Genomic DNA, 57,274 nt, shown 5'->3' on the forward strand with positions numbered 1-57,274 from the left:
TTGGTTAAATTGGTTTAATGTCTTTGATGTAATGAATTGGCAACATGTATATTTATGGATTATTCTTTTAGACGATGGTTTTATATTATTAGACATAAATTTAAACTATTGCCTCATAAAATTCTTATTGTTAAAATAAATTTGGATAGACTAAGGGATTAAATTTGGATGAAAGAGTATGATGAGTAACGAGATAGAACTAAAAAAACAAGGCGTCATCAAGCGCCTTACAAACAAAACTTTCAAATTTGACCCAAGGATTGCCGAGGGCTTTTATACTGCAAGATATTTTTTGAAGATAAATCAGGTCATAAAGCAAAATTTGCCTAATCAACACGTGACTATGCAGTTTTTTCAAAGAGCTGATAACATCACTCTGTGCGGGATCGATGAAGCCATAGCGATAGTGCATACCTTTGCCAAAGAGCCTGAGAAGCTTGAAATTCAGGCGTTAAACGACGGAGATATCATAAATGCAAACGAACCTGTTTTAAAGATAAGCGGCAAGTATGAAAATTTCGGCTTTTTAGAAAATATTATAGATGCCACGCTAGCTCGCAGAAGCTCGGTAGCTACGAATGTCGATAGAGCCTTAAAGGCTGCAAACGGCAAGATAGTCTTTTCTATGGCGGATAGGCAAGATGACATCTCAACGCAGATAGGCGATGGATACGCCACTTATGTTGCAGGCATAGATCGTGTTTCAACCGACGCTCAGGGCTTTTGGTGGGGTGGCAAAGGTATAGGAACTATGCCGCACGCGCTTGTTCAGATGTGCAAGGGAGATATAGTAAAGGCGTGTGAAATTTACGCTAAAACCTTTCCCGGTGAGCTTGTAACCGCACTTGTTGATTACAATAACGACGTGATCACTGACGCACTTTTAGCCGCAAATGCGCTAAAATCAAGGCTTGGTGCCGTTAGGGTTGATACATCTCAAAGCCTCATAGACAAGTATTTTGAGGATAAAGACACAAGCGGATTTGATCCGCATGGAGTCTGTAAAGAGCTTATCTTTGCGCTTCGCAAAGCGCTTGATGAAAATGGCTTTAATTATGTTAAGATAGTCGTTAGCTCAGGCTTTACTCCTGAAAAAATTGCCGAATTTGAAGCGCATGATACGCCTGTTGATATCTATGGCGTAGGAAGCTTTACCGTTAGAAACGATACTTGCGGATTTACGGGCGATCTTGTGGAGCTAAACGGCAAAGCAGAAGCCAAAGCAGGACGCCGAAATTTCATCTCCGAGCGCTTGCAAAAAGTAGAATTTGAAAGATAAATTTAGGCGCAAACGAGCTAAATTTGCGCCTGTAAGTTTATTTTATAGATTCAAGAGCGCTGCAACATTGAGCTGAGCCTATATCGCAGCCTTTTTTGAAGTAAATTTTAGCCTTTTCAAGATCCTTTGCGACCCCGCTTTCAGCAGGCGGCATCTGGTATGTGTAGCCCGCAAAGAGGCAAGATTCAACCAAGCCGTGTTCGCAGCCCTTGTCAAAATACTCCACCGCTTTGGCAAATTGCTTTTCTTGGTAGTATGCAGAGCCCGCGTATTCACATCCAATGGTGATCTTGGCTTCGCAAGCTTTTGCCGCGTTATCTTTATCTTTTACGTATTTTCTTGAAGCTTCATGATCTTTTTTTGTAAAGGCTAGCAAATAATACCCAAACGCCTTTATCTCGTCTTTTTTGCCGTATTTGTCGTCTTGGTAAATTTCGCCCAGCTTTGCGCATCCGTCAAATCTATCGCCCCCGCAAATTTGGCTTAGAATTTCGATCGCTTTGTCTATGTTTTTCTCGACACCTTTGCCGTCTCTATAGCCCATCGCTACGAATTTGCAACCGTCATCGTAGCCGCCGTTGCAAAGCTTTGAAAATATCTCAAAGCCCTTTTTAGGATCGTGCTGCGCGCCGTTTTTGCCTTCAGTGTATGAGTATCCAGTCCATAAACATCCTAAATTTGAGCCCAAATCGCAGGCTTTTTGGTAGTATTTGACATCTTGTTTTTCATAAGCGTAGTCTATACAAGCTGATGCATCGCCGCTTTCACAACCTTTTTCAGGGCTTACGGCTGTTTTGTCTTTTACTTTATTGCAGCAATCGGATCTTTTACCAAATGATATCTCGCAGCATTTTTCATAAGCCTGTTTTGCAAGTCCCGAGTCTTTTTTGACATAAGAGCCCTTTCCGAACTCATAAAGCTGCCCAAGCTCTTTGCAAGAAGAATCAACTTTTTCTTTATAGCAACCTAGCTTGAAGTAGTGCTCCGCGTCTTTCCACTGGCCTTTGGATTTTGCCGCTAGCCCGTTGTTGTGATTTGGTCCGGCTTGTGCTACCGACAAGCAACTAAATACTAAAAACAGGGTTAAAGCTAACTTTTTCATAGACTCCTCCTTGCGAGTAAATCTGTAAGAATTATAACCTTTTTAATATATTTTTAATCTAAATTATAACAACTTCCGTTTTTAGTTCTACGCCGAATTTTTCCAGCACTAGCTTCTTGGCTAAATTTATGAGATTTATTGCATCATCAAAGCTTGCATTATCAAAATTTATTAAGAAATTTGCGTGTTTTTCGCTAAATTTTGCACCGCCGATAGAATGTCCTTTTAACCCAACGGCCTCGATAAGTCTGCCCGCGTAATCGCCCGTTGGATTTACAAAGCAGCTTCCAAAGCTGGCTCCTTTTGGCTGGTTTGAACGTTTAAGCGCAAATTCGCTTGCAAGTGTGGAGTTAAAGCCTTTTGTCGCTTTAAATTTAGCTGCAAAAACAATTTCGTTTAGCTCGCAATATCGGTAAGCAAATTTTATCTCTTCTTTTTTTATCCAGCCTCGTTTTAAACGCACTTCAAGCAGATTGTCACTCATGGAAATTCCACAAAGCCCCGCGTTCATCTTGATCATGCCTCCAAGGGTGCCGGGGATATTTTGCAAAAACTCAAAGCCCGCTAGATCGTGCTTTTTGGCAAAATTATAAATTTTACCGCTCTTTGTAGCTGCGCCTATCTCTAAAATTTCGCCTTCAAGCTTTATATAGTCAAATTTATCGCTTAAGATCGCCATTGGCGCAGGGTTTGGCGAAACTAAAAGGTTGTTTCCGCCGCCTATTATCACGCGACCTTGCGTACCATCTTGCGTGCTATCTATGAGCAAAACCTCGTGCATGCCGCCTATCTTAACCGAGGTAAATTTAGAAAAATCAATAAGCTTGGTCATTGAACAAAGTGTGGGATAAACTCGATCATGCGGATGGTAAAATCAACCATCATGCTCACCATCCAAGGCATGAGAAATATGATAACAACGACTACAAGGATAATCTTTGGCACGAAACTTAGCGTCATCTCGTTTATCTGCGTGGTCGCTTGAAAGATACTGATGATAAGACCGGCACTAAGACCTGCTAAAAGCATAGGGAAGCTAAGATAAAGCGCGGTTTTAAAGGTCTCTATGCCTAGTTCGATGAGGGTTGATTGCATTTAGCTAAACCTTATGTCGTTGTATTCGGTTGGCACCAGATAGTCGCGCGCGTCTACGAGCTCATCGTAAAAGCCGTGCTTATAGCCTATCTCAAACAGCTTATTTACGGCGTTTAGCTGCGTTTTGTTCATCGATACGGAGCTATCGTTGGCGTATAAATTTAGATAAATTTTAAGCTTTTCTTTATCGACTCGGATCAAATTTCGCTCCATGAGCATGTGAGATAAAAACGGCTTATGATCGGTTGCAATTTTAACGGCTTTGGTAAGTACTCGCTCGCACTCTATGGCGTCAGTTATGGGAAGTGAACGACGAACGGCCATGCCGCCAAGCGGAAGCGGTAAATTATCACCTGCAAACTCACGCCAGATATCCCAAATTTCACGCTCTACGCAAAGTTCGTCACTAAAAGTTAAGATGCTTTCGTGAATTAGCACTCCTGCATCTACTTCGCCGCTTAAAACGGCATTTTCTATCTCTAAGAAATTTTTATAAACTATGCGCGCCTCAGGATATGCCACGCGAAACAAAAGCGCGTTTGTGGTGTGTTTGCCTGAGAGCGCGACTTTGAAATTTCGTTTTAGAATTTTATCTTTTTTCTTTACCAGTTTTGGTCCGTATCCCTCTCCAAAACTAACCGCACACCGAAGCAAGGCATAGTTATCCCTTATAAGCGGATATAATCCAAAACTAATCGCGGTAGCGTCGTAAGTACCTTTAAGCGCCTCAACGTTAAGCGTTTGGATGTCTAAAGCAAGGTTGCTAAAACGCAAATTTGCAGAATCAACCCAGCCGAATTTTATCGCCATATACATAAAAATATCGTCCGCATCGGGCGAATGCGCTACGCTAATATCTTTAAAATGTCTCAAATTTAATCCTTTTTAGGATTATAGGTTAAATTTTATGAATAGTTGATTAAATAGCCTATTATTAGAAGTTATCTTTATATTTTTTAAAAGAATTAAATAAACCGAAATTCATCTTAAATTTGATAAAATCAGGCAATTTAATTATAAAATTTAAAGGCAACAAATGGCGGCAGAAAAAGAGGATAAGAAAAAAGTAGGATCGGCTGAACTTGATGCTGATAAGAAAAAAGCGCTAGAGCTAGCCTTAAAACAGATTGATAAGTCATTTGGTAAAGGCACGGTTGTCAGGCTTGGAGATAGAGAGATAGAGCCGATAGATAGCATCTCTACGGGCTCGCTAGGACTTGATTTGGCGCTTGGAATAGGTGGAGTTCCAAAGGGAAGAATTGTAGAAATTTATGGACCTGAAAGCTCGGGAAAGACTACTTTAACCCTTCATATCATTGCGGAGGCTCAAAAGGCCGGCGGAGTATGCGCCTTTGTTGATGCCGAGCACGCTCTTGATGTAAAATATGCCGCAAATTTAGGTGTAGATACGGATAATCTTTATATTTCTCAGCCAGATTACGGCGAACAAGCACTTGATATCGTAGAGACTTTGGCCAGAAGCGGAGCTATTGATTTAATAGTTGTTGATAGTGTTGCTGCTCTAACTCCTAAAAACGAGATAGAAGGGGATATGGGCGATCAGCACGTAGGTCTTCAGGCTCGTTTGATGTCTCAAGCTCTTAGAAAGCTCACCGGAATTTTACACAAGATGAATACAACTGTAATATTCATCAATCAAATTCGTATGAAAATCGGTGCTATGGGATACGGCACACCTGAGACTACTACGGGTGGAAATGCGCTTAAATTTTATGCCTCCGTTAGAATAGATGTTCGTAAAATCGCTACTTTAAAGCAAAACGAAGAGCCTATAGGAAACCGCACTAAGGTAAAAGTAGCAAAAAACAAAGTCGCTCCTCCATTTAAAGTGGCTGAATTTGACATTATGTTTGGCGAGGGAATTAGCAAAGAAGGCGAGATAATAGACTACGGCGTGAAGCTTGATATCGTAGATAAAAGCGGCGCTTGGTTTAGCTATAAGGCAAATAAACTCGGTCAAGGTAGAGAAAATGCCAAAGCTTATTTAAAAGAGCATCCTGAAGTGGCCGAAGAGATCGTAGCCACGATAAAAGGCTCAATGGGTGTTGATCATATCATAGGAAGTTCAAAAGATGACGACGATGCGTCAGAAACAGGAGATGAATAATGGTTTTTATAGAGGATGTAATGGCGATAGAGGTTCTTGACAGTAGAGGCAATCCGACTGTGCGCGCAACTGTGTGCTTAAGCGACGGCACAGTAGCAAGTGCAACTGTTCCAAGCGGAGCAAGCACCGGCAAACGTGAGGCTTTAGAGCTTAGAGATAAAGATAAGCGCTACTGCGGTAAGGGCGTGCTAAAAGCGGTTAGCAACGTAAACGAAGCTATCGCAGAGGCTATCATCGGACTTGACGCTTACGATCAAAAATCTATCGATGAAGAGATGAAAAGGCTTGATGGCACTCACAACTACTCAAATTTAGGTGCAAATGCCGTTCTTGGCGTATCTATGGCGGTTGCTCGAGCAGCTGCAAAAAGCCTAAATATACCGCTTTATCGCTATCTTGGCGGAGTAAACGCAAGTGTGCTTCCTGTGCCGATGTTTAACATTATAAACGGCGGAGCTCATGCGAACAATAGCGTGGATTTTCAAGAATTTATGGTGATGCCGTTTGGATTTGAGACCTTTAGCGATGCGCTAAGAGCGGCCACTGAAATTTATCACGAACTAAAGGCTATCTTAAACGCCGGCGGACATAGTACGGCAGTGGGCGATGAGGGTGGATTTGCTCCAAATTTAAAGGATAACGAAGAGCCGATCGCTATCATTATGGAGGCGATCAAAAAAGCTGGCTACACCGCAGGAGAGCAGATAAAGCTAGCTCTTGACGTGGCTGCAAGCGAGCTTTATAAAGACGGCAAATACGAGCTTGAGGGCAAAAAATTTAGCTCTGAAGAGCTTATAGAATACTACGCAAAACTTTGCGATAAGTATCCGATATTTTCTATCGAAGACGGACTTAGCGAGGATGACTGGGACGGCTGGGCGAAGCTTACGGCTAAGCTTGGAAGCAAGGTTCAGCTAGTTGGCGACGATCTTTTTGTAACCAATGAGAAAATTTTAAGAGAGGGCATACAAAAAGGCGTTGCAAACGCGATCTTGATCAAGCCAAACCAAATCGGAAGCGTAAGCGAAACGATGCAGACAATCCGCCTAGCGCAACGCAAAGGTTATCGCTGCGTGATGAGCCATAGAAGCGGTGAGAGCGAAGATAGCTTTATAGCTGATTTTGCCGTAGCGATGAATACGGGTCAGATAAAAACGGGCGCAACTTCAAGAAGCGAAAGAAACGCTAAATACAACCGCTTGCTTGAGATCGAGCTTGAGACGGATGAATTTTTAGGAAATGAAATTTGAGTGAAATTTTAAAGGAGTATGACGAAAATGAGATAAGGAGATCATACTCTTTTAAAAATTTCTTAAGACTATTTATAATAACCATCATTGTCATATTGTTTGGTGTATATATTGGAAATATGGTATTTGGTAAGCGCTCTTTGGATGTGATGTTAAATTTGCAAGATCAAAGAGAGCGGCTCAAAAAAGATGTTGAAATTTTAAAAAAATATAATGCAGAGCTTCAAAAGACATATTTTGAACTGAAAGACCTTGAACCTTAAGGATGTTTTAACAATGAGAAAAATTTGGTTTTTGATACTATTTTTATGTTTTTGTTTTGGTAGAGAAAATCCTTTTGTTCCAGTGGGTAAACTAAATACAAATATCGTGACCACTAATATAGTAGAGACTCTATCTCCTTTTGATAAGCAACATATTAAATTCCCAAGCGATACTAAAGAGTTTATATCACTTACTTTAAAATATAAAAATTTAGATGGCAGTGTAAGAGAAAAGATTATAGATGTAAACAAAAGCATAGATTGGCAAGATGAGTTTGTTTTGACTAGAGTTGCTACGCCGTCAGTGGTTACAAAAACTGATGTATCGGTTACAAAAGATGAAGCAAAGATAGCTATAAAAGCCATAAAAAAAGATGAAAATGCAACTCTCAAAAAGGAGATTAAAAAAGAGATTAAAGTAGATGAAAATTTAACCAAGAAAGAGCCATTAAAAGATGTTGTAATAATACCGGTTGAAGATATCAAGCAGACTCCGATTAAGACTATAAATTTTAGAAAAATGACTCTTGAGGTTGATTTGATGCAAATTAAGTTTTTGACCTCTGAGAAAAAAATTAGAGATTTTAAAATAGATAGAGATAAGAAAATAGTAATAGACTTTAGCAATTCTTTAAATTTTTACACAAAGACATTCAAGCTTGATTGCGGAGCGTTTAAAAGCATAACCTTTGGTGCTCATGATAAATTTTATAGAGCAACTATAAATCTTGATCAAAAATACAACTATACTATTGAAAATATAGAAAACGGGTATATTTTAAAAGTTAACAAATAGTATACAATATTTACACCTAAATACATTCCAGACTAATTTTAATAGCAATAAATTTAAATTTGTTAATAATTCAGTAATTTATATTTTAAAAATTGAAGTAAAAATATATTACGAATCTATAAAAAAATGTTTCCAATTGTAACATAATGAAAGTTTTTTATTCTACTACTATTAATTACACTATTTAATATATTTTTATAATTAGTAATTAATATTATTTATACTTTAAGTATAAATTTAATACATTTTTTTCAGATAATTTATTATTCTGTATTAACGATATTTCAATATTTTTAAATAAAATTTACCACCTTAGTAATACTTGGTACTATTGATACTAGGTATCAACACTAAAAATACTCATATATAAAAAGTTACATAAAAGTTATACAAAACAACAGTGAGAGCATTTTTTATTTTAAATACATAACAAGAAAAATTTTAATTACATAAGAATTTTAATATTTATTTAAAATAAAAAGTATTAGGATTTTATTAAATAAATGTTTTATATACAAATTCTCTTGCTCGTGAAAGGAGGGTTGTCGGCAAGAGCGGGGGTTGCTCTTTAACGGTATAGAAGAGCGGTATTCGAGGTTGAGACAGGTTTAATCTGCTCTCTTTGAAGATTGAGACATCTTTATAAGATGTTTTGATTCTATACTGATTATTTTATGTTGTTTAAAAAATATATTGTGTTTTAAAAAATATTAAGGAGAATAAGATGAAACAAGGTTGGTTAAAATTTATAACCTGTAGTTTTTTTCTTGCTATGTGCGCTGTGCCTAATCTAGCTGCATCGGACAAGCATGAAGAGCCTTTTGTTCAAGGAGAAACATTCCAAAATGATGGCGTTTCACCAAGAACATTGGAAGACTATGTTGGACATGAGAAAGAGTATTGGGAGTATTTAAAGAAAAATCACCCTGTATTTAAATATGAAAAAGATGGAAGATTGGTCGGTAAATACGGCTTAAGTGACCGTGTTGAAGAGTTTATCGAGATAAACCAAGGTCCTGCTTATGCGAAAGAGAACAATATGGAGCATACTGCTGTTACATATCGTCTTGGCATGGAGTCATTCCTTGACTTCCCTAACAAATTTGTTGGACATAAAAAATGCGGCGAGTGCCACCCCGCTCAATATATGCAATGGGAGCGTTCACGTCACGCTAAAACCGTAAGATGGCCAGAAGAGCTTGATGAGGTTGGAGGAGACGTTAAAAAAGGACTTCCTGGAGCACTTCCTACAACTCCTATTCTAACAACAGGTATCGAGCCTGATGATATATTTGCTATCATCGGAACACCAAGAACAAAATATGGCTTCCTTGACAAATGGTTAGTTCGTGGTACATATCACGTTGAGGATGGAAAATTAAGCGATCTTACCGGTAAACTAGTAGCTGGTGGTAACCAATACTCAGTTTTATGGGCTAAATTCCTAACTCCTGAAATGGCTAAAAAGATAGCAGAATTCTCTCCAGGGTTCCCTACCAAAATGGAAGATTTCGGTAAGAGCGGTTCTCATATGTGGGGTATGAACTCATATGGTGCTTCAAATAGAAAGAATTTCAAATTCCAACCAGCAAGTGCATATTGCGAAATTTGTCATACATTTAAATTTGACTTCAAAACTAAAGACGAATTCTATGCAGCTCTTGGTGATTCTAAGAAATTAAGAGAGCATACTATAACAAAAGGTATTAGCTGCGAGGAGTGTCACGGTGCTGGTGCTCACTTGTATGGTGCTAGAGGTGCTGGTATGCCAAGCAATTGCGAAAGATGTCACCAAAGATTTGCTTGGCATAAAGCTGATGCTGAAAAGAACCCAAGAAAACAATTTAACGCATACTTTAAATCATCTTGTCCATCATGCGGAACAGAGGGTGCTCAAATGTTTAGCTCCGCTCACTATGACGAGGGTATGAGATGTAGTACTTGCCACGATCCACACGAAGTTACAGCTAACGATTGGAAAGATGGCTATACTCTAACAGGTCTAAAAAAGACTTGCGAAGACTGCCACGAAGTTCAAAAGAGCTTCTTTAAACAAGGCGGAATTCACGCGAAAGACAATTGTACAGGATGTCATATGCCTAATATGATGAGTTGTGAGAACTTCGCAGCTGTTCAAAACCCTGATAAAGCTGGATTTGATAACGTTCGTGCAGCACACATCTGGAACATCATGGTTGATAAAGATAGAAAATCAATCAACCCACCTGAAGGCAAACCAAGAGATCCTATGACCGTAAAAGGCTGGACACTTGATAGAGATGAAAACGGAAGATTCTTCGTTGACTTGATGTGGTCATGCGGTAGAACAAGCTTTAGCGATCCTAACCTAATGGCTCCTGGATCTAGCGGTTGCCATAGCCCTGTTCAATCAACATTGCCTGATAAGCTTAAATTTACAGATCAAGCTATGATCTATGATTTGGTTATGGAGTGGCAAATGCCTGTAAAAGATGGATATTCAAAAGCTGAGATCGGACTTAGAAAAATAGATAGAGCAATGAGCAACAATAAAAAACTATCTACAGATCAAAAAGCTAGAATTATATCTTTTGCAAAACAAGCGCAAGACATACTAGATAAAGTACAAAAAGACGGCTCTTGGGGCGTTCACGGTCCTAAATATTCTTTAAAACTAGTTGATGAAGCTTTGATTTACGTTGAGCAAGCAACTGATATCTTAGAAGGTAGAACAAAATAAATCAAACGGCTCGTGAGGCTTTTCTTTTAAGCCTCACCCGCTATAACTTGATGATTTCATCGAGATTATAAAAAGGAAAGAATATGTATGGATTGTGTATGAGATTTATGATACTTTTTGCTTTAGTGATATCTCATAATCTTTTTGCTAATATGGATTCGCCTCTGAATTTCGGTATTGAGGGCGCAAAATCTCTTAGTATAAATCAAGCCGAGAAGATGCTTGGTCAAAAAGATACATACTTTATTGATATGAGTTCACCGGCTGGTCGTATATCCGGGCACATTCCTGGTGCGATCTTAAATAATGCAGATGATTTAAACATATCGCTATTGCCAAAAGATAAAAAGGCTCATTTGATATTTTACTGCGATAACAGAATGAGTTTTGATAGTAGCGTTGCAGCAAAAGTTGCTAAAAGTCAAGGCTATGAGAACATCTATATTCTTAATGATGGTATAGAGGGATGGATTATAGCTGGAAATAAATTTGAAAAACCTGGCAAAGCTAGGAAACAATTAACAAAAGAGAAGATAGAAGATTACGATGATGGAATCCACGGCGGTATGCTTTTTGGAAAAATTCCATCTTGTAGAGATTGCCATAGCTCAGATAAAATTCCATTTGCTTCAAAAGAGCAACGTGAAGAGCTTTTTAAAGATAAGGCATTTGTAAACGACAATTGTATGAGCTGTCATAAAGATGTCAAAAAAGACTTTATGGGCAGTGTTCACGATGAGAACGCTCATAAAAATTTAGCTCCTGATAAAGAGCTTCCAAATTGTAGTGATTGTCACTCTGTGCACACAGCTGGTGCTAAAATGCATCTTGATATCAAACAGCTTAGCGAGCAAAAGTGCGGTTCTTGTCACGAAGAACAACAAAAGCATTATCATGATACATTCCATGGTAAAGCACTGCTATTAAATAAACCTGGTGAAGCACCAAGGGTTGCTGCGTGTTTTGATTGTCACGGAACACACAACGTATTTAAGATCGACGATCCTAGATCGACTCTAGCTATGACAGAAAATCGTATCAAGACATGTTCTGAGTGTCACCCTAACGCAAACGCAAATTTCGTTAGCTTCGTAGCTCACGCAGACCATACCGATGGCGAGAAATTCCCGCTGCTTCACTCTGCGTATATATTTATGACAGGTCTTGTGATAGCGGTATTTGCATTCTTTGGTTTCCATACATTCTTGTGGTCGATTAGACTAATCAGAATGAGACTTGAAAATCCGGTCGCTTGGAAAAAAGCAAGAGAAGCAGCTCACCACGATAGAGTTAAGGTAAAACGCTTTAGCGCATTCCATATGTGGCAACACTTCTTTATGGCTGCATCGTTCCTTGGACTTGCATTCTCGGGTTTGCCGCAAAAATTCTATACGGCTCCTTGGGCTCAAGATATGATGAATTTAATGGGCGGACCTATCATGGCTACTCAAATTCACCATATATCAGCGGTAATAATGTTTGCAGTGTTCTTCAGCCACATAGCTGAGATCATGATGAACCTAGGCAAATTTAAAATATTTGGTGAAGATAGCTTGATGCCAAATCTTCAAGACTTTAGAGATATGAAAGATCACTTCATGTGGTTTATCGGTAAGGGCGAAAGACCTCAGTTTGACCGCTGGACATACTGGGAGAAATTCGACTACCTTGCGGTGTTCTGGGGTATGTTTATCATAGGACTTTCAGGTCTTATATTATGGTTTCCTAACTGGTTTGGTAACTTCTTACCGGGATGGATGATCAACCTATCAACTCTAGTTCACTCAGACGAAGCGTTGCTAGCGACAGGATTTATCTTCGCTATCCACTTCTTTAATACTCACTTTAGAGCAGACCGCTTCCCAATGGATACGGTAATCTTCTCAGGAAGCCTAACTGCCGAAGAGATGAGACAAGAAAGAAGCAAGTGGTATGACCGCTTGATGAAGAACGGAATGCTAGAAAAGCTTATCGAAAAAGAGGACAAGTTTGCTTCATACTCTCTGCTTGCCAAACTTGCAGGTTATGCTATGCTAATTACTGGTATGGTGTTCTTGTTTATGATGATTTACGCTTTTATAGCTTAAATTTTAATTTTTAATCCCTGCTACAAATTCCCCTGCTGACAAGCGGGGGAATTTTATTATTTTTCTATTTTGCTTTTCAAAATAAAATTCAATTAAAAATATAATTTTAAAGTCTTTTCAATATGTTTTTTGGTAATATCTAGGATGTAATTTATATCATAGGGAGCTTTTATGGGTGGTATTGGTTTAATCGTGTGTTTTCTTATAGCTATCGCTTTGATGATATGGCTTATATCCAAAGTCGGAGTTCATCCATTTCTTGCTATTATGGTTGTATCTTTAGCTCTTGCTATAGTAGCTGACATTGATCTTGCTAAAATTCCTGGTATTATAGGAAATGGATTTAGTGGAATATTTAAAAGTATAGGCATAGTTATTATTTTTGGTGCACTTATAGGTATGGCGCTGGAAAAAACAGGCGCAGCGCTGAAATTAGCAGATATTGTTATAAAATGTGTTGGCGAGAAAAGACCTGAAATGGCGATGCTTATCATGGGCTGGATTGTTGGAATTCCAGTTTTTTGCGATAGTGGATTTGTTGTACTTGACCCAATTCGTCGCGCCATCAAAGAAAAGATAAGTGCGAATCCTGTCGGTATGGCTGTAGCACTATCAGGAGGTCTTTATACATCTCACGTATTTATTCCTCCTACTCCGGGACCTATTGCTGCAGCGGGACTTGTAGGTGTCGGTGGAAATTTACTATTAGTGATTATGGTTGGCATGGTAGTGTCTATACCTGTTCTTATTGCTGCATACGCCTATGCAAAATACATAGGAACTAAGATAACTTTAAAAGAGGATATGCAAGATATTGGAAAGAGCTATGATGAGATTATTAAAAGTCATGGTGTGCTACCAAGTGCTTTTTTAAGCCTTGCCCCTATCTTTGCTCCTATTGTCTTAATGGCACTTGGTTCAATTGTGAAGATGGCTAAACTTCAAGGCGGTTTTGCAAATTTTATGCTGTTTTTGGGAAACCCTGTAATAGCTCTTGGTATAGGTGTAATTTTTGCTGTTGTATTACTAGCAAAAACAGGCAAGATTGGCGAATTCAATCTAATGACAAACGACACTTTAAAAATAGTGGGTCCGATTTTATTTATAACTGCGGCAGGCGGTGTTCTTGGCAAAGTTATTGCAGAAGCCGGATTTGTTGAATTTATGAAACAAAATGCTCATATAATAGGCTCTGTAGGCATATTTTTCCCGTTTATTATCTCGGCTATCATAAAAACCGCACAAGGAAGCTCAACAGTAGCTCTTACTACAACGGCTGCTATTATGGGACTTTTCACCGATGGAACATCTATGATGGCTACTTTGGGTCTTACTACGGAGATGGGCGCGGTGCTAACCGTAATGGCTATAGCTGCTGGTGCGATGACAGTTTCTCATGCCAATGATAGCTATTTCTGGGTTGTAACCAACTTTAGCCAGATGACGCCCGAGCAAGGATATAAAACTCAAACTACTCTTACGCTAATAATGGGTCTTGTAGGTATTTTAACCGTATGGATAGCTTCACTTATATTGCTATAGTTTGTAAATATTGCATTTTTGGCTAAAATTGGTATTTATTTCCAAATTTAGCCATTGGAATTTATAAATTTAGGGAGAAATTATGAGGGTTTTGGTCGCGGTAGATTCTTTTAAAGGATCGCTCAGCTCACTTGAGGTTGGCAAAGCAGTAAAAGAAGGCATAAAAAACTTATGTGATGAGGTTATAGTAAAGCCTATAGCAGATGGCGGAGAGGGAAGTGTAGAAGCTCTTGCGGATGCGCTTGGCGGAACTTATGTAGACGCGATAGTTCAAAATCCACTAGGCGAGAAAATCCCTGCTAGATACGCTTTGGCAGGAGATCTTGGAATATTGGAAATGGCAAGCGCAAGCGGACTTACTCTTGTAGAGCCAAATCGCAGAAATCCTATGAAGACTAGCACATATGGTTTTGGACAGATGATACTTCATGCGATTCATAAGGGTGCAAGAAAGTTTATAATAGGTATAGGCGGAAGCGCAACCAATGACGCAGGAACAGGTATGCTAAGTGCGCTTGGATATGAATTTTATGATGAAGACAGTAATTTGTTAGAAGGAATCGGTGAAAATTTGATAAAAATCACTAGAATTTCAGAATCTAATGTGTTGCCAGAGCTTAAAGAGTGCGAGTTTTTAATAGCCTGTGATGTTGACAATCCTCTTTTTGGTAAAAACGGAGCCGCTTACATTTATGGACCTCAAAAAGGAGCTAATGAGCAGATGGTAAAAGAGCTTGATGCAGGACTTATAAGTTTTGCAAGCGCCACAAGTGAGTATTTTTCTAGCGAATTTTGGAATTTTAAAGGTGCAGGCGCTGCCGGAGGATTGGGGTTTGGATTTGTTAGCTATCTAAACGCCAAGCTAAAGTCAGGAATTGATATTATTACAGAAGAGATTAGACTTGAGGATGAGATTAAAAAGGCGGATCTTGTAATAACCGGAGAAGGCAGAATGGACTATCAGAGTGCTATGGGTAAGACACCTATAGGTGTTGCAAAAATAGCTAAAAAACACAACAAGCCAGTAGTTTCAATAGCAGGATGCGTAAAAGAAGATGCTAGAATCTGCAATGAAAATGGTATAGATGCTTTTTTTAGTATCTTAAATGAGCCTATGACTCTCAATGAAGCAATGGATGAAAATACTACAAGAGAGAACATAAGGCGAGTTTGCGAGCAAGTAATTAGGCTCTATAAATTATAACTTTTTGATATGCCTGCCTCCTTGGCAGACATATTTATTATATTATTTCGCTTTAGCTTCTACTTCTATTTTAAGCTCAACTTTGTTTGAAACCATTGCATCAGGGAATTTTTCACCTATGCCAAAATCCTCTCTTTTTAAATCCCCATTTACACTAAAGCCTATTACCTCTGCGCCGCTCATGTTTTTACTATCTCCATGATACTCAAAGTCTAGCTTAATAGGCTTTTTAACACCTTTTATGGTTAAGTCACCATAAATTTTACCTTCGTTTGAACCTTCTTTTTCAAATTTAGTCATTTTAAATGTGATTTTGTCAAATTTGGGCGTATCGAAAAAATCATTATTCTTTAAATGCTCGTCTCTCTTTTGATTTTGTGTGTTAATAGAATTTGCGTCTATGCTAACCTCAAGTGCTTTTAGCTCATTTGATGCTTTATCATAGTCGATTAAGGCATTATATTGTTGAAAATTTCCTCGAACTTTTGAAATTTTTAGGTGTCTAACCATAAATCCCAAGTCGCTATGAGATTTATCTATTTCATAGCTTGCTGCATTTAAAAAGCTTGCGCAAAGCGCTGCTAAAACAGAAAATTTGATAAATTTTTTCATTGTTGTTCCTTTTGAATAATTTTTCAAAAGTATAATTTAAATTTAAAAACAGATGATAAATAAGTTACTTTTTTATTTCACTAGAGCAAAACCAATACCTATCTTATCTCTACGCCTATCGTAGTCTATAAGGCTCTCACCGTATCCGCTAAAGTATTTTAAGTATCCGTAAACTCCTGATTGTCCGAATGGAAAAAGCCATCCAAGCTCAAAGGAGCCCTTGTTGGTGCTATCAAATTGCAAGTTGTTTCTTATCATTGCGGTTAGCATATGTCTTTTGTATGGATAAGCAAGTGTCACATCGGCTTTTCCTATGTATTTTTCAATATCTGGATTATCGTCCGCGCCGTCAGGGTCAGGTAGTCTAATCCATGCACGAGGAATTATCAATAAGTTATTGATATAGAATTTAGCCTCTGCATAAATTCTATTCCATGATCTTGATTTTTCACCTCCTTGCCCGTTGCTTTCGTGCAAAAGTCCAAATCTTAAATAGTCTAGGCTTTGCAAAAACGGTATTTTTGTAGGAAAAGTTATAAACAGTTCCGGTCTATAGTTTGTCTCGCGAAACGGAGTAGAGCTCTTTGCGGTCTGCCACCACGATTCTTGAGAGTAACCAAAAGAGATGGTTTCGTTTAGATCAAAAACGTTATAAAGTATTGGCTTTTGAAGACTGATTTGGAAGTTTGTCTCAAATTTTCGCCTTCCTTCCACCTCTTTAAAAGCGACTGAGGCAGGCAAAATATAGTTTAAGTGGTGCATTTTTATACCTAAAATTTCATCTAAGTTGTAAGGCTTTGCACTCTCGTAAGACTCCCATAAGTGTTTATCATTTGTCTCTTTGCTGTTTTCCAGAATTTGGACTACTGTATTGTTGGGAGCTATTGCTCCAAGCTCTGACTTAACCGTATTGTTGTTGTCAAGTGCTGATTTGGCAGCTAATTTATAGTACTCAAGAGCTCCTTTTATATCTCCTTGCTTTTCAAGATCAGCCGCCTTGTCATAGAGCTCTTGAGTGCTACTTGCTACTAAATTTATGCACAAAAATAGCAATATATATATAAATTTCATAGTTTGTCTCCTGTAGCTTCTTCGTATTCGTTTGGATAGTTTATATTAAAAAACTCTTTTTTATCTTGAAATTTTAGCTTTTTGCATCTGCATTTGCTTTGTAAAATCCCTATTTTATGCTCTTTTTGCTCATATAGCTCTTTTGCGATATCGGCTAAATTTGCATTAAAAAACCCGCAAAGAGAGTGTGTGTGAGAGTCATCCATAGGCACTACTATATCAAATTCATTTGTAAATTTATAAAGCTCTTTTATGGTGTTTTCATTGACAAATGGCATGTCTGCAGGGATTATAAATACATATTCGTTTTTAAAACTAGAAAGTATGCTAAAAAGTGCTAGCATCGGTGAAAAATCATCGCTTATCTTATCTTTGATAAGCCTTAACGGCGGATCAAATTTATCAAATTTTGAGCTTACAAAGACGTTTTTAAAAATTTGGCTAAATTTATCCACTTGAAAATGCGTAAGCGTGGCAAAGCCTTTAAATGGCAACAGAGTCTTATCTCTGCCCATTCTGGAGCTTTTGCCACCTGCTAAAATAACGCAATTTTTCATCTTTTTCCTTAAAATTTTAGACTATTTTTAATTAGTATTCTAGCAAAAATTCAAAATCAATAAAAATTTCTATGAAGGTTTCGTGAGATGGGATTAAATTTTTATTATAAATTATAATCCCGCTCACGAAATAGTGTGTTACAAATCTCTTGGGTCGGCTATTTTTCCTACTACTGCCGAAGCTGCAGCAACAGCCGAATTGGCTAAATATACTTCGCTGGTTCTATCACCCATTCTACCGACAAAATTTCTATTTGTGGTACTTACGCATCTTTCGCCAACGCCTAAGATACCCATATATCCGCCCAGACACGCTCCGCATGTAGGATTACTTACGACAGCTCCCGCCTCTACGAAGATGTCCATAAGTCCTTCTTTTTGGGCTTGCAGAGCTATTTTTTGTGTTGCCGGAGTGATTATGAGCCTTGTTCTTCTAGCCACCTTTCTGCCTTTTAAAATTTGGGCGGCTATCCTAAGATCGCTCAATCTACCGTTTGTGCAAGAGCCGATAAATGCCTGATCTATTGCCAGATCATCTTTGACCGCCTCTCTTACACTCTTTCCATTGCTTGGTAAAAAAGGATATGCTATAACAGGATCAAGATTTGTCACGTCTATTTCGATTATCTGCTCATATCTTGCACCATCGTCTGAATAGAAAAATTTTGGCTCAGCACGCAGAGTTTTATCTTTTAAAAACTCCTTTGTAGTCTCATCTACGGCTATTATTCCGCTTTTTCCACCGGCTTCTATTGCCATATTACACATAGAAAAGCGCCCATCCATATCAAGGTTATCTATAACCTCTCCGCTAAATTCAAGAGCCTTATATAGAGCTCCGTCTACACCTATGCGGCGGATTATTTCAAGGATGAGGTCTTTGCCGTAGACGTGTGCGCCAAGCTTGCCTTTAAAAATTACTTTTATAGTTGGTGGCACTTTAAACCAATTTTTGCCTGTTATCATTGCATAGGCTAGATCGGTAGAACCCATGCCTGTAGAAAATGCTCCAAGCGCACCGTGAGTACAGGTGTGAGAGTCAGCTCCGATGATCACATCTCCTGGCACTACAAGACCCTTTTCTGGAAGCAGGGCATGCTCTATGCCCATATCTTTTTCGTCAAAATAATTTTTTAGATCGTGTTTATAAGCAAATTCGCGCGAAATTTTGGCCTGATTTGCGCTTAAAATATCTTTAGCAGGGATGTAGTGATCCATTACAATACAAAATCCGTCGGGATTTGCCAACTTTTTTGCACCGCTTCTCTCGAATTGTTTGATAGAAATCGGTGTTGTTATGTCGTTACCTATGACCATATCGATATTTGACTCTATGATCTCTCCAGCTGATACCTCACGTCCTACGTGATCTGAGAAAATTTTTTCAGTGATAGTTTGTTTCATGAAATTCCTTTTAAGCAATCTCTTTAAATTTGGCTAAAGATATTGTATATATTGTTTATTGCGAAACTTAAAATTTGCCCGATTTTATCAAAATTTTGCTAATTTTTCGTATAATGGCGGCTATGAAATACGCACATTTAAAACAGATTGAAACATATTTGGCTAAATTTAGAAAAATTACAGGTATCAAAAGAGCCTCGGATATGGCTATTTTGATACAGTTTGATTCTAAATTTGCTCTATTTTTTGACCTTAGCAAATCATCCTCGTCTATCTACTCAAATGACGATTTTATCGCTATAAAAGAATACAAAGCCCCATTTGATATAGCTCTAAAAAAAAGATTTTCAAACTCTAAAATTTTAGGCGTAAAAACTCTTGAAAACAATAGAATTTTAGAGTTTGTCTGTGTCCAAGAGGGTTCATATAAGAGTGTTAAAAATCATCTTTTTTTGGAATTTACAGGGCGCTTTACAAATGCGATAATAACCGATGAAAATGGCGTTATAATCGAGGCTTTAAGACATATTGAAAATAGCTTAAGACAGGTAAAACCAGGCAAAGTTTTAGTCCAGCTTGAACCAATAGAGATAAGGGAAAAAGAGGTCGAAAGGATAGATGACTTTGAGCAGTTTTTTAAAGATGAATTTAAAAGGCTTAGCAGTAAAAATTTAGCAAATTTAAAAGATATAAAATCGGCTCAAATTATAAAAAAAATCGAATCTTTAAAAGAGAGCATAGATGCTCTTGAAAGCCCAGATGAACTGGCAAATCAAAGTGAAATTTTAAGCAAAAACGCAACCTTGATATTAGCAAATTTACATAATTTAAAAGACTTTGATAGGGAGTTAAATTTAGTTGATTTTGACGGACAAAGCCTCAAAATTTCTATCCCCGATACGCCAAAAAATAGTGCAAATTTATTTTTTACAAAATCAAAAAGACTAAAACAAAAATCAATTGGTGTCATAAATGAGAGGGCAAATTTAGAGGAAAAGTTGAGCTTTTATCAAAATTTACTAAATTTGATACAAAATGCAAAGACATCAAGCGAACTTGAAATTTTATATCCTAAAAAGACTCAATCAAAGCAAAAAGATGACAATAGTGACGGAGTCGAGAGCTTTTTTATAAGTGATTATAAAATCTTGGTTGGCAGAAACGAGAAAGGCAATATAGCTCTTTTAAAAAGCGCCAAAAAAGATGACATATGGCTTCATTTAAAAGATATCGCCTCGGCTCACGTTATAATCAAAACAGCAAAAATGTCGCCCAGTGAGGAAGTTTTAAAATTTGCCGCTAAGCTTTGCGTGGAATTTAGCGTAAATGGAGCTGGAAATTACGAAGTGGATTACACAAAAAGAGCAAATGTCAAGATGAATGAGGGCGCTAATGTAAACTATACAGATTTTAAGACGATAGTAGTAGTAAAAGAGTAAAAGGAGATAAAATGCCTGTAACGCCTATCGGAAATACTATTTTTATCAACCAAAATATGAATATCGTCTCAAATAAACAGGCTGAGGTGCAAAATCGCTTTGATTTACAAAATTTAGCCGCAATGACTTTAAATGATGAAAAAAACGAAGAGGTTTCACAGGTGCGCCCGACCGAGGAGACATACAGGATAGATCCGCAACATCAGCATGAAAAATCCAAAAGCGATCAACAAGAGAGTGTTTTTGATGATGGGGAACAAAAAAATTTAAGCGATAAAGAGGCTGAAAATGATGACGCCATCGCAGATGAAACGGAAAAACCGATCTTAGATATTAAAATATAAGCAAAGTTTTTATAGAATTTCCAACTAAAGGAAACCCATGAAAACACGTATAATCACAGGAGTTGCATTATTTCTGGCGGTTTTAGCTATTTTTATCATAGATAGCTATCTTTTAAATTTCATAATTTTAGGCATTGTTTTATTCTTTTCATTTGTAGAAAGCGAAAAGCTTTATGGATTAAAAGAGAAGACTTTGGTCATAATAGCTATGATTTTTTATCTTCTGGCTCCATTTTCAAACCCGGTATTTATAGCGATTTTGAGTGTTTTATTAGTGCTTAGCGTATTGGCACATTTTAAAAGCGAGAGCCTAAGATCGGTTTTACCTTTTTTATATCCAATGACGCCAATATTTCTTATTTGGATGCTCTATTCAGAATTTGGCATCGCATATCTTGCTTGGATGATTTTAACAGTCGTTGCCTGCGATAGCGGAGCATACTTTGTAGGTAAATTTTATGGCAAAAGAGTCTTTAGTTTAACCTCTCCAAATAAGACTTGGGAGGGTGTAGCCGGTGGAATTTTTTTGGGTTCTTTCGTAGGTGCTTTTTTGGGGTATTTTGTTACCGAAGATATTTTGCATAGCCTGCTTACAAGCCTTTTTGTAGCGGCATTTGGAGTGTGGGGGGATCTGTTTGAGAGCTATTTAAAGCGAAATGCCGGTGTAAAAGATAGCGGAGATATATTTCCAGGACACGGCGGAATGCTTGATAGGATAGATGGGTATCTATTTGGCGTAGTTGCGATGCTTTGGATGCTTTCGTGGTAGTCTTAGGCTCAACCGGCTCCATAGGCAAGACTAGCCTAAATTTGGCTACTAAATTCGATATAGAGGTTGAAGCGCTTAGTTGCAACTCAAACTACGAGCTTTTAAACGAGCAAATTTTAAAATTTAGGCCCAAATTTGTCTGTATAAATGATGAAAAGTTAGCTAAATTCGTTAAACATAAGCAAGTTTTTGTAGGAGAAAAAGGCATCTTAGATATGCTTGAAGCCTGCAAATCCAATCTTGCGATAAACTCTCTTGTGGGCTTTGCAGGGCTTGCTCCGAGTGTTAAAATCCAAAATTTAGGCAAAAAACTAGCCCTTGCAAATAAAGAAAGCCTTGTTGTAGGTGGTAAATTTTTAAACACAAAAGCTATAAATCCGATAGATAGCGAGCACTTCGGGCTTAAATTTCTACTTGAAAATAAAACTCCGATTGATAGACTCATCATAACCGCAAGCGGTGGAGCGTTTTATAAAACGCCTATAAAAGCGCTAAAAAACGTAAAGGCAAAAGACGCGCTAAAGCATCCAAACTGGGACATGGGCGCAAAGATCACGATAGATAGCGCCACGATGGCAAATAAGCTCTTTGAGGTTTTGGAAGCCTTTTGGCTCTTTGGCACGGATAAGATAGACGCGCTGATTGAGCCAACGTCGATGATACATGCACTTGTGGCGTTTAAAGACGGCTCAACTAGCGCGCACCTTTCAAAAACCGATATGAGCTTAGCCATAGCGCATGCTATCTTAAACAAGCGTGATTTAAGCTCGCAAATAACTGCAAATTTAGATCTGCTCGCACTTAAAAACATCAAATTTCACAAGATAAATTTGAAAAAATATCCGATTTTCTCGCTTAAAGAGCAGCTTCTTAATAATCCTGATTTAGGTGTGGTTGTAAATAGAGCCAATGAGAGTTGTGTCTATAAATTTTTAAAAGGCGAGTGTGGATTTTTAGATATTTCAAGGGTAACTTTATCTAGCGTTAAGAAATTTCAAGATATTAAAATTTCAAATTTAGATGATGTTTTTGAAGTTGATAGAGAAGTTGAAATTTGGACGCAAAAAGAGCTTAGCAAAAGGAATTAAATGGAAAATAGGTATGAGGGATATAAATTTAGACTAAAAGACAGCCTCATAGGCGTTCAGTTTTTGTTTGTGGCGTTTGGCGCGCTTGTTTTAGTGCCGATTTTAACGGGACTTGATACGAGTGTAGCGCTTTTTACTGCTGGTATTGGAACCTTGCTTTTTCAGTTTGTTACACGCAAAAATGTGCCGCCGATCTTTTTGGCTTCTAGTTTCGCTTTTATTGCTCCCATTACTTTTAGTATCGAAAAATGGGGGATTCCCGCTACTATGGGTGGCATAGTATTCACGGGATTTTTCTATGTGATTTTAAGTCTTTTGGTTAGATTTAGAGGGGAGTCATTTTTACATAAACTGCTTCCTCCTGTAGTCGTTGGACCGGTGATTGTGACTATAGGACTTATTCTATCGCCTGCGGCTGTTAATATGGCTATGGGCAAGGGAAATGAGGCTATGTATACTCAAAATGAGGCTATGACTGTAGCGTTTATATCATTGATTGCGACTATTTGCGTGATGATGTTTGCGAAAGGGATGTTTAGATTGATTCCGATTTTATTTGGAATTGTGGTGGGATACATCGTATCTTTTTTTATGGGCATGGTAAATTTTACTCCGATTTTTGAATCCGCTTGGTTTAGGATACCAAATTTCACCGCACCTACGTTTGAATTTGAGCCTATTATTTATATGATTCCTATCGCTATTGCGCCTGCTATCGAGCACATAGGAGATATGCTTGCTATCAGTAATGTCACTAAAGAAAATTTCTTAGAAAACCCTGGGCTTAAAAACACTCTTCTTGGAGATGGGCTTGCCACTAGTCTTGCGGCTTGCTTTGGCGGACCTCCGAACACTACTTACTCTGAAGTTACTGGAGCTGTTAGCATCACTAAAGCTTACAATCCAGCCATTATGACCTTTGCTGCGATTACTGCGATACTGCTTGCCTTTGTAGGCAAACTTGGCGCAGTGCTTGCCACTATCCCGACTCCTGTTGTGGGCGGTATTATGCTGCTGCTTTTTGGTATCATCGCTTCTGTGGGTATTGAGACGCTTATTAAGCATAATGTCGATTTGGCAGAGCCAAGAAATATGATAATCGTAGCGCTTATTTTTGTTTGCGCTATCGGCGGAATGCTACTTGATTTTGGTCTGGTTAGCTTTTCAGGCGTTGGTCTTGGAGCGGTAGTCGGCATAGTATTAAATTTAATACTGCCAAAAACCAAACATTATGAAGGATTTTAACGGTGATTTTAGGTATCGAAAGCAGTTGTGACGATAGTTCCGTCGCTCTGCTTGACATCAAAAGCTTAAAGCTTATCTACCATAAAAAAATTTCTCAAGACGAGCAGCACTCGAAATTTGGCGGAGTAGTGCCTGAGCTTGCGGCAAGGCTTCATACTGCCGCTTTACCGAAGCTGCTTGAAGAGATAAGGCCAAATTTCAAGGACATCAAGGCTATCGCCGTGACAAACGAGCCTGGGCTTACCGTAAGCTTGGTGGGCGGAGTTAGCATGGCAAAGGCGCTTAGTATCTCGCTAAATGTGCCTTTAATAGCCGTAAATCACCTTATCGGACACATCTACTCGCTATTTTTAGAAAGCGAGGCACGCTTCCCGCTTGGGGTGATGCTTGTTAGTGGCGGACATACTATGATACTTGATATAGATGAAAAGGGTGATATCAAGCTGCTTGCTTCGACTATGGACGATAGCTTTGGCGAGAGCTTTGATAAGGTTGCTAAGATGCTTGATCTTGGCTATCCGGGTGGTGCAGAGGTCGAAAAAGCGGCTAAAAACGGCAAGGAAAGATTTAGCTTTACCGTGCCGCTTCTTGGAGATCCTCGCATGGCATATAGCTTTTCTGGGCTTAAAAATCAGGTTAGAGTCGAGATAGAAAAGCTAAAAGAGAGCGGAAATTTAAGCGAGCAAGATATCAGCGACATCTGCTACGCCTTTGAAAATGCCGCTTGCAAGCACATCATGAATAAGCTTGAAAAAGTTTTTAAAGAGCGAAAATTTAAACGTTTTGGTGTGGTTGGAGGCGCAAGTGCAAATCTAAATTTACGCTCAAGAATCGAAAATTTATGCTCTAAATTTGAGTGTGAGCTTCTGCTTGCACCGCTTAAATTTTGTTCTGATAATGCTGCCATGATAGCTAGAGCAGGGCGTGAAAAATACCTGAAAAAAGAGTTTGTGAAATTTAACGATCTAAAGATAAATCCGCGTATTAAATTTGATGAGGCTTAATAAACTCGCACAGTTTTGACTTGGTTAAATTTGCTCTTTTATAAAAGCTAAAATTTCATCTTTTTGGTCTAAAAACTCTTTTGAGATAACGACAAATTCATTGCTTTTTAAATTTGAGGTTTGATAAAGCGGTGGATTTTGAGTTTTTAGATCTATCATCACTGCGCCCGCTTCGCTAGCCACAACTTCGCCTGCCGCGTTATCCCAGATCGAACTTGGGCTAAATCTAGCGTAAATTTCAGCTGTGCCCTCAGCGATTTTGCAAAATTTGATAGCCGAGCTTAAGCGAAGAGGCTCTAAATTTAGCTTTTGGCTGAGTAGAAGCGGGATTTGATTTTTGCCGTATCTGCTTATAGCCATTCGTTTTTGGGATTTGTTTGCTAAATTTTGCTTTGAAAATGAAGCGATCTGATCTTGAATAGAGCTAAAATTCTTAAGCTTTTCATAATGTGTGCCAAGACCTTTTGCGGCAAAATAAATTTCATTTGAGATAGGCACGTAAATCACTCCAAGAATTGGGCGGGAGTTTTGAATAAGCGCGGTACATACGCAAAATTCACCAACTCCGCTTATAAAATCATTTGTGCCGTCAAGTGGATCGATGAGCCAAAATTCGCTTGCGTTTTCATCTAAAATTTTCTCTTCCGAGCAAATAGGCAAGCCGCTTTTGCTTAAAATTTCAAAAATTTTATCGTTTGAGGCTAAGTCCGCTTGGGTTACAGGCGATTTGTCCGGTTTTATGTAAATTTCGTAAGCGCGTGCCTCATCTTTTTTATTAATAGGCATTAAAATTTCGCTACTTTGATAAAATTTCAAAATCTCTTTTCCGCCTTCAAAAGTGGCACTTTTAGCTAGCTCAAGTAAAAATTTCAGGTCTTTCATTTTAATCCAAATTTATAGATATAACATTGTGCAATCAGCTTAAAAATTTAAACTTTGCTCACTTTGATTTTTAATCAAGGGGGGGGGCTGCTCAGAGTTACGAGACCCGCTCCGCCCCCTTTACCCCCCCCCACATAGGGCGACGTTATAAGTTGCTGTGCTTTGCACAGGTTTAAAAATCAAGACGGCGTTCGGTTTGTCTCTCCGACATAAAGCTGTCTAGGACGAACGATCTTGATCGTATCTTGCTCTTTTAGCTCTATCCACTGACTTATCCAGCCCGGAGTTCTGCCGATAACGAAAATAACAGCAAACATATCATTTGGTATAGACAGTGCCTTTAAGATAAGACCGGAGTAAAAATCCACGTTCGGATAGAGGTTGCGTGAGATGAAATACTCATCTTGAAGCGCGATCTCTTCGATCTTTTTGGCGATTTTTAAAAGCTCGGTATTGATACCGATCTCATCAAACAGCTGATCGCACATCTTTTTAAGCACTCTTGCGCGCGGGTCGAAATTCTTATAGACACGGTGACCAAAGCCCATGAGTCTAAACGGATCGTTTTTGTCTTTTGCGCGAGCGATGTATTTTTCTACATTTGCGACCGAGCCTATCTCCTCAAGCTGGCGTATGACGCCTTCGTTTGCTCCGCCGTGCGCCCAGCCCCAAAGCGCTCCGATACCTGCTGATATGCAAGCGTAAGGGTGGGCGTGAGTTGAGCCAACCGTGCGAACGGTCGTGGTTGAAGCGTTTTGCTCGTGATCGGCATGCAGCATAAATACAGTATCAAGCGCCTTTACTTCGATAGGTTTTAGATCCACATGCTCATATGGATAGCTTCTCATCATGTAGAGGAAATTTTCCGTAAAGCCGCGGTCTAAATTTGGATAAATGATCGGAAGTCCGCGAGAGTAGCGGTAGCTAAACGCGGCTATGGTAGGGATTTTAGCAATTATACGCATAGCCATTTCGTGGTATTCTTCGGGTTTATCCATATTAAGATGATCAAAATAAAACGCACTAAGCGCAGAAACGCTAGCTTGCAAGATCGCCATAGGGTGAGCCTTACTAGGAAAAGCGTCAAAAATTTTAAGCATGCCTTCGTGTATAAACGAGCGCTTTTTAAGCTCAAGCCTAAAATCATCATACTCTTTTTCGTTTGGAAGCTCTTTGTTTAAAAGCAGGTAAGCAACATCTAAAAATGTCTTGTTTTCGGCAAGATACGCTATATCGTATCCGCGGTGCATAAGCTCGCCTTTAAGCCCGTCTATGTAGGTGATAGATGAGCGACACATCGCGGTTGAGGTGTATCCGCGGTCAAAAGTAAACATGCCCGTATCTGTAAAAAATGTCGATATATCTATGACATCTGGCCCCATTGTGCCTTGTAAAATCGGAAATTCGTAGCTCTTGCCGTTTCTGTTGTCGATAAGCGTGACTGTATTTGACATTTTGGCTCCTTTGGTTTACGTTTTTAAACTTTTATTTTTATAACCCATAATAATTTTAATACCTATGGTGACTATTATAGCCTGAGTTAGGCTTGCTAGTATGAAAGAGAAATAAAAATTTTCACTGATATTGTTTGACTTGTGAGCTATGGTAGCAACAGCTATGAGAAGAGTAAGCGGCATAGAGTGAGATAGTGCATAAAGTATCATTTTTTTAAAGCCTAAGATATTTAAAAATACAAAGCTAGAAATAATCCTAAATCCTATCATTACTCCCACTATCAAAGCCGCATCTTTTACCACTCCATCTATCATAAAGGCATTTAATTTAAACGTAGATCCGATGTATACGAAGAAAGTTGGCACTAAAAAGCCAAAACCAAAGCTCGCAAGCTTGTGAGGCAGGTCTTTTTTGTGATCAAAAAACGATGCGATAAAGGTTCCTGCGACAAATGCGCCAAACGCTATCTCTAAATTTAGATAGAGCATCAAAGCGATTATGCTGAAAAATAGTGCCATACAGAGCCTAATATCTCTTTCTGAGTTATCGTAATACGGCATTAAGATCACTTTAAGTTGAGGATACCACCAGAATAGAACATTTAAAATTTTAAATCCTATCATACTAAATATTAAAAATCCTACTAAATATATGATAGAAAATAGTAGCTCACTACCTGCTCCAAATTTCATATAAGCGCCCACAAATGTAAGCAAGATGATGCTAATAACCTCTCCTATGGATGCTATTAGCATGCCTATATTTAGCCACTCTTCTTCTCTGCCGTACTCTTTAAAGAGTGTAAATATCATGCCGACTGCCATAATAGGGATAATTAAAATAAACAATCTGTTTAAATCAAATCCAAAGGTAAGAAGTGCCGAGAGCAGGTATAGTATCAAAATATAGACAATTCCGGCTTTTAAAATCTTTTTGTCGATAGTAAAAAAGAGCTTAAGATCGACTTCTGTGCCCGCAAGAAACATAAGATAAAAAAATCCTACTTCGCTAACTATATGAAAGATGTCGTTATATCCTATTAGTCCTAGATAACCTGCTATAGAGCCTAAAATAATCTCAATAGGAGCGATTGGAATTCTTAGAATTTTTGAAAAATATGGTGATGTAAATATGATAAATGCTAAAACAATAAGTATGCTAAGTCCGCTTGCTCCGTCTGTTTGCAAAATCAAATCACCTTGTATTTAAATATTAAGCTTAAAAAACAAAAATTATATCTTAAGGTCGGTTATGTTTTTATTAATGAGCCAAACTTAAATTTGATGGTTTTAAGTTCGGCTTTTGACTTATTGAAAGAAATTTCAGTGGCAGATTGAGGCGAATTCAAACCCTCTTTTTTTAAGCTCTTCTATGTCGCGACTTGCTATTTCACCCTTGGTTGTTAGGTAGTCTCCTATGACTAAGGCTTCGGCACCATGATCAAAGACCTCGTATTGTCTATCACCTAAAATTTTCTCCCTTCCGCCAGCTATCATTATGCGAGTATTAGGCAGAGCTTCTTTGGTATCTCGTACTATTTTTAAGGCTTCTTGCACGCTTAGCATAGGTTGCTTTATTGGTAGGGCGGGGTGTGGGATAAAGAAATTTATAGGGCTTGAAAATGGCTCAAGCTCTTTTAGGCTGTTTCTAAAGCTAATTCTATCCTCGTTACTCTCGCCAAGCCCGTAAATTCCGCCCGTGCAAAGCATAAGACCGGCTCTTTTTGCATTTAAATTTGTTTGAAATCTATCATCCCAACTGTGAGTCGTGCAAATTTTAGGAAAAAATTCGCGAGATGTTTCTAAGTTGTGGTTGTAGCTAAAAACTCCTGCATCTTTTATCTCTTTTAACGCCTCGTAGCTAGCTTCTCCGTTGCAAGCTATAATCATTAGTCCTGGAATCTCTTTTTTAATTTGTCTTGCCGTGCGAGCTATAAATTCGACCTTTTTTCCTTCAAGCTTGCCAAGTCCTCTGCCTGATGTGACCAGACAAAAACCTAATGCATGATTTTTGGCGGCCATTTTTGCCTCGGCGACTACCTGCTCCGTAGATTTTAATGAGTAAATTTCTATGTCGGTTTTTATTTTAGCACTTTGCGTGCAGTAGCCGCAATCCTCTGAACAGTTTCCGGAGCTAACGGAGCAAATAGCGCATAACATTATTGTTTTCATATTTTATTCCTCGTAAATAAGGGATTTTAGTTTAAAATAGCCAGCAATTATACAAAATCAAATTTAAACCGGCTTTGAATTGAAGATATAAATTTAGCCCAAATTTACTTCAATCTCATTAAATTTTTCATCTTGAGGAGTTTTTATAAATTTAAAAACTTGGAAATTTTTATCTTGACAGCAAAGTAGGGCAAAAGTGAAATTCCCATATTTACGTCCGCAAATCTCGCCTGGATTTATGAAAAGAGAATAATTGTTTAATACCGCTGTAAAACTATGAGTGTGACCAAAGGCGATTATATCGGTATTTGCAGATAGAAATTTAGGATGGTGCATGAGCTTGATTGTTAGATTTTCAAAGTTAAATATATGAGGTTCGTTAAATAGTTCGAATTCCTCTTTAAATTTAGCCAAATGGTAGTCATTGTTGCCCAAAACCGCTGCATAAGGCAAATTTGAGTTTTTTAGATCCTTTAGCGTCTCAAGCTCAACGATATCTCCGGCATGAAGGATCAAATTTGCTTCGTGCTCTTTTAATATCTCAATCGCTTCACGTGCGATTTACGGTCTAAAATGAGTATCGCTTATTAGACCTATTTTTACCATTTTATCCCCTTGTTAATAGCTTTAGCTAAAACGGTTTAAAGGTGGATAGAATGGAGTTAGCCCTCTATCTGCACCTTTTGCTTACACTTAGTGCACTCGTGAAATGTTCCTTTTTTTAGCTCTTTTTTGATCATATCTCCGCCACACTCAACGCATTTATCGGCTACTGGTTCGTAGTTTGAGACGAAATTGCATTTAGGATAGTTAGAGCATCCATAAAATTTCCCTCGCCTACTTATTCTCTCTACGATATCGCCTCCGCATTTTGGACATGGCACATCTATCTTTTTTGGCTCTTTTTTTGGCTTTGGTGCATCTTGCGATTCTGTGCCTAAGGCTTCTTTTTCGCTTTTAATATTGCGTGAGTATTTGCATTTTGGGAAATTTCCGCAAGCTATAAATTCACCAAATCGCCCTTTTCTAAGAAGTAAATCGCCACCGCATTCAGGGCATTTTTCGCCGATCGGAGTTGCTACTTTTTGGCTTTTTATATTTGTTTTGCCACTTGAGATTTTTTCCATAAATGGATAATAAAATTCGCTTAAAAGCTTTTGCCAATCGACTTTATCTTCAGCTACGCTATCAAGCTTTTCTTCCATAACCGACGTAAATTCGCTATCAACGATATCGCTAAAGTGTTCTTCAAGCACGCCCATCATCGTAAATGCTATCTCGTTTGGTATGAGCTGCTTTTTTTCCACTCTTACGTAATCGCGCGAAGTTAGTAGCGATATGGTCGGTGCGTATGTGCTTGGGCGACCGATCCCTAGGCTTTCAAGCTTTTTAACAAGCCCCGCTTCCGAGTAGCGGCTTGGCGGCTCGGTAAAGTGCTGGCTACTTGATATGCTTTGCAAACTCATTTCATCGCCGATATTTAAATTCGGCAAAATTTTATCTTTGTCCATATCGCCGTAAGCTTTATAAAATCCGTCAAATAGCACTTTTCGTCCGCTTATTTTAAATTCGCCTTTGCTTCCAACAACAAATACGTTTTGTGTTTGGCTCACACTTGCGCTCATTTGGCAGGCTAAAAATCGGTTGTAGATGAGAGTGTAAAGCTTAAGCGCATCTTTTTCTAAAAATTTAGCCGCTATCTCAGGCGTAAAGCTTAAATTTGTCGGACGTATAGCCTCGTGAGCCTCTTGAGCTCCTTTGCTTTTGGTTGTATAAATTTTAGCCTTGCTTGGCAGGTATTTTTCTCCATATTCGCTTTTAATTATTTTGCGTGCCACTTCAACAGCCTCTTTGGCTAAATTTAAGCTATCGGTTCTCATGTATGTTATCGCACCCATAAAGCCTTCGTGAGTCTCTACGCCCTCGTATAAATTTTGAGCTATCATCATGGTTTTTTTAGGGCTAAAGCCAAGGCGATTACTTGCGCTTTGCTGAAGTGTTGAGGTCATAAATGGCGGGCTTGGCTCGGTTTTGCGCTCTTTGCTTTCGATTTCGCGAATTTTAAATTTGTCGTTTTTTAAAATTTCTACTATGTATTTTGCTCTATCTGGATTGGTTATTGTTAGTTTTTCTATCTTTTGAGTTTCAAATTTTATTAGCTCGGCTTCTAAATCTTTTTTAAATTTCGTATCAATCGTATAGTATTCTATAGGTTTAAACGCCTGAATTTCACGTTCGCGATCTACTATTATCTTTAAAGCCGCACTTTGCACGCGTCCTGCGCTTAGTCCTTTTTGAATTTTTAAATTTAAAAGCGGAGAGAGCTTATAGCCCACTATGCGATCAAGTAGACGACGAGCTTGCTGGGCATTTACGCTATCCATATTTATTGTGCGAGGATTTTTAAGCGCAGCATCGATAGCGCTCTTTGTTATCTCGTGAAAGACTATTCTAGGCAAGCTTTCTGGCTTTTTGCCTATTGCCATTGCGATATGATATGCTATCGCCTCTCCCTCTCTGTCCTCATCGGTAGCCAGATAGACCTGATCGGCGCTCTTGGCAAGCTCTTTTATCTCTTTTACTATTTTTGAATGATCTGCGCTTACCTTATATTCTGGTGTAAATTTTTCATCATCTATTTTTATGCCAAAAGTAGTCTTTGGCAGATCTCTAATATGCCCTTTGCTAGCGATGACATCGTAGTCTTTGCCTAAAAAATTTTTTATCGTCTTTGCCTTAGCGGGCGATTCTACGATGATTAAGTTTTTCATCAATATATACCTTTTGAAAATTTTGAAGTAATTGTATCAAAAAAAATATACAAAAATAAAATTTAAATTTTTCTCTCAAATGCTATAAACTTTTTTTAAAAACGCACGATATAGTTTTTGTGCGACAAGATGTCGTTAATAAAATTTAAAAGGATTTAAAATGAGTTTTCGTATTAACACTAACGTAAACGCTCTTAACACACATGCAAACGCAGTCGGTAACAATAGAATGTTATCTAACTCTCTTGGTAGATTAAGCTCAGGCTTAAGAATCCAAACAGCAGCAGACGATGCTTCGGGTCTTGCTATTGCAGATAGCCTTAGAGCGCAAGCAAGTTCTCTAGGTCAAGCTATAGCAAACGGAAATGATGCTATCGGTATTATCCAAGTTGCAGACAAGGCTATGGATGAGCAGCTAAAAATTCTTGAAACTATTAAGGTTAAAGCTACTCAAGCTGCTCAAGATGGTCAAACACGCCAGTCTCGCCAAGCTTTGCAAGCCGATATTGTTCGTCTTATGGAGGAACTTGATAATATCGGTAATACGACTTCATTTAACGGTCAGCAACTACTTAACGGAACATTCTCTAACAAAGAGTTTCAAATCGGTGCTTACTCAAATCAAGTTGTTAAGGCTAGTATTGGTGCTACAACATCAGATAAGATCGGCTTAACAAGATTTGAGAGTTCTAAGCTTTTAACTGCTAATGCTAAAGGTGCTATCGTAAGTCTTACATTCCTTAATGTGGATGGTGTCAATAACGTAAAGGTAGCTACCACTAAAATATCTACAAGTATGGGAACAGGCGTAGGTGCACTGGCTGAAAATATCAATAAAGTTTCAGATAAAACAGGTATTAGGGCTACATTTGATACTACTTGGATAGCAAGTGGTGCTATAAGCGGTGGTCTAATTAAAAGTTTTGCAATTAACGGTGTAAAGATAGGCGATCTTGAAGTTAAAGCAGGCGATAGTAATGGAGCTCTTGTAAATGCAATAAATGCCCTAAAAGATCAAACAGGAGTAGAAGCGTCAGTGGATACTCGAGGAAGAATGGTATTAACTAGCCGTGATGGACGTGCAATTCGTATTACTGGAATTAATATCAGTGCAGGATTGGGAGGAAAGAGAGGTTTAAGTATGTTTGTAGGACGCTTAAATCTAGTTCGCCTTGATGGACGTGATATTAAAATAAGTACTGGAGCAGCAGGTCTTGCACTATCTGCAGCATTTAGTAAAACACAAGCTAGTCATGGTGGAAATCAGCAATCAGTATCTTTAAGAGATATAAGAGGGCAACTAGATAAAAATATAGCTGCCGCTATGGGCTTCCAAAGAATGAGTAACGGAGTTATGACATCTAATCAAGCAGCAGGTGTTATGACGCTAAGAGGAGCTATGGCTGTAATGGATATAGCGGAGTCGGCTCAACGCACACTTGACTTTATTAGAAGTGACCTTGGTTCTGTTCAAAATCAGCTAATAGCAACAGTAAATAACATAACAGTTACTCAGGTAAACGTAAAATCAGCAGAGTCTCAAATAAGAGATGTTGATTTTGCCGCTGAATCAGCTAACTTCTCTAAATTTAACATTTTAGCCCAATCAGGAAGTTATGCAATGAGTCAAGCCAACGCTGTTCAACAAAACGTTTTAAGACTACTTCAGTAGTATTAAAAAATTTCTACGCGAAGCAGGATTTTATTAAAATCCTGCGAAGCTGGAAAAATGTTCTGGATTTATTCAGTAATCTAAAATATCCATCCTTAAGCTTTTAGGCTTAAGGCTTCCTCAAAATGTGTTAAGTTGCTTAGTTGTTAAAACTCAAAATTTTAAGCCTAATTAATTAGGCTTAAAATTTATATTATCTTCTAAATTTAAATTTTTCTTTACTATGACCTAAATCCGATTTATCTATAAGACCACGTTCTTTTAATTCTTTTATTAGATTTTTTGAAGCATTTTTTGTTGTTTCAATTTCGGCATTTAGTCCACCTGCAACTGAAAATAACCAATACTTATGATGCTCTACCCAGTTTGCCAGTTTTTTTGTCTTCTCTAATGCGGTATCACTTTTAGCAACTGAAATCTTTGCAAATTCAAGCTCTTGATAGTAGATGGAAATTTGGACGATTGTCTCTATATATTTTTTATATTTAGCTGATGACATAAAATCTTTAATCTTGTCTATTTTATTTGAAATTTTCAGAATTTTTGTGAAGAGTTTTTCTGTGATTTTATTCTCATTCTTGAGGTTTATTATCTCATCTATTTTTGGAACTACTTCTAAAAATACTTTTTCAACTTTTTCTTTGACTAGTTGCTGTATTTCTATCTTTTTTTGTATAAATTTATAAGCTTTTAGCAGATCTTTGTCAGCTCTTTTTTGGCTTACTTTATTTATATTTGGTAAATTCTTGAGGTTTTTATCTTTGCAAAGCTCTTGCATAGTCTCTAAAAATGGCTTTTCTATACTTCCGTTTATTCTAGCTCCACCTTCAGTGCAGTTATATGTAGTGATTTCTTCTTTGCCTGCATCCTCTATATCTTTTTCGTATTGATTTTTAAAGAGTTTCCATACATAAGTTGTTTTTACCTCGCCTTCTCCACCGTAAGCTGTAGTGTATAAGGATTCGTCTTGTTGAGTGAAAGCATGACCTGTAGCGTGAGATTTACCGTCAGGAGAAAACGCCAAATCTTGCCCTATTAATACTATATTTTTATGTCCCAAAGCATAAGCTAGTTGATATGCTTGGTTTGCCGTACTGTGCCCGATACCTAAATATCCATAATCTTTCATATCAAATACTAGCTCGCTTTGCTGTGGTCGCATAGTAAGAACCAGTTTCCTAAAAGGCAAAATGTTTTTAATTGTTTGTTCGTGTGTAAGTGATGCCACGATAAAGTGAATATTTTCATCAAACTTACCATATCTTTTTTTAAAGAAACTTGATGTGGCCTTAACTCTTTCAATAGATGTTACATAATCCGGTTTTATACCATGCTTGGCAAGTATAGGATAAGAGGCGTCAACGCTGATTACACTAACGTAAGGAGCAAATTTTTTCAGTGTAGAAAGTTGCTTGTCTAGACTTGGGCCGGTAGCTACAATTATTGCAGTGTCCATAAGCTTATGTCTTTTTCTAACTAAATCCGCATAAGCGTAGTTGGTTATCATGGCCGGTAAATTTTTTATATGCTGATCTATGCCTTGAAGCATATCATCAATACTATTGCCGTGCGATACTACCATTTGAGATATGGCTCTAGTAAAATCTTGGTTTATCTTTTGATAATCTTCGCTAAACTGATCGTAAAAAGGTGTGTGAATATGTAAGTTATAAATCTTAGCATAAGATTTAAATTCATTTTTTGATACTAAGAAATAAAATTGTGCGTATGTTGTAAATTCTGAGTAAAATAAAACCAGTCTTTCACTAGCAAGTTCTTTCGACAGATCAACTAAGTTTAAAACTATATATATTATTTCTATGCTTGGCTCTACCACTATTATTTTTTGATGAGTTTCGTTTGTTAAAAGGGCTTTATACAATATGCCGTTGCCGAGTCCGTAAAAATACATAATTGGGTATCTTTTGTATTTATCTTCTATCTCATCTAATGTTTTTTCTATATCTTTTACTGGGTTTTCGTATACATATCGTAAAGTTTTATTATTTATGATATTTATATCTATCGGGTCTTTGCCTATAAATACCTCGTAATCTCCCTGGTCGTCCATTCCAAAAAGCTTAGCGGCTAAAATTTCATCTTGCTGAAATAAAGCTTGAAGGTTTTTCTTAAATATAATATTTTGTATATTTTTACTACTTTCTTGATAGATATTCTGTTTGTCTGTTTTTTTGGATTTGTTTTTTACGTTTAAGTCTTTTAGATTTAGTTCTTGCTCTAATTTTTTAGCCATTTTTATCTCCTTTTAATAGTCGTCTTTAGTAATCTTGTTAGCAAATTCTATACCTCTTTTAGCTGTTTTGCCTAAAATTTCTTTTTTAAATTTAGGATGAAGCCCATATCCTGGACGAACGCTTCTTATATTTTCTTCAGTAAATTTCTCTCCAACTTTTATATCTTTGCTTGCATAAAGCGAGCGAGCAAAATTACGGCTTTCACCACCTGAGATAAACTGCTTTTTGCCAAGCAAGGCTTCAGCATCTCGCACTGCTTTTACCATCTGCGCAAATTCGGTCTCATCAAGCGAAAAAGCATCATCTACGCTTTTTATATCTTTATTTAGTATGAAGTGCTTTTCGATTATGCGTGCACCTAAACTCACTGCGACGATAGGAGCAACGATGCCTAAAGTATGATCGCTAAAGCCGATTTCCACGCTAAATTCATCTTTTATGGTAGGTATATTTAGTAAATTCATCTCATTTAATGGCGCGGGATAGCTTGAAGTGCATTTTAAAAGAGCGATTTTGTTATTGCCGACATTTTTGCAAATTTTAACGATATCCGAAATCTCTTCGTGAGTTACGATGCCTGTTGATATGATGATCGGTCTATTTTTCTTCGCGACATACTCTACAAAATCATAATCAATCGCTTCAAAACTTGCGATCTTGTAAGCTGGCGGATTAAACTGCTCTAAAAACTCCACGTCATCTTTACAAAATGGGCTTGAAAAGCAGATTAATCCCTCGTTGCTAGCCACATCAAAAAGCTCCTTATGCCACTCTCTAGGAGTCATTGCCTGCTCGTAAAGCTCGTATAAATTTCGCCCGTCCCAAAGCCCGCCGCGTATCATAAAATCCTCTTTCTGAGAATTTAGCGTAAGGCTATCGGCAGTATATGTTTGTAATTTTATCGCATCGGCTCCGGCGCGCTTGGCTGCTTTTATCGTTTGAATCGCTGTCTCTAAGCTTCCTGAGTGGTTGGCTGAGAGTTCGGCGATGATAAATACGTTTTTATTTGTATCAAAATTTTCTATTTTCATACTCTTTTTACCTCTAAATTTGCTCTTTAAAGCCTTAAATAGCTCATCTTTGTCATAAATTTTAAAGTCAATTTTTCATAAAGCGCAATGGCTTTTTCGTTGAAATTATAAGCGCATGAATTGAGCCTAAAAACCTTTAGCTCGCTAAACGCATAGTTAATTATAATTTGCATTAATTTTGCGCCTTGATTTTTTAAATTCGGATTTGCATAAAGTCCGAATTCGCACTCCTCATCGCTTATGTTTATAAAGTCGATCACACCGATAAACTCGCCATTTTCTTCGACCAAAAAGTAAAGTCTATCAGAAGCGCTTTTTAAGCTGTCGATAAATTTAAGATGCTCTTTTAAGGTTATATTTTTTGAGCGCATAAATTTCGCTACTCGCTCATCGTTTCGCCAATCAAAAACCATCATCTTTTGCTCTTTTGTAAGCTCGGTAAAATTTATAAGACGGATCATATCTCCTCGCTTGTATAGGCTTTATATCCGTTTTCTATAAGCCATTTATACATCTGTTTTTGATTGTTTGCAACCATAACCGCACTGAAATTTGCGCCCAAAACAAGCGCTTCATTTACAAGAGAGCTTGCCGAAATGATAAGATCTTTACTCTCGTTCATTAGCCTTGCGATTTGATTTGAGTCGGTAAAAAGAGTTAGGTTTTTATAGCTTTTCTCAAGCTTTTTAAGCGCATTTAAATTTGCATTGGCACTTGTTGTAACAAGGGCTATTTTTAAATTTTTTTCAAGTAGTTTAAGCGCTAAATTTGCACTCAAATTTTTGCTGTCAGTTCCGCCAAGTGCGATAAAAACATCATAAATTTTCTCTCTTTTTATCTTTTTTTCTTGATAAAATTCATCTCTTACCAGCATAAATTCTTGCCCGCACCAAATTTCACAAGCGGGAGGTAGTAAATTTTCATATTTTTTAGCATTGGCAAATATATTTACGTTTAATAAAATATCGCAAAAATGGCTCTTATACTCATCATCAAAGCTTAAAATTTTAACTCCCGTAGCCTCTTTTATCGTCTTTTCATCTTCGTAATTAATGCCGTAGTGATCGATGATAAGAAGTTCAAATTTATGAGTGTTTATAAGACTTATTAGCTCATCTAAATCATTTGTTTTAAGAGTAAAAACAGGGGAATTTATCTCGTTTATGAGCGAGCCTTCAAAATTTATGCAAGCAAAGCTGATGTCTTTGAATTTCTTTGCAAGAACAAGATCTCGCCTGATGTGTCCGTGTCCGATAGTTACGGAGCTGTCAACTCTAATTAAGGTTTTTAAATTTGCAAGTTTTTCAAAGTTCATGATTGATTTTATAAAGTTTTTTAGCAAATTCGAAATCTTCAATAGTATCGATATCACATACTAAATTTCGCTTTAAAATAAAGACTTTTGAATGCGGTTTAAACACCCATTTGCCTTGTAACCATGCATCACGTTTGCCAAAGTAAAATTGTCCTGCATCATGATATGCGGGTTCTAGATCTTGCGAGCGAGTGCTGTTATATTCAGGATAAAACATACTTGCTTTTCCATTTAAATCTATTTTTATAGCGCGTTGAATCGGAAAAGAAAATTCGCAAACAGAAAATAGATATTCGCATTCACTTGCTTTAAATTTATTATACGCTTCATTTAATACCTCTCCTTTTAAAAGCGGAGCGGTAGGATATAAGCAACATACCGTTTTAAATTTATCTCCCATTTTGATGCAGGCATCTTTTATAACATCGCCTGTTGAAGTAAAGTCGTCGCTAAGGTTGGCATCTCTTAAAAATGGTGTTTTGGCACCAAATTTTCGCGCAACTTCAGCTATCTCCTCACTGTCAGTGCTTACTATTACTTCATCAAACACTTTTGAACTTAGAGCCGCTTTGATACTGTAAGATATTATAGGGTTACCTAAAAAATCTTTGATATTTTTATGCGGGATTCGCTTGCTTCCGCCTCTTGCTGGTATGACGCATAGGTTCATATGCTGCACTTTGGATTTGCAAATTTAGCAAGCACGTCAAGCAGAGTGTCTGCTACAAATTTCGCATCATCCATACTCATGCCTTGATGACACGGCAGGCTAAGCTCTGATTTGTAAAAATCCTCTGTAACCTTTAGCTCAGTTTCGCCATAAAGTTGCTTGTAAAAGCTAAATTGATAGGTAGGCTTATAATGTACCTGAACCCCCACTCCACGATCGTGAAGCTCCGCAAAAATATCTTCTTTAGCGCACCAAAGAGTGCTAAAAAGCAAGATCGGATAAAGATGGCGCGAGCTTTTTTTGTTTTGAGGAATTTTTATAGTGCTAAAGTATGGATTTTTCTCAAATCTTTCGTCGTAAAACTGCGCTATACTCTCTCGCACAGCTATCATTTCATCAAGCCTTTTAAGCTGATTTAGCCCAAGTGCGCAAGCTACGTCGCTTAGGCGGTAGTTGTATCCAAGCAGGCTCATATCGCTGTGCCAAAGTTCGGTTTTAGAAATTCCGTGACTTCTATATAGACGCGCTTTTTTGGCTATCTCGTCGTCGTTTGTTACAAGCGCACCGCCCTCAAAAGTAGTGATAGGCTTAATCGCATGGAAGCTAAACACGCTTGCGTCCGCATGGCAGCCTACTTTAACTCCTTCTATGGCGCTACCAAGCGCATGTGAGGCGTCATCAAGCACTTTTATGCCTTTTGCGCGAGCTATTTTCATGATCTCTATTATGTTTACGCTATTTCCGCCAAAATCAACGGGAGCTATGACCTTTGTTTTTGATGTGATTAGCTCAGAAAGCTTGTTTTCGTTTATATTTCCGTCAAATTTGATGTCGCAAAATTTAACCTTAGCTCCCGCCATTAAAGCTGCGTTTGCCGTTGCCGCAAAGGTTAAAGGCGTAGTTATGACCTCGTCGTTTTCTTTTACGCCAAGAGCAAGATATCCGACGTGAAGCGCAGAAGTTGCCGAATTCATTACTACTGCGTGTTTTACTCCGACATATTCGCAAATGGCCGCTTCAAATTGAGCCACCTTATCTCCGCCTGTTAAAATTTCCGCTTGCATAGCTTCGCAAACGGCTGCTATATCGCTATTTGTGATCTGTTGCTTGCTATAAGCTATCATTTATCATCTCCAAAAGACCCTCTTTATCAAGCCAAATCTTATTAGTATTTGAGCTGTATTCAAACCCGTCTTCTACAAGCTTGCCTCTTTCGCCAAGCGCATTTGTCGAAAAGTCTTGTATAGTCGCAAACTGAATGGACGGGCTTATCACGTAGTGGTCGCTAAATTCGTAAGTTAAGTGCGCATCGTCTTTTCCAACCATCACTTCATGCATTTTCTCTCCCGGCCTTATGCCTATGATTTTGACTTTAAGCTCAGGCGCAAGGGCGCGTGCAAGATCAAGCATAGTCATTGAAGGAATTTTAGGGATGAAAATTTCTCCACCCTTCATGCGCTCGAAATTTTTAAGAACGAAATTTACCCCTTGCTCAAGAGTGATCCAAAATCTCGTCATCTGCTCATGCGTTATAGGAAGCTCTTTTGCACCTTCTTGAATGAGCCTTTTAAATAATGGCACTACCGAGCCTCGAGAGCCCACGACATTGCCGTATCTTACGACACTAAAGCGAGTTTTTTTACTGCCTGCTATGTTGTTTGCCGCGACAAATAGCTTATCGCTAGCAAGCTTGGTCGCTCCGTATAAATTTACAGGATTGCACGCTTTATCCGTTGATAGTGCGATCACTTTATTTACTCCGCAAGCAAAGGCTGCGTCAATGACGTTTTGAGCGCCGTTGATGTTTGTTTTTATGCACTCCATCGGGTTATATTCGGCTATGGGAACGTGTTTCATCGCGGCTGCGTGAATGACAAAATCAACTCCATCCATCGCGGTTTTAAGCCTCTTTTCGTCTCGCACGTCGCCGATAAAATATCTCATCGCGGGATTTTTAAAAACTTGAGCCATTTCGTATTGCTTAAGCTCGTCTCTTGAGTATATAATTAGCCTTTTTGGCTTAAAATTTTTAAGCAAAATTTCGGTGTATTTCTTGCCGAAGCTTCCCGTTCCGCCGGTTATAAGAATAGATTTTTCATCAAACATACAGCATCCTTAAGTTTAAACACCACAAGCAAGAACGATACCAATTTAAACTTTGCAAATTTTGTCTAGAGTTTTTTTGTCAACTAAATTACCATAATCTTTAGTTGAAAAATGCTTAGGGATTTTGATGTAGTTATCTCCATAAACCATTTTTAAATACTTATCAAATTCTTTTGGTATCGAAAGTTCAAAATTTTTATAAGGATATCTAATAAACTCTGAAATCATTTCTTTTGGTATGTAGAAGTACTTTCCATTATATCCTAAAACACCACATTTTCCATAATCATTATAAACATTTATATCTAAAACCATTTTTTCAATTTCATTGTCGCTAACTACTATCTTAAAAATTTCCCCAACCTTTCTTACTATATCTTCTTTTTCAAATTTCACTACTTCAACTTTAAATTCTTTAAAAAATTTAGGTAATTCTTCTGCCAAAAACTCTAAATTTTCATATTTTAAAACCATAATATCAACATCAGATACTACGCTCAAACTTCTTTTTCTTAGCATGCAAAGCAAAGATGATCCGTCTATAAAATAATCAATATTGTTTTTAATAAAAAATTCATCAAGTTTTTTTACTGCATTATCAGTAACTATATCTCTAGTTGGTGTAGAAAAAGAGATGTCTTTTTCCGATAAAATTTCTATTTTTTCTCGATTTACACCTAGGCTTAAGAGTTGTTCTTGCATATCCTTTGCCCATACACCACCTAAAAATACTTTGTCGAATTTTAAATTACAAATATTATTTGCTGCAAAAATTTCAATATCTTCAAATTTATTTCCAACAATTTTTAAATTGTTTTCTATAAAACCTATAATTTTATAGTTTGGATCTTTGCTTAAACTTCTATATATAGCTCTACCTGCTGCACCTATGCTAAATATTAAAGCTTGTGTCATTTTTTATACCTTTAATTTTTTGTAATTTTAATTAATTTTTTAATATAATTTTACAAGAAAGTTTTATAAAAGGAGATAAATATGCAAGAAAAAATAGAGCAAACGATTAAAAAGACTATAATGAGTTTAAAAGACGATGTCGGGGATTTAGATGATCAAATTTTTCTTTTCGGTAGAAACGATGCATTATTTGATAGTGTAGGATTAGTAGGTTTTTTGATAGAATTGGAAGAGAAGATTTATGATGAATTTGGTAAGAATATTACTTTGGCTGATGAAAAGGCAATGAGTCAAAAAACATCGCCGTTTATTAATATAAAAACATTAACTAAGTACATACAAAAGTGTTTAAATGAATAAAAATATCTTAATAACCGGCACAAGTAGAGGAATAGGAAAGGCTCTAAGTATCGGCTTTTTAGAAACTAATAAAGTGTTTGGTTGCAGTAGAAGTGATAGCGACATAGAACATAAAAACTATAAACATTTTTGCATTGATGTTTGTGATGAAAATAAAGTTATAGATATGGTAAGGGGAATAAAACGTGAGTCAGGAAAGATTGATGTGCTTATAAATAATGCAGGAGCTGCCTCTATGAATCATTTGCTAACTACAAATTTAAATAGTGTAAATGAACTGTTTAACGTAAATTTTATGTCCACATTTTTATTCACAAGAGAAGTAGGCAAAATAATGAGTCGCCAAAAATATGGCAAAATAGTTAACTTTTCAAGTGTAGCAGCAGCTTTAAATTTAGAAGGAGAAGCTATTTATGCAGCTGCAAAAGCAGCTATAGAAAATTTTACCAGAACTAGCGCTAAAGAGCTGGGGAAATTTAATATCAACGTTAATGCTATTGGTATATCTCCTACCATAACAAATCTTATTAAAGCTGTACCAAAAAATAAAATAGATGAGTTGTTGGAAAAACAAACTATAAAAAATTTTTGTGAATTTGACGATATAAAAAATACGATTGACTTTTTGATAGACGATAAAAGTAAAATGGTAACAGGACAAATTATATATTTAGGCGGTGTATGGTGAGCTTTTTATTAAAAAACTTTAGCGATTTTTCAAAAAAAAATGCTGTTATTCACAATAATAAAATTTATACTTATGAAGATCTTTTAGCTAAAATAAATGAATTTAAAATCAAACTTAGTGATATAAAAAGCGGAGAAGTTGTAGGTCTTATAGGCGGATACAGTTTTGAAAATATAGCTTTGTTTTTAGCGCTTTTTTTAAATAAAAATATTATAGTTCCCATAAACTCAAATATCGATTCGGAAGTAGAGCAGCGGCTAAAAGAAGCATTTGCAAACAAAACGATAACTTATAAAAACGGCTTGATATTTATAAAAGATTTATGTGAAAAAGAATCCAATATTTTAATAAAAAAGCTACAAGATAACTATAGTAGCGGACTTATATTATTTTCTAGCGGTAGCCTGGCAAAGCCAAAAGCTATAGTGCATAATCTTGATAATTTAGTTTTAAATTTTAAGGATAAAAAGCCAAAAAATTTAAAAATGTTGTTATTTTTGCTGTTTGATCATATAGGAGGCTTAAATACTCTTTTAAATGGTCTTGCCATGGGCGCTACGCTTATTATAGCAAATGATTTTAGTACTGCTAAAATTTGTGAATTGATAGAGAAATTTGATATAAATGTATTGCCTACTACGCCTAGTTTTTTAAATTTGCTTTTAATCAATAAAGATTATGAAAAATTTGATTTAAATTCACTAAAATTGATTACATACGGCACTGAAAGAATGGATGATAACATACTTAAGCGATTAAAAGAAGTATTTAGTAAAGTTAAATTTATTCAGACTTTTGGAACAAGTGAAACTGGAATTATGAATACTAACTCCAAATCATCAACGTCTACTTTTTTTAATTTAAACCCAGACGAGTATAAGATTGTAGACGGTGAGCTTTATATAAAAAGTAAAACCGCATTTTTGGGATATTTAAATGCAGATAATTATGATGATGACGGATGGTTTAAAACTGGTGATTTGGTGGAAGTTGGAGAAAATGGTTTTTTAAAAATAATAGGACGTAGCAAGGAGATGATCAATGTTGGAGGCAACAAACTTTTAGCTGGTGAGGTTGAAAGTCTTATTTTACAAATTCCAGATATAAAAGATGTATTGGTTTATGCTGAAAATAATGCTATATTGGGTCAAAACGTGGCTTGCGATGTAGTTTGTAATTTGCAAAAAGACGAAGTAAAAAATTTAATCAGATCTTTTTTAAGAGATAAAATTCCTAGTTATAAAATTCCTGCTAGAATAAACGTTGTTAATAAAATCGATATGACAGCCAGATTTAAGAAAGATAGGCGACTTAATCGCTAAGCCCATTTTATACTATATGTCTTTTTAATTTTTTTTAGCAGATCTATGGTTGAATTTTCTAAATTTAAAAAATCTTCTTTTTTTAGTGCTAGATAATAAAATTCACTGTCTTTTTTTATTTGCCTAAATCCAAAAAATAAGTTAAAATTTAAAGCATTTTGATTATTTATTTTCACATTTGATTCTATTGTGTCTATTTTTTTAAAAGCATTTTCAAAAAATATAAACGCACAAAGTAATTTCAATATAGCATCTATATCATTTTTATAAAATATTCCCCATAATCCGTTGACTAGACTGACTCCGCCCACTACCGAGTTGCCGATCGTAATCGCAAAATATTGATTATTTTTTAAGTTTTTAATCCAGTTTATATGCGAGTTTAAACTGATTTTATCCGTATTTTTACTAGCTTCTCTTACATGCTTTAAATTTCTTATAGCTAAAATTTGCTTACTTGTATCGTAGTCTAAATTTATGTAGTCGCAAAAGCAAATTTCTCTCATATCGCACGTGCCTTTTCGTTTATCTCTTTTAAATCCTCTTTATCGTCTATTTCGCAAACAAATCTATTGTCTACTCTAACTTCTTTTATAATTATTTCACTTAGCATACTTACAAAAACATTATCATAATAAAGTTTTTTATTGCTAAAAGCTTCTTTAGGGAGTGATTTAATGCGTTCTTTTATTAAATTAGCATCATTTTTTGTAAAATAACTTATTCCAAAAAGAGTAGGTAAATTTTTATTTGACGGCTCTATTCTTGTTATACGATTATTATCATCACAAGTTACTATCCAATCATTTTTATTATTTATCTTTCTTATTGTAGTATAGTATACCGATGTATCTGTAATTTGCAATATGTTTTTTAACATCACAACATCCGCATCTATAACGAAACTATTGCCGAAAAAATCCAAGGCAAGGCAGAAAGAATAAAGATTGTTTAAAGTATCAAATTTGTCGTTATGTATCAAATTTACATTAAATTTTTCTTTTAAATATTCAAAATCACTAGCTTTGTATCCGGTTATTATGTTTATATCATCTACGCCAATATCATTTAAAAATTCTATAGTTCTTTCCAGATTGACTCTGCCTGCTATTTTTAAAAGTGATTTATGTTTATTTACGGTTATTTCTTTTAGTCTAGATCCTAGACCTGCTGCCAAAATTATAGCATTCATCTTTATCATTTTACATTACTCATTACAGAACCTAGCATTATTAAAATGGCACATATTAGCAAAAACGTGGAAAATGTTTCACCGGTAATAAAACCAAATATTATAACCCAAGCTGAATATGATATGTTGAGTCCCATCGCCTTCAAAGCGCCTATTTTTGCTATTGCTTTATAATAAAATGTATATGAAACGGTTGCAAAAAATGCTGCAATAACAATTAATTCGTAATTTATTATATAGGTATTTTGCTTATTTTGCATTATAGAAAAGATTAAAAAAGCTCCAAGAGCAATAGATGAACTAACGCCTTGCCTGATAAATAAAGCTACTTTTTCGTTTACATTATCTTTTAGTGCCAAATTTATGATGACGCACTCACTTCCCCAGCACATGGCGCAAAGGAGTCCGAAAACAACTCCTAGCAGATTAACGTCTCTAAATTCTATATCGAATATGAAGAGTAATATGGTAAAACTAACAGCTATAAATAACCCTAAAAATCCTATTTTGCTAAGCTTTTGTCCAAGCAAAATTCCAGCTATTATGACGCTAAAAGCCGGATAAAGACTACTTAAAATACTTGCAAGAGGGGCTTTGGCGTAATGTATGCTTAGTAAAAAAGAGATCATACCTAAACCCCCTGCTGTGGAAGCTATTGCTATAACTAGGAGTTGTTTCTTGTTTAGTAAAAGATTTGTTTTTGAAATTTTTAAAAAAAATCCTATAAACAAAAAACTTGCAAAATCATGTATGGCAACTAGAAGTAGAGCAAAAATTTGCACTTTTGATAGCAACAAAGTATCTATTGCCCAAAAGATACCGCTTAGTATTCCGAATATCAAAAATATTTCCTTTGTAAAGCATCATTTAAACGCTTTTGTCCGTATTCTAAATAATTTTGCTCGTTGCTTGTTTTGGCTATGGACCAAGCACTCCATAAAAGATCCATTAATCCTTTATAAATTTCTATTTTTTCTAGTTCGTCTTGAGTTGGATCGTAATATTTTAAAAATTTATCTTCTTCTTTTTTTGATAAATTTCCTTCAACAAAAACAGATGCCAAATCCCAACACGGATCGTTTGCTCCCGCGTATTCCCAATCTATCAAAACAACTTCATTATTATCTGTTATCAATATATTTTCAGGCACTAAATCTCCGTGTGTGGGCACTAATATTATATCTTTATCGTGATATTTTCGGTTTATATTGTAAATTTCGTCTCTTAAAAACCAGAAAAGTTTTAATCCGTCTTGAAAATTAGGTATTAAATTAGTAGATGCTTTTGATATTTGTATATATTTTTGCATTTCTACAAAAGGGTTAAATTCATATTTTAATTTAATTTTTAAATTATGTAAAGATTTTAAATGTAGTGCAATTTGAGGTAAAAAATTTGATATATTTTTTGGAGTTAAATTTATAGCGTTTGATAAAAATTTAGTTATTTTTGTCCCAGAAATGCTATCAAAATATATAGTTTCTACACCAAAACCGAATTCGTGCATTTTATTTTGTATATAAAATTCTTTCTCACGGCTAATAAGCTCATTGGAGTTAATTCCTGAAATTCTTAATACAAATTTCTCATCATCGGTCGACGTAACAAGAAAATTGATATTAGTCATTCCTCCAAGTAGGCTAATATTTTTTACTTTTAGTCCGGTAGCTTTAAAAAAAATATCTTCTTTGTTCATAATTTTTTAAAAAAGCAAATTATATACCAAATTTTATGTCGTATAAGAAAACAATTAACCAATATTCTACAAATTACTTCAAAATCCTAGGCAGCGTTATACCTTCTTGAGCTTGATATTTACCCTTTTTATCGGCGTATGTCACTTCGCATGGTTCATCGCCTTCTAAAAATAAAACTTGCGCTATGCCTTCGTTTGCGTAAATTTTAGCCGGAAGCGGGGTTGTGTTTGAAATTTCAATCGTGATATGCCCCTTAAACCCCGGCTCAAACGGCGTTACGTTTACGATGATGCCGCAGCGTGCGTAAGTACTCTTGCCAAGGCAGATGGCTAGCACGTTATCAGGCATATTAAAATACTCGACCGTGCGAGCAAGCGCGAAGGAATTTGGCGGAACTATACATACATCGCCAACAAAATCAACTACGTTTTTCTCGTCGAAATTTTTGGGATCAACTACGGTGCCGCCTATGTTTGTAAAAATTTTAAACTCATTTCCAACGCGTATATCATACCCATAGCTGCTGACGCCGTAGCTAACGACACCTTTGCCTATCTGCTCTTCGCAAAAAGGCACGATCATTTTGTCATTTAAACTCTTTTCGCGTATCCATCTATCGCTTTTTAGACCCATTTATAGCTTCCTTTTTAGTTTCTTTGGATTTTATCACAACTTCTTTTAGCTATCGTTAAATTCGCTCTAACAAATCAAATTTTCCAGAGCCTCGCTTATGTTTTCATGCCCAAATTTAAACCCTTGCGCAAGCAAATTTGCAGGATAAACCTTCTGTCCTTCAAGCAGAATCACGGCTCCTTCACCAAATTTAAGCTTGAGTGCGAAATTTGGCACTTTGAAAAAGGCTGGGCGATTTAGCGCTTTAGCGAGTGAGGCGGTAAAAATTTTATTTGTTATGGGATTTGGCGAAGATAGGTTGTAAATGCCTTCTTTTTGGCTGTTTATCACAAATTCATACGCTCTTGCAAGATCGCTTATAGCTATCCATGAAAATCCCTGCTCGCCGTCTCCTAAGATCCCGCCAAGACCAAATTTAAAAACAGGAAGCATTTTTTCTAGCGCACCGCCATTGCCAAGAACTACGCTAATGCGAAATATCGCAGTTTTAACGCCAAATTCTTTTGCTTTATTTGCTTCGCTTTCCCACTCTTTGGCAAGCCTTCCTAAAAATCCATCATCGTATCTATCTGAGCTTTCGTCGTGTTCCTCGCCGCTTTTATATACGCCGACAGCCGAAGTTGAGATGAAAATTTTTGGCGGATTTTTTAGAAGGCTCATGGCTTTTACTAAATTTTTAGTTGTATTAATCCTGCTTGAATAAAGCTCTTTTTTATACTCCTCGCTCCATTTTTTAGAGATATTTGCACCTGCTAAATTTATGATGACATCGGCACGTTCAATGGCTTCTTTAAGCCTTTGCGTATCGTTATACAAAGCTCTTTTTATAGGCACTATCTCATGGCCTTTGCTTGCTAAAAATTTACTTACGTAACCGCCTACAAAACCGCTAAGTCCGTTTATAGCTATCTTCATGCTTTTTCCTTTTTTTGTATTTTATCATCATTTGTCTGGGCTGTACGGATTTAAATTTTATAAAATATAAAAATGTATAAAATCGCTATAAAAATTTTAGAAAAATGCGTTTTAATTAGTATATAAGATTATATTTTATATTATCGCTGAATATTATTTTGATAAAAGGAAAAACAGAATGAAAAAGATAGCTTTTTTAAGCCTAGTTGCGGTTTTTGCACTCGGTGCGGAAAATTTACTCGTAGGTGCTGGTGGTGGATATAAAAAACCTGTAACCGCTGTCATTGAAAATCTTAAAAAAGATGGTCTGAATGTGGAGGGTGCGTTTGCCAATATCCAGCAAATTACTATTCAAGCAAAAGAGGGTAAAATGGCTGTAATCGTGGGAGATGAGGCATTTTTAAAGAAAACCGACCTTGAGATAAAAGGTTATGAGAGGCTTGGAAAGGGTACTTTGGCTCTTGTAACTCCAAAGGGTAAGACTATAAAAGACATAAGCGAGCTTAAAAATTTAAATCGTATCGCAATGCCTGATGCTAAAAAGGCGATTTACGGTATCCGCACGACAGAATTTCTTAAAAATTCAAATTTAGAAAAAGATGTCGGCTCAAAAATGCTTGCAGTTGCAGGCGTGCCTCAAGTGGTGGCTTACGTGCTAAACAACGAAGTTGATGCAGGCTTTATCAACTCAACCGAAGCAGAAGCTGGAAGAGGCGAATTTGGCTCGGTTATCTATGTAGACGAGAGCCTTTATAGCCCTGTTTTTATAAGCGCAGCTAAGCTTGCAGCGTGCGACAAACACGCAGACTGCGGTAAATTTATAGATGAGTTAAAGACCGAGCGTTCAAAGGAGATTTTTGCCAAATTTGGACTTAAGTGATCTTGCGAGCCTTAATTGGCTCGTTCATCCGCTTATCTTAAGCGCAAAGACGCTTTGTATAACCTTCATTTTCTTCGTATTTATCGGGCTTCCGATAGCTTATTTTTTAGCCTTTTACAAGGGCAAATTTAAAGCGGTCTTTGAAGCGGTTGTGATGTTTCCGCTTATATTTCCGCCTATCGCCACTGGCTTTTTGCTGCTTTATTTGCTGGGGCGAAACTCATTTTTGGGTCAAATGCTAAATTTGCAGATAGTTTTTAGCTTTAGCGCTCTTGTTGTGGCTTCTTTTTTGGCAGGACTTCCGCTTTTGGTTAAGCCCGTTGCAAGCGTGCTTGAGAGCTTTCCAAAGAGCCTCATTGAAGCAGGGCAGAGCCTTGGTAAAAATAAATTTGAAATCGCGCTTTTTATCATGATACCAAACATCTTTAGAAGTGTTGTTTCAGCACTAATCCTTGCGCTTGCAAGAGGACTTAGAGAGGTTGGTATCACTTTGATGCTAGGTGGAAATATCGTAGGCAAAACCGACACCATCTCGCTTGCTATCTTTAACGCAGTTTATGACGGAGAAAACGAGCGCGCACTGATTTTAAGCCTGATTTTAGTCGTTTTAAGCCTGTTTATGTTTGGATTTATAAATTTTCTGGGACATAGAAAAAACTTTTAGTATTTTTTTGATACAATAAACTGCTATTTAAAAATTTATAGGAGAAGTTTATGAAAAAAGATGACATCAAAGAGTTGATCGAATTTTTCAACGAAATGGATATGAATAAGATCAAGATAAAAGATGGTGATTTTGAGATCGAACTTGAAAAATTTGCCGATTGTTGTGAGCTTCCTAAACCGACAGCCCCAGCCCCAGCCCCAGCCCCTACTCCTGTTAATGTCGTCGTAAGCTCGGAAGTGAAGCAAACATCAAGTGCTAAAGAGAGTATAAAATCGCCTATGGTAGGAACGTTTTATATGGCCCCAAGCCCGGGTGCGGCGCCTTTTGTGAAAGTGGGGCAAAAAGTAAGAAGAGGCGAAGTTATAGGCATTATTGAAGCTATGAAAATCATGAACGAGATTGAAGCGGAATTTGATTGTGTTATCACAGAGGCTCTAGTATCTGATGGACAACCTGTAGAATTTGGAATGTCTTTATTTGGAGTGGAGAAAATTTAATGGAGATCAAAAGAGTTTTAATCGCAAACCGCGGCGAAATAGCGTTAAGAGCCTTGCGAACAATCAAAGAGATGGGCAAAGAGGCGATCGTCGTTTACTCCACTGCTGACAGAGATGCACTTTACGTCAAATACGCTGATGCTGCTATTTGTATAGGAAATCCCAGATCAAGTGATAGCTATCTAAATATTCCCGCTATTATTTCCGCAGCCGAGATAAGCGAAGCTGATGCAATATTTCCTGGATATGGTTTTTTGAGTGAAAATCAAAATTTCGTTGAAATTTGCTCTCATCATAACCTTAAATTTATAGGCCCTAGTGTAGAGGCTATGGCTCTAATGAGTGATAAAAGCAAGGCAAAGCAGATGATGCAAAGAGCGGGTGTGCCTGTAATACCTGGTTCTGACGGAGCCGTAGCTGATGTAAAAGCGGCTAAAGAGCTTGCTAAAAAAATCGGCTATCCTGTTATTTTAAAAGCTGCCGCAGGTGGTGGCGGACGCGGTATGCGTGTGGTAGAAAAAGAAGAGGATATAGAAAAGGCGTTTTGGTCTGCCGAGAGCGAAGCTATGAGTGCCTTTGGCGACGGGACAATGTATATGGAAAAATATATCTTAAATCCGCGCCATATCGAGGTTCAAGTAGTAGGCGATAGCCATGGAAACGTAATTCACATAGGTGAGAGAGACTGCTCTATGCAGCGTAGACATCAAAAATTGATCGAAGAGAGTCCAGCTATATTGCTTGACGATGATACTCGCTCTAGACTTCATGAGACAGCCATCAGAGCAGCTAAAGCGATAGGCTATGAGGGTGCTGGAACATTTGAATTTTTAGTGGATAAGGATCTGAATTTTTATTTCATCGAGATGAATACGCGCCTTCAAGTCGAACACTGCGTTAGCGAAATGGTAAGTGGAATAGATATTATAGAGCTTATGATAAGGGTTGCCGAAGGTGGTGTTTTGCCAAGTCAGGACAGTATAAAGCTAAAAGGACACTCTATAGAGTGCAGAATCACTGCCGAAGATCCAAACAGTTTCACTCCTTGCCCAGGAAAAATAACAAAATATGTCTGCCCGGGCGGACGAAATGTGCGCATGGATAGCCATATCTACCAAGATTACTCTATACCTCCTTTCTATGATAGCATGATAGGTAAGCTGATTGTGTGGGACGAGGATAGAAATAAGGCGATTCATAAGATGAGAGTTGCGCTTGAACAGCTTGTTATACAAGGCATAAAGACGACTCGCGATTTTCATCTAGCAATGATGGAAAATAAAGACTTTATAAATAATAACTACGACACAAACTACTTATCAAGACATTAAAATTTTGGCAGGGTTTTATCTCTGCCAAAATAAGCTTCTTATCTGCATTTCAGCTCAATTTATAAAATTTAGGCTAAATTTATATAAAAATTTAGAGGAGAATTTATGAAAAAATACACTCTTATTACTGGTGCAAGTTCTGGTATAGGGCTTGAAGCGGCAAAGGCTTTTGCTAGGCGTGGCGAAAATTTGATTTTGATAGCCAGGAGAGCTCAAAGACTAGAGAGCTTAAGAAACGAGATTTTAAAATTTGCTCCTATGGTTGATATAATCATTAAAATTTGTGATCTTTCAAAGATAGAAAATGTCTATAAAATTTATGATGAGCTAAAAATTTATCAGATAAAAACATGGATAAATAATGCCGGATTTGGTGATAGCGCGGCTATAGGAAGCCAAAATTTAGAAAAAATGGAGCAGATGCTTGATCTAAATATAAAAGCTTTGAGTATATTTTCAACTCTTTTTGTGAGAGATTATCAAAACGTTGATGGCACTCAGCTTATAAACGTATCCTCTGCTTGCGGATATAGTATGGTTGATAGCTTTGGGGTATATTGTGCGACTAAATTTTATGTAAGTGCATTTACTGAAGCGCTTTATAGACAGCTTAAGTCAAATAATGCAAAAATGAGTGCTAAAATTTTAGCTCCCGCAACGACACAGAGCGAATTTAAGCAAGTTGCCATAGATGCTGATGAGTACGATTATGCTAAAAATTACAAAAACTATCACACAAGCGAGCAGATGGCGGAATTTTTACTAAGGTTATATGATAGCGAAAAGTGTGTGGGTTGGGTAGATAGAAAGAGCTTTGATTTTGTATTAAGAGACCCTATTTTTGTTCACGTAACAAAGGTTAATATCTCCTAATAAGTAAGCGTGATAAGCGCTTACTTATTATCTTAGATATTTTATATCCGCTTTTGCTCTTAGCTTATTAAAATATTCGGTCACTACGCGGTCTTGTTCAAAATTATAGATAGTTGACATGACCTCGTTTTGAATATCTTGAAAATTTGGTAGAACTTCGCCTGATTTTAAATTTACTAAAAACATCTCAAATCCGCTAGGAGTTTGGAAAATTTGAGTAAAAGAACCGTTTGGAGTTCTATTTAAAACAGCTCTTAGCTGAGGCGGTAATTGTTCACTTTTTAGTTCCAAATTCTCTGTATTTACATCTTGGCGCATGCTCATAGGAGATGCTTGTATCATCTCTAAAGAGTCTCTGCTTTGAGCTATGTATCTAGTCATTTTTATCTGGTTAAATTGTAAAAACATCTGCGGGTTTTGCTCAAAATAGGCCTTTGCAGCCTCCGGAGTAACGTTAATTCTGGCATCTTTAAATATATTTTGATAGAGCTTTTCTTGCTTTATTCCTTTTGCTACGTCTTCTTTAAATTTCGCATAATCCACTCCTTGCGAGATTATGGTATTTCTTAGTTGCGATACGTTTAGCCCGCTTTCTTGAGCGATTTTTTTTATTTTTTCACTAATTTCAAAGTCGTTTGCTTCTATTTTAAGTGCTTTTATCTGAGCTTTTTCAAGCCTGTCCTTAATCAGGAAATTTAAAGCATTTCTCTCGTCCGTTTTTAGAATTTGTGAAGTTTTATATAGCTCATGAAGGGTTATAGGCTCGTTTTCAACTACTGCCGCAATGCCATTTACCATCTGGGCGAAGGCAAAATTTAAGCTCAATAAAAAAGCTACAAAAAAGATCTTTTTTGACATATGAAACCTTTGTTTAAGTCTAAAATAAATATAATTGCTGGCATTATAACATTTTAATATTTAAGTTAGATAAGGCAAAATTATGATAGTTACAAGATTTGCCCCCTCGCCTACGGGATACCTGCATATCGGAGGGCTTAGAACAGCGCTTTATAGTTATTTGTATGCTAGAAAAAATGGCGGCAAATTTTTACTCCGCATAGAAGATACCGATTTAAAAAGAAACTCGCAAGAGGCTACAATCGCGATCAAGGAAGCGTTTGATTGGTGCAACTTAGATCACGATGGTGAAGTTACCTACCAATCCAAAAGATTTGACGTATATAAGGCTTTCGTGCAAAAGCTTCTAGACTCAGGGCATGCTTATAAATGTTATATGAGCAAGAGTGAGCTTGACGAGCTACGAGCTCAGCAAGAAGCAAGAAAAGAAAGACCTAAGTATGATAATAGATATCGTGATTTTACAGGCACTCCACCTGAGGGCATAGATCCTGTAATACGTATCAAAGCTCCGCTTGACGGCGAAATTTTGATAGATGACGGTATAAAGGGCGAAGTGAAATTTAGAGTTGAAGATATATTGGATGATTTTATAATAGCTAGAAGTGACGGCACTCCTACTTATAATTTTACCGTTGTTGTCGATGATGCTTTAATGGGTGTAACTCATGTAATAAGAGGCGATGATCATCTATCTAATACTCCAAAACAGATAGTTTTATACGATGCGCTTGGATTTGAGAAACCAAAATTCTTTCATGTGGCTATGATAAACGGCGAAGACGGCAAAAAACTAAGCAAACGTCACGGAGCAACTGATGTAATGGAGTATAAACGTATGGGCTATCTGCCTGAAGCGCTTTTAAATTTCCTTGTGCGTCTTGGATGGAGCCACGGCGATGATGAAATTTTTAGCATGGAGGATATGTTAAAATATTTTGATCCGCATGATATAAACAAGAGCTCAAGTACATATAATGCTCAAAAACTGGACTGGCTAAATGCCCATTATATCAAGACCTTGCCTTATGATAGACTTGCAAAAGAGATGATGGAATTTGGGATTGATTTTAAATCCATACCAAAGGGCGAAGTGCTTTTAAACTCGCTTCGTGAACGCTCGAAAACTTTGGTTGAGATGAGCGATAGTGCAAGAGTGATAATAAATACTCCTAAGGTTTATGATGAGAAAGCTTATGCTAAATTTATTAACGAAACAAGCTTGAAAATTTTGGCTAAATTTGGTGAAATTTTAAATGAAAATTTGGATGCCAAGGGATATGAAGAGCTTACTAATAAATTTCTTGAAGCAAATGGAATTAAGCTAAAAGATCTAGCTCAAGCGCTAAGAGTCAGTTTAACTGGTTCAAGCGTATCACCATCGATTTTTGAAGTGCTTGAAGTGCTTGGAAGCGATGAGGTTAAAAATAGAATAAAAAACATAATAAAGGAATAAAAATGGCGCACGTAACAAAAGAAGAATCGCTTGATTATCATATAGGTGGAAAGATAGAGATAAAGGTAAAGACTCCTTGCGCGACAGCAGAGGATCTATCTAAGGCCTATACACCGGGTGTTGCAGAGCCTTGCAAAGAGATAAGTAAAGATAACGAACTTGCGTATAAATACACAAATAAGGCCAATTTAGTTGCTGTTATTACTGATGGTACAGCTGTTTTAGGACTAGGCGATATCGGAGCGGTAGCTGGCAAACCAGTAATGGAAGGCAAGTCTGTTTTGTTTAAAAAATTTGCAAACGTAGATGCTTTTGATATCGAGATAGACGAGAAAGATCCTGAGAAGATAGTTGAAATTTGTAAAGCTATAGCCCCTACTTTCGGTGGTATCAATTTAGAAGATATCAAAGCCCCTAAATGCTTTGAAATAGAAAGAAAACTTCAAGAAGCTGTAGATATCCCTGTAATGCATGATGATCAGCACGGAACAGCCATGATAACTAGTGCAGGGCTTATTAATGCGATTGAAATTTCAGGTAAAGATATAACAAAGATAAAGATCGTGGTAAGCGGTTCAGGAGCCGCCGGTATAGCATGCGCCAGAATGTATAGGCTGCTTGGTGCTAAAAATATAGTTATGGTTGATAGTAAGGGTGTGCTTCATGACGAAAGAGATGATTTAACGACCGAAAAATTAGAATTTGCTGTAAATACGACCGATAGAACTCTAGGCGATGCTATGAAGGGCGCTGATATGTTTTTAGGGCTTAGTAAGCCAGGAGTTTTAACTAAAGAGATGGTAAAAACAATGAATCCTGAACCTATAATCTTCGCACTTGCAAATCCTACGCCTGAAATCTTCCCTGAAGAGGTTAAAGAGGTAAGAGATGATGTGATGATGGGAACTGGTAGAAGCGATTATCCAAACCAAGTAAATAATGTACTTGGCTTTCCTTTTATTTTCCGTGGAGCGCTTGATGTCAGAGCCAAAAAGATAACAGAAAATATGAAAATGGCTGCAGCAAAAGCTCTTGCGAAATTAGCTAAAGAGCCTGTGCCTGCTGAGGTTTGCAAGGCTTTTGGAGTAGATGAGCTAAAATTTGGTAAAGACTATATCATACCAAAGCCTTTTGACAAACGCGTGCTTACAGCTGTAGCTCCGGCAGTAGCGCAAGCTGCGGTAGAAGATGGAGTGGCTAGAGTAAAAGATTTTGACATAAAAGCCTATATAGAAACACTTGAAAAAGGCTTTTAATATGAAAAACATCAAATTGATTTCTCATCCCTTAATAGAGCACAAATTGGCGATTTTAAGGGATAAAAGCACAGAGCCTTTTCAGTTTAGAATGCTAGTTGACGAGATAAGCTATTTGATGATTTTTGAAGCGACCAGAGATCTAAAGTTGCGCGATGTAACTGTAGCAACTCCGGTTGCAAATACTACAGCTAAAAAACTAGCTACTAAAATTATGATATGCCCTATTTTAAGGGCGGCTCTTGGTATGCTTGATAGCGTATTTAAGATAATTCCGGATGCTAGTGTGGGATTTTTGGGCTTTCAAAGAAACGAAAAGACAGCCGAAGCCGAGTTTTTTTATGCCAAACTCCCTCAAGATGCCACAAATAGAACCGCTATTATAATTGATCCTATGTTTGCTACCGG

The 57,274-nt window shown here is 37.0% G+C and carries 56 protein-coding genes (1 of these 56 cut by a window edge); 27 read left to right on the forward strand and 29 right to left on the reverse strand.

Translation table 11 applies throughout. From position 1 onward, the window contains the following. Nucleotides 1–181 precede the first annotated feature (181 nt). On the forward strand, nucleotides 182–1,279 hold the full coding sequence (locus CDOM16189_RS05305) for a nicotinate phosphoribosyltransferase (RefSeq protein ID WP_169975426.1): 1,098 nt from the start codon (nucleotides 182–184) through the stop codon (nucleotides 1,277–1,279). A 37-nt stretch (nucleotides 1,280–1,316) separates the two neighbouring features. Here CDOM16189_RS05305 and CDOM16189_RS09785 read toward each other — a convergent pair whose 3' ends face one another. Genes CDOM16189_RS09785 through CDOM16189_RS05325 form a run of 4 tightly spaced genes read right to left on the reverse strand, consistent with a single transcriptional unit; the run spans nucleotide 1,317 to nucleotide 4,349 of the window. Next, a complete protein-coding gene (locus CDOM16189_RS09785; protein WP_211436591.1) occupies nucleotides 1,317–2,381 on the reverse strand; it encodes a tetratricopeptide repeat protein in 1,065 nt (354 codons plus the stop codon). 58 nt (nucleotides 2,382–2,439) lie between these two features. Next, entirely contained in the window at nucleotides 2,440–3,213 is a 774-nt protein-coding gene (locus CDOM16189_RS05315) for a UDP-N-acetylmuramate dehydrogenase (RefSeq protein ID WP_169975428.1), read from the reverse strand. Beyond that, the gene (gene fliQ / locus CDOM16189_RS05320; protein ID WP_169941033.1) at nucleotides 3,210–3,476 is read right to left on the reverse strand and encodes a flagellar biosynthesis protein FliQ; all 267 of its coding nucleotides are present in this window, start codon (nucleotides 3,474–3,476) and stop codon (nucleotides 3,210–3,212) included. Before fliQ ends, CDOM16189_RS05315 begins: the two co-directional genes overlap by 4 nt. Further along, nucleotides 3,477–4,349 carry a menaquinone biosynthesis family protein gene (locus CDOM16189_RS05325; RefSeq protein WP_169975430.1) on the reverse strand — a complete coding sequence of 291 codons (873 nt, stop codon included), beginning with the start codon at nucleotides 4,347–4,349 and terminating at the stop codon, nucleotides 3,477–3,479. 163 nt (nucleotides 4,350–4,512) lie between these two features. Between CDOM16189_RS05325 and recA the strand changes: the two genes are divergently transcribed. From recA to CDOM16189_RS05365, 8 genes are all read left to right on the forward strand, one after another. After that, nucleotides 4,513–5,604, forward strand: a complete 1,092-nt coding sequence (gene recA, locus CDOM16189_RS05330) for a recombinase RecA (protein WP_169975432.1) — start codon at nucleotides 4,513–4,515, stop codon at nucleotides 5,602–5,604. Beyond that, entirely contained in the window at nucleotides 5,604–6,854 is a 1,251-nt protein-coding gene (eno, locus tag CDOM16189_RS05335) for a phosphopyruvate hydratase (protein ID WP_169975434.1), read from the forward strand. Before recA ends, eno begins: the two co-directional genes overlap by 1 nt. Then, nucleotides 6,851–7,117: a septum formation initiator gene (locus tag CDOM16189_RS05340; RefSeq protein ID WP_169975436.1), complete on the forward strand. Its 267-nt coding sequence runs from the start codon at nucleotides 6,851–6,853 to the stop codon at nucleotides 7,115–7,117. The genes eno and CDOM16189_RS05340 overlap by 4 nt, the downstream gene beginning before the upstream one ends. Nucleotides 7,118–7,130: 13 nt before the next feature. Next, nucleotides 7,131–7,913 (forward strand): AMIN domain-containing protein, encoded by a 783-nt coding sequence (locus CDOM16189_RS05345; protein ID WP_170000806.1) that lies wholly within the window; start codon nucleotides 7,131–7,133, stop codon nucleotides 7,911–7,913. Between the two features lie 772 nt (nucleotides 7,914–8,685). Next, nucleotides 8,686–10,632 (forward strand): multiheme c-type cytochrome, encoded by a 1,947-nt coding sequence (locus CDOM16189_RS05350; RefSeq protein ID WP_249321585.1) that lies wholly within the window; start codon nucleotides 8,686–8,688, stop codon nucleotides 10,630–10,632. 83 nt (nucleotides 10,633–10,715) lie between these two features. After that, a complete protein-coding gene (locus tag CDOM16189_RS05355) occupies nucleotides 10,716–12,719 on the forward strand; it encodes a rhodanese-like domain-containing protein (protein ID WP_170000808.1) in 2,004 nt (667 codons plus the stop codon). 171 nt (nucleotides 12,720–12,890) lie between these two features. Continuing rightward, nucleotides 12,891–14,261 carry a GntP family permease gene (locus CDOM16189_RS05360; RefSeq protein WP_170000809.1) on the forward strand — a complete coding sequence of 457 codons (1,371 nt, stop codon included), beginning with the start codon at nucleotides 12,891–12,893 and terminating at the stop codon, nucleotides 14,259–14,261. An 82-nt stretch (nucleotides 14,262–14,343) separates the two neighbouring features. Then, entirely contained in the window at nucleotides 14,344–15,465 is a 1,122-nt protein-coding gene (locus CDOM16189_RS05365; protein ID WP_170000810.1) for a glycerate kinase family protein, read from the forward strand. Between the two features lie 42 nt (nucleotides 15,466–15,507). Here the strand turns inward: CDOM16189_RS05365 and CDOM16189_RS05370 are convergent, their stop codons facing one another. From CDOM16189_RS05370 to leuC, 4 genes are all read right to left on the reverse strand, one after another. Further along, nucleotides 15,508–16,077: a YceI family protein gene (locus CDOM16189_RS05370; protein WP_170000811.1), complete on the reverse strand. Its 570-nt coding sequence runs from the start codon at nucleotides 16,075–16,077 to the stop codon at nucleotides 15,508–15,510. Nucleotides 16,078–16,149: 72 nt separating this feature from the next. Continuing rightward, nucleotides 16,150–17,148, reverse strand: a complete 999-nt coding sequence (locus tag CDOM16189_RS05375) for a phospholipase A (protein ID WP_170000812.1) — start codon at nucleotides 17,146–17,148, stop codon at nucleotides 16,150–16,152. Then, nucleotides 17,145–17,705 carry a molybdenum cofactor guanylyltransferase gene (locus tag CDOM16189_RS05380; RefSeq protein ID WP_170000813.1) on the reverse strand — a complete coding sequence of 187 codons (561 nt, stop codon included), beginning with the start codon at nucleotides 17,703–17,705 and terminating at the stop codon, nucleotides 17,145–17,147. The genes CDOM16189_RS05375 and CDOM16189_RS05380 overlap by 4 nt, the downstream gene beginning before the upstream one ends. Nucleotides 17,706–17,843: 138 nt before the next feature. Beyond that, nucleotides 17,844–19,109 (reverse strand): 3-isopropylmalate dehydratase large subunit, encoded by a 1,266-nt coding sequence (gene leuC / locus CDOM16189_RS05385; protein WP_170000814.1) that lies wholly within the window; start codon nucleotides 19,107–19,109, stop codon nucleotides 17,844–17,846. Between the two features lie 122 nt (nucleotides 19,110–19,231). Here leuC and CDOM16189_RS05390 point away from each other — a divergent pair, with 122 nt between their 5' ends. The 6 genes from CDOM16189_RS05390 to tsaD are packed head-to-tail and all read left to right on the forward strand — an operon-like array spanning nucleotide 19,232 to nucleotide 24,998. Continuing rightward, nucleotides 19,232–20,548, forward strand: coding sequence for an NFACT RNA binding domain-containing protein (locus CDOM16189_RS05390; RefSeq protein WP_170000815.1), 1,317 nt, complete (start codon nucleotides 19,232–19,234; stop codon nucleotides 20,546–20,548). A gap of 11 nt (nucleotides 20,549–20,559) precedes the next feature. Then, nucleotides 20,560–20,892, forward strand: a complete 333-nt coding sequence (locus tag CDOM16189_RS05395; protein ID WP_170000816.1) for a hypothetical protein — start codon at nucleotides 20,560–20,562, stop codon at nucleotides 20,890–20,892. 37 nt (nucleotides 20,893–20,929) lie between these two features. After that, on the forward strand, nucleotides 20,930–21,661 hold the full coding sequence (locus tag CDOM16189_RS05400) for a phosphatidate cytidylyltransferase (RefSeq protein WP_170000817.1): 732 nt from the start codon (nucleotides 20,930–20,932) through the stop codon (nucleotides 21,659–21,661). Then, entirely contained in the window at nucleotides 21,655–22,749 is a 1,095-nt protein-coding gene (gene dxr, locus CDOM16189_RS05405) for a 1-deoxy-D-xylulose-5-phosphate reductoisomerase (protein ID WP_170000818.1), read from the forward strand. Before CDOM16189_RS05400 ends, dxr begins: the two co-directional genes overlap by 7 nt. Next, nucleotides 22,750–23,994, forward strand: coding sequence for a uracil-xanthine permease family protein (locus CDOM16189_RS05410; RefSeq protein ID WP_170000819.1), 1,245 nt, complete (start codon nucleotides 22,750–22,752; stop codon nucleotides 23,992–23,994). A 2-nt stretch (nucleotides 23,995–23,996) separates the two neighbouring features. Beyond that, nucleotides 23,997–24,998 carry a tRNA (adenosine(37)-N6)-threonylcarbamoyltransferase complex transferase subunit TsaD gene (gene tsaD, locus CDOM16189_RS05415; protein WP_170000820.1) on the forward strand — a complete coding sequence of 334 codons (1,002 nt, stop codon included), beginning with the start codon at nucleotides 23,997–23,999 and terminating at the stop codon, nucleotides 24,996–24,998. A 24-nt stretch (nucleotides 24,999–25,022) separates the two neighbouring features. On the opposite strand, the gene CDOM16189_RS05420 is transcribed toward tsaD, so the two are convergent. The 6 genes from CDOM16189_RS05420 to topA form a co-directional block, all read right to left on the reverse strand. After that, a complete protein-coding gene (locus CDOM16189_RS05420) occupies nucleotides 25,023–25,880 on the reverse strand; it encodes a 3'(2'),5'-bisphosphate nucleotidase CysQ family protein (RefSeq protein WP_170000821.1) in 858 nt (285 codons plus the stop codon). 179 nt (nucleotides 25,881–26,059) lie between these two features. Then, nucleotides 26,060–27,334, reverse strand: coding sequence for a citrate synthase (locus CDOM16189_RS05425; RefSeq protein WP_170000822.1), 1,275 nt, complete (start codon nucleotides 27,332–27,334; stop codon nucleotides 26,060–26,062). A 15-nt stretch (nucleotides 27,335–27,349) separates the two neighbouring features. After that, nucleotides 27,350–28,522, reverse strand: a complete 1,173-nt coding sequence (locus tag CDOM16189_RS05430) for a cation:proton antiporter (protein WP_170000823.1) — start codon at nucleotides 28,520–28,522, stop codon at nucleotides 27,350–27,352. A gap of 135 nt (nucleotides 28,523–28,657) precedes the next feature. After that, complete coding sequence (locus CDOM16189_RS05435) at nucleotides 28,658–29,506, reverse strand: biotin synthase (RefSeq protein ID WP_170000824.1); 849 nt, start codon at nucleotides 29,504–29,506, stop codon at nucleotides 28,658–28,660. A gap of 93 nt (nucleotides 29,507–29,599) precedes the next feature. After that, entirely contained in the window at nucleotides 29,600–30,067 is a 468-nt protein-coding gene (locus CDOM16189_RS05440) for a YfcE family phosphodiesterase (RefSeq protein WP_349304333.1), read from the reverse strand. Nucleotides 30,068–30,168: 101 nt separating this feature from the next. After that, nucleotides 30,169–32,280 (reverse strand): type I DNA topoisomerase, encoded by a 2,112-nt coding sequence (gene topA, locus CDOM16189_RS05445; RefSeq protein ID WP_502707254.1) that lies wholly within the window; start codon nucleotides 32,278–32,280, stop codon nucleotides 30,169–30,171. Nucleotides 32,281–32,437: 157 nt separating this feature from the next. On the opposite strand from topA, the gene CDOM16189_RS05450 reads away from it, so the two are divergent. Beyond that, nucleotides 32,438–33,949 carry a flagellin B gene (locus tag CDOM16189_RS05450; protein ID WP_170000826.1) on the forward strand — a complete coding sequence of 504 codons (1,512 nt, stop codon included), beginning with the start codon at nucleotides 32,438–32,440 and terminating at the stop codon, nucleotides 33,947–33,949. Nucleotides 33,950–34,142: 193 nt separating this feature from the next. On the opposite strand, the gene CDOM16189_RS05455 is transcribed toward CDOM16189_RS05450, so the two are convergent. From CDOM16189_RS05455 to CDOM16189_RS05490, 8 genes are read right to left on the reverse strand one after another with little or no spacing between them, the layout of a single operon-like run. After that, complete coding sequence (locus CDOM16189_RS05455; protein WP_170000827.1) at nucleotides 34,143–36,203, reverse strand: motility associated factor glycosyltransferase family protein; 2,061 nt, start codon at nucleotides 36,201–36,203, stop codon at nucleotides 34,143–34,145. A gap of 12 nt (nucleotides 36,204–36,215) precedes the next feature. Continuing rightward, nucleotides 36,216–37,235: a pseudaminic acid synthase gene (pseI, locus tag CDOM16189_RS05460; RefSeq protein WP_170000828.1), complete on the reverse strand. Its 1,020-nt coding sequence runs from the start codon at nucleotides 37,233–37,235 to the stop codon at nucleotides 36,216–36,218. A gap of 26 nt (nucleotides 37,236–37,261) precedes the next feature. Then, nucleotides 37,262–37,696, reverse strand: a complete 435-nt coding sequence (gene pseH / locus CDOM16189_RS05465; protein ID WP_169975484.1) for a UDP-4-amino-4,6-dideoxy-N-acetyl-beta-L-altrosamine N-acetyltransferase — start codon at nucleotides 37,694–37,696, stop codon at nucleotides 37,262–37,264. After that, nucleotides 37,693–38,550 carry a UDP-2,4-diacetamido-2,4,6-trideoxy-beta-L-altropyranose hydrolase gene (pseG, locus tag CDOM16189_RS05470; protein WP_169975486.1) on the reverse strand — a complete coding sequence of 286 codons (858 nt, stop codon included), beginning with the start codon at nucleotides 38,548–38,550 and terminating at the stop codon, nucleotides 37,693–37,695. Before pseG ends, pseH begins: the two co-directional genes overlap by 4 nt. Further along, nucleotides 38,540–39,220 (reverse strand): pseudaminic acid cytidylyltransferase, encoded by a 681-nt coding sequence (pseF, locus tag CDOM16189_RS05475; RefSeq protein WP_169975488.1) that lies wholly within the window; start codon nucleotides 39,218–39,220, stop codon nucleotides 38,540–38,542. Before pseF ends, pseG begins: the two co-directional genes overlap by 11 nt. Beyond that, a complete protein-coding gene (gene pseC, locus CDOM16189_RS05480) occupies nucleotides 39,217–40,344 on the reverse strand; it encodes a UDP-4-amino-4,6-dideoxy-N-acetyl-beta-L-altrosamine transaminase (RefSeq protein WP_169975490.1) in 1,128 nt (375 codons plus the stop codon). Before pseC ends, pseF begins: the two co-directional genes overlap by 4 nt. Then, nucleotides 40,331–41,326 carry a UDP-N-acetylglucosamine 4,6-dehydratase (inverting) gene (gene pseB, locus CDOM16189_RS05485; RefSeq protein ID WP_169975492.1) on the reverse strand — a complete coding sequence of 332 codons (996 nt, stop codon included), beginning with the start codon at nucleotides 41,324–41,326 and terminating at the stop codon, nucleotides 40,331–40,333. Before pseB ends, pseC begins: the two co-directional genes overlap by 14 nt. Before the next feature lie 45 nt (nucleotides 41,327–41,371). Further along, nucleotides 41,372–42,241 carry a hypothetical protein gene (locus tag CDOM16189_RS05490; RefSeq protein ID WP_169975493.1) on the reverse strand — a complete coding sequence of 290 codons (870 nt, stop codon included), beginning with the start codon at nucleotides 42,239–42,241 and terminating at the stop codon, nucleotides 41,372–41,374. Nucleotides 42,242–42,322: 81 nt separating this feature from the next. Between CDOM16189_RS05490 and CDOM16189_RS05495 the strand changes: the two genes are divergently transcribed. The 3 genes from CDOM16189_RS05495 to CDOM16189_RS05505 are packed head-to-tail and all read left to right on the forward strand — an operon-like array spanning nucleotide 42,323 to nucleotide 44,611. Beyond that, the gene (locus CDOM16189_RS05495) at nucleotides 42,323–42,601 is read left to right on the forward strand and encodes a hypothetical protein (RefSeq protein ID WP_211436593.1); all 279 of its coding nucleotides are present in this window, start codon (nucleotides 42,323–42,325) and stop codon (nucleotides 42,599–42,601) included. Further along, nucleotides 42,594–43,289, forward strand: a complete 696-nt coding sequence (locus tag CDOM16189_RS05500) for an SDR family NAD(P)-dependent oxidoreductase (RefSeq protein ID WP_169975495.1) — start codon at nucleotides 42,594–42,596, stop codon at nucleotides 43,287–43,289. The genes CDOM16189_RS05495 and CDOM16189_RS05500 overlap by 8 nt, the downstream gene beginning before the upstream one ends. Then, nucleotides 43,283–44,611, forward strand: a complete 1,329-nt coding sequence (locus CDOM16189_RS05505) for an ANL family adenylate-forming protein (RefSeq protein WP_211436594.1) — start codon at nucleotides 43,283–43,285, stop codon at nucleotides 44,609–44,611. The genes CDOM16189_RS05500 and CDOM16189_RS05505 overlap by 7 nt, the downstream gene beginning before the upstream one ends. Here CDOM16189_RS05505 and CDOM16189_RS05510 read toward each other — a convergent pair. The 6 genes from CDOM16189_RS05510 to CDOM16189_RS05535 all read right to left on the reverse strand — a co-directional run bounded on the left by CDOM16189_RS05510 (nucleotide 44,608) and on the right by CDOM16189_RS05535 (nucleotide 49,048). Next, nucleotides 44,608–45,117, reverse strand: a complete 510-nt coding sequence (locus CDOM16189_RS05510) for a hypothetical protein (RefSeq protein ID WP_169975496.1) — start codon at nucleotides 45,115–45,117, stop codon at nucleotides 44,608–44,610. The genes CDOM16189_RS05505 and CDOM16189_RS05510 overlap by 4 nt on opposite strands. Next, a complete protein-coding gene (locus CDOM16189_RS05515) occupies nucleotides 45,114–45,803 on the reverse strand; it encodes an NTP transferase domain-containing protein (protein ID WP_211436595.1) in 690 nt (229 codons plus the stop codon). Before CDOM16189_RS05515 ends, CDOM16189_RS05510 begins: the two co-directional genes overlap by 4 nt. 5 nt (nucleotides 45,804–45,808) lie before the next feature. Further along, a complete protein-coding gene (locus CDOM16189_RS05520) occupies nucleotides 45,809–46,645 on the reverse strand; it encodes a DMT family transporter (RefSeq protein WP_169975500.1) in 837 nt (278 codons plus the stop codon). After that, nucleotides 46,642–47,430 carry a choline kinase family protein gene (locus tag CDOM16189_RS05525; protein ID WP_169975502.1) on the reverse strand — a complete coding sequence of 263 codons (789 nt, stop codon included), beginning with the start codon at nucleotides 47,428–47,430 and terminating at the stop codon, nucleotides 46,642–46,644. The genes CDOM16189_RS05520 and CDOM16189_RS05525 overlap by 4 nt, the downstream gene beginning before the upstream one ends. Before the next feature lie 142 nt (nucleotides 47,431–47,572). Next, nucleotides 47,573–48,133: a dCTP deaminase gene (gene dcd / locus CDOM16189_RS05530; protein ID WP_169975504.1), complete on the reverse strand. Its 561-nt coding sequence runs from the start codon at nucleotides 48,131–48,133 to the stop codon at nucleotides 47,573–47,575. Between the two features lie 66 nt (nucleotides 48,134–48,199). Then, nucleotides 48,200–49,048 (reverse strand): TIGR01777 family oxidoreductase, encoded by an 849-nt coding sequence (locus CDOM16189_RS05535; RefSeq protein ID WP_169975507.1) that lies wholly within the window; start codon nucleotides 49,046–49,048, stop codon nucleotides 48,200–48,202. A gap of 178 nt (nucleotides 49,049–49,226) precedes the next feature. On the opposite strand from CDOM16189_RS05535, the gene modA reads away from it, so the two are divergent. The 5 genes from modA to CDOM16189_RS05560 all read left to right on the forward strand — a co-directional run bounded on the left by modA (nucleotide 49,227) and on the right by CDOM16189_RS05560 (nucleotide 53,296). After that, on the forward strand, nucleotides 49,227–49,928 hold the full coding sequence (gene modA, locus CDOM16189_RS05540; protein ID WP_169975526.1) for a molybdate ABC transporter substrate-binding protein: 702 nt from the start codon (nucleotides 49,227–49,229) through the stop codon (nucleotides 49,926–49,928). After that, a complete protein-coding gene (locus tag CDOM16189_RS05545) occupies nucleotides 49,906–50,592 on the forward strand; it encodes a molybdate ABC transporter permease subunit (protein WP_249321573.1) in 687 nt (228 codons plus the stop codon). Before modA ends, CDOM16189_RS05545 begins: the two co-directional genes overlap by 23 nt. Nucleotides 50,593–50,642: 50 nt before the next feature. Beyond that, a complete protein-coding gene (gene accB / locus CDOM16189_RS05550) occupies nucleotides 50,643–51,092 on the forward strand; it encodes an acetyl-CoA carboxylase biotin carboxyl carrier protein (RefSeq protein WP_169975528.1) in 450 nt (149 codons plus the stop codon). Beyond that, a complete protein-coding gene (locus tag CDOM16189_RS05555; protein ID WP_169975530.1) occupies nucleotides 51,092–52,423 on the forward strand; it encodes an acetyl-CoA carboxylase biotin carboxylase subunit in 1,332 nt (443 codons plus the stop codon). The genes accB and CDOM16189_RS05555 overlap by 1 nt, the downstream gene beginning before the upstream one ends. Before the next feature lie 105 nt (nucleotides 52,424–52,528). Next, entirely contained in the window at nucleotides 52,529–53,296 is a 768-nt protein-coding gene (locus CDOM16189_RS05560; protein ID WP_169975532.1) for an SDR family NAD(P)-dependent oxidoreductase, read from the forward strand. A gap of 27 nt (nucleotides 53,297–53,323) precedes the next feature. Here the strand turns inward: CDOM16189_RS05560 and CDOM16189_RS05565 are convergent, their stop codons facing one another. Beyond that, nucleotides 53,324–54,154 carry a peptidylprolyl isomerase gene (locus tag CDOM16189_RS05565; RefSeq protein WP_170000829.1) on the reverse strand — a complete coding sequence of 277 codons (831 nt, stop codon included), beginning with the start codon at nucleotides 54,152–54,154 and terminating at the stop codon, nucleotides 53,324–53,326. Between the two features lie 82 nt (nucleotides 54,155–54,236). Between CDOM16189_RS05565 and gltX the strand changes: the two genes are divergently transcribed. The 3 genes in view from gltX to upp are tightly spaced (at most 2 nt apart) and all read left to right on the forward strand, a layout consistent with a single transcriptional unit that may run on beyond the window. Further along, entirely contained in the window at nucleotides 54,237–55,610 is a 1,374-nt protein-coding gene (gltX, locus tag CDOM16189_RS05570; RefSeq protein ID WP_170000830.1) for a glutamate--tRNA ligase, read from the forward strand. Between the two features lie 2 nt (nucleotides 55,611–55,612). Further along, entirely contained in the window at nucleotides 55,613–56,866 is a 1,254-nt protein-coding gene (locus CDOM16189_RS05575) for a malic enzyme-like NAD(P)-binding protein (RefSeq protein WP_170000831.1), read from the forward strand. A 1-nt stretch (nucleotide 56,867) separates the two neighbouring features. Continuing rightward, nucleotides 56,868–57,274, forward strand: partial view of a uracil phosphoribosyltransferase gene (gene upp / locus CDOM16189_RS05580; RefSeq protein WP_170000832.1) — the 5' portion only. Its footprint extends 220 nt past the window's final position; the window shows 407 of its 627 coding nt (coding positions 1–407); the start codon lies at nucleotides 56,868–56,870; its stop codon lies off the right edge, out of view.

Source organism: Campylobacter sp. RM16189 (assembly GCF_012978815.1).
Classification (GTDB): domain Bacteria; phylum Campylobacterota; class Campylobacteria; order Campylobacterales; family Campylobacteraceae; genus Campylobacter_A.

What these genes read in the sequence shown, in the direction of transcription:
- CDOM16189_RS05305 (WP_169975426.1), top strand. Translation starts at nt 182, where the DNA reads ATGAGTAACGAGATAGAACTAAAAAAACAAGGCGTCATCAAGCGCCTT.
- CDOM16189_RS09785 (WP_211436591.1), bottom strand. Translation starts at nt 2,381, where the DNA reads ATGAAAAAGTTAGCTTTAACCCTGTTTTTAGTATTTAGTTGCTTGTCG.
- CDOM16189_RS05315 (WP_169975428.1), bottom strand. Translation starts at nt 3,213, where the DNA reads ATGACCAAGCTTATTGATTTTTCTAAATTTACCTCGGTTAAGATAGGC.
- fliQ (WP_169941033.1), bottom strand. Translation starts at nt 3,476, where the DNA reads ATGCAATCAACCCTCATCGAACTAGGCATAGAGACCTTTAAAACCGCG.
- recA (WP_169975432.1), top strand. Translation starts at nt 4,513, where the DNA reads ATGGCGGCAGAAAAAGAGGATAAGAAAAAAGTAGGATCGGCTGAACTT.
- eno (WP_169975434.1), top strand. Translation starts at nt 5,604, where the DNA reads ATGGTTTTTATAGAGGATGTAATGGCGATAGAGGTTCTTGACAGTAGA.
- CDOM16189_RS05345 (WP_170000806.1), top strand. Translation starts at nt 7,131, where the DNA reads ATGAGAAAAATTTGGTTTTTGATACTATTTTTATGTTTTTGTTTTGGT.
- CDOM16189_RS05350 (WP_249321585.1), top strand. Translation starts at nt 8,686, where the DNA reads ATGTGCGCTGTGCCTAATCTAGCTGCATCGGACAAGCATGAAGAGCCT.
- CDOM16189_RS05355 (WP_170000808.1), top strand. Translation starts at nt 10,716, where the DNA reads ATGTATGGATTGTGTATGAGATTTATGATACTTTTTGCTTTAGTGATA.
- CDOM16189_RS05360 (WP_170000809.1), top strand. Translation starts at nt 12,891, where the DNA reads ATGGGTGGTATTGGTTTAATCGTGTGTTTTCTTATAGCTATCGCTTTG.
- CDOM16189_RS05365 (WP_170000810.1), top strand. Translation starts at nt 14,344, where the DNA reads ATGAGGGTTTTGGTCGCGGTAGATTCTTTTAAAGGATCGCTCAGCTCA.
- CDOM16189_RS05370 (WP_170000811.1), bottom strand. Translation starts at nt 16,077, where the DNA reads ATGAAAAAATTTATCAAATTTTCTGTTTTAGCAGCGCTTTGCGCAAGC.
- CDOM16189_RS05375 (WP_170000812.1), bottom strand. Translation starts at nt 17,148, where the DNA reads ATGAAATTTATATATATATTGCTATTTTTGTGCATAAATTTAGTAGCA.
- CDOM16189_RS05380 (WP_170000813.1), bottom strand. Translation starts at nt 17,705, where the DNA reads ATGAAAAATTGCGTTATTTTAGCAGGTGGCAAAAGCTCCAGAATGGGC.
- leuC (WP_170000814.1), bottom strand. Translation starts at nt 19,109, where the DNA reads ATGAAACAAACTATCACTGAAAAAATTTTCTCAGATCACGTAGGACGT.
- CDOM16189_RS05390 (WP_170000815.1), top strand. Translation starts at nt 19,232, where the DNA reads ATGAAATACGCACATTTAAAACAGATTGAAACATATTTGGCTAAATTT.
- CDOM16189_RS05395 (WP_170000816.1), top strand. Translation starts at nt 20,560, where the DNA reads ATGCCTGTAACGCCTATCGGAAATACTATTTTTATCAACCAAAATATG.
- CDOM16189_RS05400 (WP_170000817.1), top strand. Translation starts at nt 20,930, where the DNA reads ATGAAAACACGTATAATCACAGGAGTTGCATTATTTCTGGCGGTTTTA.
- CDOM16189_RS05410 (WP_170000819.1), top strand. Translation starts at nt 22,750, where the DNA reads ATGGAAAATAGGTATGAGGGATATAAATTTAGACTAAAAGACAGCCTC.
- CDOM16189_RS05420 (WP_170000821.1), bottom strand. Translation starts at nt 25,880, where the DNA reads ATGAAAGACCTGAAATTTTTACTTGAGCTAGCTAAAAGTGCCACTTTT.
- CDOM16189_RS05425 (WP_170000822.1), bottom strand. Translation starts at nt 27,334, where the DNA reads ATGTCAAATACAGTCACGCTTATCGACAACAGAAACGGCAAGAGCTAC.
- CDOM16189_RS05435 (WP_170000824.1), bottom strand. Translation starts at nt 29,506, where the DNA reads ATGAAAACAATAATGTTATGCGCTATTTGCTCCGTTAGCTCCGGAAAC.
- CDOM16189_RS05450 (WP_170000826.1), top strand. Translation starts at nt 32,438, where the DNA reads ATGAGTTTTCGTATTAACACTAACGTAAACGCTCTTAACACACATGCA.
- CDOM16189_RS05455 (WP_170000827.1), bottom strand. Translation starts at nt 36,203, where the DNA reads ATGGCTAAAAAATTAGAGCAAGAACTAAATCTAAAAGACTTAAACGTA.
- pseI (WP_170000828.1), bottom strand. Translation starts at nt 37,235, where the DNA reads ATGAAAATAGAAAATTTTGATACAAATAAAAACGTATTTATCATCGCC.
- pseH (WP_169975484.1), bottom strand. Translation starts at nt 37,696, where the DNA reads ATGATCCGTCTTATAAATTTTACCGAGCTTACAAAAGAGCAAAAGATG.
- pseG (WP_169975486.1), bottom strand. Translation starts at nt 38,550, where the DNA reads ATGAACTTTGAAAAACTTGCAAATTTAAAAACCTTAATTAGAGTTGAC.
- pseF (WP_169975488.1), bottom strand. Translation starts at nt 39,220, where the DNA reads ATGAACCTATGCGTCATACCAGCAAGAGGCGGAAGCAAGCGAATCCCG.
- pseC (WP_169975490.1), bottom strand. Translation starts at nt 40,344, where the DNA reads ATGATAGCTTATAGCAAGCAACAGATCACAAATAGCGATATAGCAGCC.
- pseB (WP_169975492.1), bottom strand. Translation starts at nt 41,326, where the DNA reads ATGTTTGATGAAAAATCTATTCTTATAACCGGCGGAACGGGAAGCTTC.
- CDOM16189_RS05490 (WP_169975493.1), bottom strand. Translation starts at nt 42,241, where the DNA reads ATGACACAAGCTTTAATATTTAGCATAGGTGCAGCAGGTAGAGCTATA.
- CDOM16189_RS05495 (WP_211436593.1), top strand. Translation starts at nt 42,323, where the DNA reads ATGCAAGAAAAAATAGAGCAAACGATTAAAAAGACTATAATGAGTTTA.
- CDOM16189_RS05500 (WP_169975495.1), top strand. Translation starts at nt 42,594, where the DNA reads ATGAATAAAAATATCTTAATAACCGGCACAAGTAGAGGAATAGGAAAG.
- CDOM16189_RS05505 (WP_211436594.1), top strand. Translation starts at nt 43,283, where the DNA reads ATGGTGAGCTTTTTATTAAAAAACTTTAGCGATTTTTCAAAAAAAAAT.
- CDOM16189_RS05510 (WP_169975496.1), bottom strand. Translation starts at nt 45,117, where the DNA reads ATGAGAGAAATTTGCTTTTGCGACTACATAAATTTAGACTACGATACA.
- CDOM16189_RS05515 (WP_211436595.1), bottom strand. Translation starts at nt 45,803, where the DNA reads ATGAATGCTATAATTTTGGCAGCAGGTCTAGGATCTAGACTAAAAGAA.
- CDOM16189_RS05525 (WP_169975502.1), bottom strand. Translation starts at nt 47,430, where the DNA reads ATGACTAATATCAATTTTCTTGTTACGTCGACCGATGATGAGAAATTT.
- dcd (WP_169975504.1), bottom strand. Translation starts at nt 48,133, where the DNA reads ATGGGTCTAAAAAGCGATAGATGGATACGCGAAAAGAGTTTAAATGAC.
- CDOM16189_RS05535 (WP_169975507.1), bottom strand. Translation starts at nt 49,048, where the DNA reads ATGAAGATAGCTATAAACGGACTTAGCGGTTTTGTAGGCGGTTACGTA.
- modA (WP_169975526.1), top strand. Translation starts at nt 49,227, where the DNA reads ATGAAAAAGATAGCTTTTTTAAGCCTAGTTGCGGTTTTTGCACTCGGT.
- accB (WP_169975528.1), top strand. Translation starts at nt 50,643, where the DNA reads ATGAAAAAAGATGACATCAAAGAGTTGATCGAATTTTTCAACGAAATG.
- CDOM16189_RS05555 (WP_169975530.1), top strand. Translation starts at nt 51,092, where the DNA reads ATGGAGATCAAAAGAGTTTTAATCGCAAACCGCGGCGAAATAGCGTTA.
- CDOM16189_RS05560 (WP_169975532.1), top strand. Translation starts at nt 52,529, where the DNA reads ATGAAAAAATACACTCTTATTACTGGTGCAAGTTCTGGTATAGGGCTT.
- CDOM16189_RS05565 (WP_170000829.1), bottom strand. Translation starts at nt 54,154, where the DNA reads ATGTCAAAAAAGATCTTTTTTGTAGCTTTTTTATTGAGCTTAAATTTT.
- gltX (WP_170000830.1), top strand. Translation starts at nt 54,237, where the DNA reads ATGATAGTTACAAGATTTGCCCCCTCGCCTACGGGATACCTGCATATC.
- CDOM16189_RS05575 (WP_170000831.1), top strand. Translation starts at nt 55,613, where the DNA reads ATGGCGCACGTAACAAAAGAAGAATCGCTTGATTATCATATAGGTGGA.